The sequence below is a fragment of the Sodalis sp. RH19 genome, from assembly GCF_047324215.1.
GTDB lineage: Bacteria > Pseudomonadota > Gammaproteobacteria > Enterobacterales > Enterobacteriaceae > Acerihabitans.
This window is the reverse complement of the sequence record NZ_CP178734.1, coordinates 803266-860936: the sequence shown is the minus strand read 5'-3', so window position 1 is coordinate 860936 and position 57671 is coordinate 803266. Positions and strand designations below refer to the sequence as shown.

Genomic DNA, 57671 nt, shown 5'->3' with positions numbered 1-57671 from the left:
GATATGGGCCACCGTCGCCAGGAAATTATGCGGATTGGGCGGGCAGCCCGGGATATTGATAATGGTTTTGCCCGGCAGGGCCTGCTGCAGGCTGACCGCCCCGGTGGGATTGCTGCCCGAGGCCGGCACGCCGCCCCAGGCGGAACAGGACCCGATGGCGATAATGGCGGCGGCGCCCTCGGCGCATTCACGGATATGCTCGACAATAGGTTTGCCGGCCACCATGCAGTACACGCCGCCGTCCTTGAGCGGGATGGAGCCGTCCACCACCAGCACATATTTGCCGCGGTACCGCTCCACCGCGCGCTGCTTATTGTCCTCGGCCTGGGCGCCGAAGGCGGCGGAGAGCACCTCATGGTATTCCAGGGAAATATCGTTAAGCAGCAGGTGTTCCAGCGTCGGATGCGTCGCGCGCAGCAGGGACTCGGTGCAGCCGGTGCATTCCTGGGCGCCGATCCAGATAACCGGCGGCCGCGTCGGCTGCGCCAGGGAGCGGGCCATTTCGCCGGCCGCGCGGCTGCTCAGGCCCATGGTGGCGGCCAGGGCGGCGCACAGTTTTAAAAAGGTACGGCGATCAACCCCCGGGGGAGTAATGCGGGTATTCATAGTGGTTTTGGGCCTCTTACATGGCAACGCTGCTCAAGCACGGCTGCGTCATTGAGACCCTGAAATTATTATGAGAGGGTTAAATTGATCTCTATCAATTTAGGGCCAAATGACAATTTATATTTTTATTATTTGTGACCAAGAACATTTTTAACCAATATTATTTCAAAATGTTTACTCTAAAATTTTACTTTATTTGTTTTTTGTTAGGCTGGACCTCTATGCATTATATTTCCACGACGCACGCCATTAAATAACTATTCTGTTATTTTATTAAGTAAAATAATCCTCTACCGGAGATTATTTTCAGCCACGGCATAATCAGGCGCTGGTTTTATGCGCGCCCGCCACTATTTTTGCCGGGAGTGTGAAGCAGACCCGCGTCAGAAGCAAGCAGAGTCTTTACCATCTTATTCATGGCGCGGCGTAATGATAACGGCAGCAAAATACCCCTCCTTCAGCCTTATTTTGTCGTATCATCCCGGGCAAGACGATTGGCGAACACGGAGAACACATGGCCAGAGACACCCGCAAAGCGCCGCTGACATTGAGCACCTCCGTCATTCTCATGGTATCGGGTGTCATCGTTTCCGTGCTGGTGGTGGTCCATATGCTGTTTTTCAGCCAGATAAGCGAACTGGCCGAGAACAACGTGCGGGATAAAGCCTTCGCCATCGCCCGCACCCTGGCGCAGGATCCCGAGGTGGTGCAGGGCCTGGGCGGCCAGGGCAATCCGGGCGCCATTCAGCAGGTGGCCGAAGCCGCGCGGATACGCAACGACCTGTTTTTTGTCGTGGTCACCGATATGAACCGGATACGTTATTCGCATCCGAATGCCGAACTGCTGGGTAAACTCTATGTCGGCGACGATATACTGCCGGCGCTCCAGGCGCGGGAACACCAGGCGATTAACCAGGGCACGCTGGGGCGGGCGCTGCGTATCTATACCCCGGTCTATAACGCCGCGCAGCGGCAAATCGGCGTGGTGGCGATTGGCATTTCACTGGATACGGTACAGACCATCGTCAACGGCAACCGCTGGAACCTGCTGTGGACCGCGCTTATCGGCGCCGCCGTGGGCGGTATCGGCACCTGGCTGCTGGTCAAGGCGCTCAAGCGCATCATGCTGGGATTCGAACCCCATGAAATCGCGCAATTGTTCGAGGAGCGCAACGCCATGCTGCAATCGGTCAAGGAAGGGGTGATTGCCGTCAACGCCGACGGCCAGATTACGCTTATCAACGACGAGGCCAAACGGCTGTTCAAACAGCACGGCCCCTGGGAAAACCTGCTGCTGGACGCGGCAAGCAAGAATTGGCCGGCGCAGCTCTATTTACGCAACGTGCTGCAAACCGGCAAGCCCCAGCGCGACCGGGAAAGCCATATCAACGGCAGCGTGCTGCTGACCAATACCGTGCCGGTGATCGTGGGCGAGGACATCGTCGGCGCTATTGCCACGTTTCGCGATAAAACCGAGGTGGCGCGCCTGCTCGAGCGTCTGGACGGCATGTCGGCCTATGCCGATACCCTGCGGGTGCAATCCCATGAATTTATGAATAAGCTGCATGTGATTCTCGGCATGCTGCATTTAAAAAGCTACCAGGCGCTGGAATCCTATATCTTGAAAACGGCCAATAATTATCAAAATGAAATCGGCACCCTGATTCGTATCGTCAAATCGCCGGTGATCGCCGGTTTCCTGCTCGGTAAGATTAACCGCGCCCGCGACCTTGATATCGGCCTGGTGATTACCGAGGACAGCTGGCTGCCCGATACCGATGATAACGACACCACCGCCTGCCTTATCACCGTATTGGGCAATGTGATTGAAAATGCCATGGATGCCCTGTCCGAGAGCGAAAAAGGCACGATCACCGTCAGTTTCCTCTATCGGGATGATATGCTGCTGCAGTGCACGGTGAGCGACGACGGCCCCGGTATCGACCCGGCCGTGGGGAACACGGTCTACCAGCGCGGTTTTTCCACCAAAGGCACCGGCCGCGGCATCGGCCTTTATCTTGCCCGGGAAGGCGTGGAACGGCTGGGCGGATGGATGGAATTTACGTCTGAACCGGGGGTGAGCACCCGCTTCGACATCACTTTGCCATATCGGATAAAAACGGGGTAACCCTATGATAAATACTCTGATTGTCGACGATGACGCCATGGTGGCCGAATTGAACAAATGCTACCTGAGCCAGGTCAGCGGGTTTCAATACCACGCCACCGCCTCCACCCTGCAGCAAGCGCGGTCGCTGCTGATGGCGGCCGGGGATAAAATTGATCTGGTGCTGCTGGATATTTATATGCAGCAGGATAACGGCTTGGATCTGCTGCCCATCATCCGTGAAATCAGCGAGCAAACCGATGTCTTGATTATTTCCTCGGCCACCGATGTCGGCACGGTGAAAAAAGCGTTCAAATACGGCGTGGTGGATTATCTTATCAAGCCCTTTCAGTTCGCCCGTTTTGAACAGGCGCTGGTCAGCTACCGCGAGGAGGTCAATTTACTCGACCTGCGCGAAAACTGCGCGCAGTCCGATATCGACCATTTAATTCACCATAAAACCGCCGACGCCGATCACGGCCATAAAAAATTGCCCAAAGGCCTGACCGTTATTACCCTGCGCACCATCGGCGAGTGGATTGAGCAAAGCAAGGATCGGGAATTTTCCACCGAGATGCTGGCCAACGCCATCAACATCTCCAAGGTCTCCTGCCGCAAATACCTGATATATTTGGCGGAGGCGGATATTCTTACCACCACCATTTTTTACGGCTCCATGGGGCGCCCGGTCTATTTTTACCGCTTATTACCGGAAAAACTGGAGGCGCTGCGCCAGTGTTTCCAGTAAATACCGCCCGCCGCATCATGCCGGTGCGGCGGCGGCGGGTTTCGCCAGCAATAGTGTTTAATTCCCGCCCTTAAATCAAATTAATTATTTCACATCATAAGCATTAACATCTAAACAACAATATGATTTGCCTAAATAAGATTGGCTATAACATAAAAATATTAAATCATATTATTAACTAAAAAAAGCGTCGGTATGTGATTCAGCACAATCATTATGGTTTTAAACGGAGTTATTTGTTAAGCAGTGAATTTAAATAAAGTTATTAAACAAAGGAAAAGTACAAATGGCATTTTTTATTCAACTGGCCGTTATTCTGGCCTGTCTGTTATACGGCGCCAGAAAGGGCGGTATCGCCCTCGGCCTCCTGGGCGGTATCGGGCTGGTTATCCTGGTCTTCGTCTTCCATCTCGAACCCGGTAAACCCCCGGTCGACGTCATGCTGGTGATTATCGCCGTGGTCGCCGCCTCCGCCACCCTGCAAGCCTCCGGCGGCCTGGACGTCATGCTGCAAATCGCCGAGCGACTCCTGCGGCGCAACCCCAAATACGTCTCCATCGTCGCCCCCTTCGTCACCTGCTGCCTGACCATCCTCTGCGGCACCGGCCATGTGGTCTACACCATTTTGCCCATCATCTACGACGTGGCGATTAAAAATAATATCCGCCCCGAACGTCCCATGGCCGCCAGCTCCGTCGGCGCCCAGATGGGCATTATCGCCAGCCCCGTGTCGGTCGCGGTGGTCTCCCTGGTGGCCATGCTCGGCAATGTGTCTTTTAACGGCCGCCACCTCGACTTCCTCGACCTGCTGGCCATCACCGTTCCCTCCACCCTGTGCGGCATCCTGGCCATCGGTATCTTCAGCTGGTTCCGCGGCAAGGACCTGGATAAGGACGAGGTGTTCCAGAAATTTATCGCCGACCCCGAAAACCGCCACTATGTCTACGGCGATACCGCCACCCTGCTCAACCAGAAGCTGCCGCGCAGCAACTGGGTGGCGATGTGGATTTTCCTCGCCACCATCGCCGTCGTCGCGCTGCTGGGCGCGATGCCGCAGCTGCTGCCGGTGTTCGGCGGCAAACGGCTGTCGATGGTATTGGTTATCCAGATGTGCATGCTGTTTTCCGGCGCCCTGATTATCATCGCCACCAAAACCAACCCGGCGGCCATCTCGAAAAACGAAGTCTTCCGCTCCGGCATGATTGCCATCGTGGCGGTCTACGGCATCGCCTGGATGGCGGAAACCATCTTCGGCGCGCACCTGGCCGAAATCGAAGCCAGCCTCGGCGCCATTATCAAGGTCCATCCCTGGGCCTACGCGCTGGCGCTGCTGGTGGTCTCGAAGTTCGTCAACTCCCAGGCCGCGGCGCTGGCGGCGATTGTGCCCCTGGCCCTGGCCATCGGCGTCGACCCGGCCTATATCGTCGCCTCGGCGCCCGCCTGCTACGGCTATTATATCCTGCCGACCTATCCCAGCGACCTGGCGGCTATCCAGTTTGACCGTTCCGGCACCACCCATATCGGCAAGTATGTCATCAACCACAGCTTTATCCTGGTGGGCCTGCTTGGCGTGGGCGTCTCCAGCCTTGTCGGCTGGATCCTGGCCGCCGCCTACGGCTTTTTATAAACACGACTCGCATCGCGCGGCGCGGCGGATGGAACACCCGCCGCGCGATTTATTTTTGTTTATCGCATAAGGATCACATTATGGAAAATATCCGCACTGAAAAAGACTCCATGGGCGCCGTCGAAGTGCCCGCCGACCGGCTATGGGGGGCGCAGACCCAGCGCTCGCTGGAGCATTTCCGCATTTCGCAGGAAAAGATGCCGGCGGAGCTTATCGCTGCGCTGGCCATGACCAAACGCGCCGCCGCCCAGGTGAACCTGGACCTGGGCCTGCTGGCCCGCGACAAGGCGCAGGCCATTATCACCGCCGCCGACGAAGTGCTGGCGGGAAAGCATCCGCAGGAGTTTCCGCTGTCCATCTGGCAAACCGGCTCGGGGACCCAGACCAATATGAATATGAACGAGGTGCTGGCCAACCGCGCCAGCGAACTGTTGGGCGGGGAGCGCGGCGATACGCGCCTGGTGCATCCCAATGACGATGTCAATAAAAGCCAGAGCTCGAACGACGTGTTCCCCACCGCGCAGCATGTGGCGGCGGTGATTGCCCTGCGCACTCAATTATTGCCGCAGCTGGCTACGCTGCGGGCGTGCCTGGAACAAAAGGCCGAAGCATTCAGCGACGTGGTGAAAATCGGGCGCACCCATTTGCAGGACGCCACCCCGCTGACCCTGGGACAGGAAATTTCCGGATGGGCGGCGATGCTCGGCCACAGCGCGCGGCATATCGAGGCGACGGTACCGCATCTGAGCGAACTGGCGCTGGGCGGCACGGCGGTGGGCACCGGCCTTAACACCCATCCGGAATATGCCGTACGGGTGGCGAAGGCCCTGGCGGAGCTGACCGGGCAGCCGTTTGTCACCGCACCGAACAAGTTCGAGGCGCTCGGCTCTTGCGACGCCCTGGTACAAGGACACGGGGCGCTCAAAGGACTGGCCGCGTCGCTGTTCAAAATCGCCAACGACGTGCGCTGGCTCGCCTCCGGGCCGCGCTGCGGTATCGGCGAAATCGCCATCCCGGAAAACGAGCCCGGCAGCTCGATTATGCCCGGCAAGGTCAACCCCACCCAATGCGAGGCCATGACCATGCTGTGCGCCCAGGTTATGGCCAATGATGTGGCGGTGAACTTTGGCGGCGCGTCGGGCAATTTTGAACTGAACGTCTTCCGGCCGCTTATCTCGCATAATATGCTGCAATCCATCCGCCTGCTGGCCGACGGCATCAGCAGCTTTACCCGGCACTGCGCCGGCGGCATCGAACCCAATCGGGCACGCATCAGCCAACTGCTGAATGAATCGCTGATGCTGGTCACCGCGCTCAATACCCATATCGGGTATGACAAAGCGGCCGAGATTGCAAAAAAAGCCCATAAAGAGGGGCTGACGCTAAAAGCGTCGGCGCTGAAACTGGGCTATGTTTCAGAGCCGGAGTTCGACCAATGGGTACGGCCCGAGGCGATGATCGGCAGCTCCGTTAAATAGGCCCGCGCAACGCGTTCCCCGTAAAGCGTTTAAACTGATGTTTCCGCCGCCCGGCGTCCGGGTGGCGGATCTTCCCCTGATAATGATTAAACCTGCGGAGGGTTGCGCTTGCGGCTTATGCTGTGGGGCGGGGTTTCGTTTGCCGTACGTTGGGGGCCATGCATTAGGGTGCGCCAGGGCATATGTCGCCTCGGCGAAGGTTTCGCTTGCCGTGCTTGAGGGTGCCATGCGTTAGGGCGCGCCAGGGCATATGCCGCCTCGGCGAAGGTTTCGCTTGCCGTGCGTTCAGTTGTTTTATGGAATGCCGGGCGCCGGCAAGCGACAAAGAGGCCGTACCGCGACGGCCTCCTTGACCTCCGCGCGCCCGGCAGATCGCGCGTCGCTGCGCGATACCTTCCGACGCCCGTTCCCCCTTATGCACCGGCCCGTTATGCGCTCCCGGCGCAACGGGCCTTTCGCCGCTCCCAGCGGCTCATGCCGGGGGCACAGGCGCCGTCAGCGCGCTTTATGCCGGTCCACATGTCGCTGTTCGCACGGCATATTGTGTAGCAATAGCGGCGCTGTTGTTTTGGATAGAATCTGGCGTCGGGATACGGTTAACCTGCTTGCGGGGAGATTTATGTCGCCTCGGCGAAGGTTTCGCTTGCCGTGCGTTCGGCGCTTATATGTATTGCCGGGCGCCGGCAAGCGACAAAGAGGCCGTACCGCGACGGCCTCCTTGACCTCCGCGCGCCCGGCAGATCGCGCGTCGCTGCGCGATACCTTCCGACGCCAGTTCCCCCGTTATGCACCGGCCCGTTATGCGTTCCCGGCGCAACCGGGCCTTTCGCCGCTCCCGGCGGCTCATGCCGGGGGCACAGGCGTCGTCAGCGCGCTTTATGCCGGTCCACATGTCGCTGTTCGCACGGCATATTGTGTAGCAATAGCGGCGCTGTTGTTTTGGATAGAATCTGGCGTCGGGATACGGTTAACCTGCTTGCGGGGAGATTTATGTTGCCGTGGCGTGGGTTTCGCTTGCCGTGCGTTAAGGTGCCATGCGTTAGGGTGCGCCAGGGCATATGCCGCCTCGGCGAAGGTTTCGCTTGCCGTGCGTTCGGCGGCTATATGGAATGCCGGGCGCCGGCAAGCGACAAAGAGGCCGTACCGCGACGGCCTCCTTGACCTCCACGCGCCCGGCAGATCGCGCGTCGCTGCGCGATACCTTCCGACGCCAGTTCCCCCGTTATGCACCGGCCCGTTATGCGCTCCCGGCGCAACGGGCCTTTCGCCGCTCCCAGCGGCTCATGCCGGGGGCACAGGCGCCGTCAGCGCGCTTTATGCCGGTCCACATGTCGCTGTTCGCACGGCATATTATGTAGCAATAGCGGCGCTGTTGTTTTGGATAAGGTCTGGCGTCGGAATGCGATTGACCGTTATGGAATACACCGGGTATGGAATGTATCTGACACAACGAAAAGTTGGACATATAGTCATACAGTCATGCAGTCATGCAGTCATGCAGTAAGGCCATCATCATTCATCATTCAACTTTAAGCTTAAGTTTTAACAGTAAGCATTACGCTTTCAACCATCAGCCATCAGCCATCAGGCTGTAAACGTTAGCGCAAAATGAATACTGATACCTTTCCCGGTAAGTGCATGCCGCAAGAAACCCAAAAACGCTATTTTACTCACAGGCGATGGTGTTGACGTGGTGCCGGCATAGAGTGCGCCGGCGGCGCACATCGCGGCTGGATGAGCCGCCGGGAGCGGCGAAAGCTAAGGGCCGCGCCGGGAGCGCGTCCCGTGCGGTCCACAAAGCCGGGATGGGTGATGCCGGGCACCGCGCAGCGGCGCACGATCTGCCGGACGCGCGGAGGTCAAGGAGGCCGTCGCGGTACGGCCTCTTTGTCGCTTGCCGGCGCCCGGCACTACATATGAACACCTCACGTACGGCAAGCGAAACCTTCGCCGAGGCGACATATGCCCTAGCGCACCCTAACGCACGGCACGCGAAACCCACGCCACGGCAGCATAAACCGCCCCATAAGCCACAAACGAACCCCACGCCGCAGCCACATAAACTGCCCCGCCAGCCACAAGCGACACCCCCGCCGCAGCCACATAAACCACCCCGCCAGCCACAAGCGACATCCCCGCCGCAGCCACATAAACCACCCCACCAGCCACAAGCGACACCCACGACGCAGCCACATAACCGCCCCACAAGCCACAAACGAAACCCCCGCCGCATTGCCCCGCGTCCCTGCTTTCGGCCCGCGCTAAACGTCCGCCGACATTGCCGCGAGCCAACGAGCCAACGAGCCAATAAAGTAAGTAATCGCGCTTTTTATTTTCGTTTATTGTTCGTTATTGTTCTTTATCACACAAATCCTGTCCATTTTATGCGTTAATCCTACTATAACCATCCGCTCACTAGGGGATTAATCTATGGGAGAGAATATGAGCAACCGTTATTCCCATGAGGAGACGGACGTCATTATCATCGGCGGCGGCGCCACCGGGGCGGGGATCGCACGCGACTGCGCCCTGCGTGGGCTGCGGTGCCTGTTGCTCGAGCGCGACGATATCGCCGCCGGCGCTACCGGCCACAACCACGGTTTGCTGCACAGCGGTGCGCGTTACGCTGTCACAGACAGCGAATCCGCCCGCGAATGCATCGAAGAAAACCGCATCCTCAAACGTATCGCCCATCACTGCGTCGAGGCCACCGACGGCCTGTTTATCACCCTACCGCAGGATTCGCTGGCGTATCAGCAACGATTTATCGCCGCCTGCCTGGATGCCGGCATCGAGGCGCAGGCCATCGATCCGCAGCTGGCCCTCAGGCAGGAACCGGCGGTCAATCCGGCGCTTATCGGCGCGGTGCGGGTGCCGGACGGCACCGTCGATCCGTTTCGCCTGACCACCGCCAATATGATCGACGCGCGCGAGCATGGCGCGCGTTTTTTAACCTACCACAGCGTCACGGGGCTTATCCGCCAGGGCGATCGGGTGCGCGGCGTGCGCGCGTTCGACCATGCCTGCGGCCAGACACATGATATTTACGCGCCGGTGGTCGTCAACGCCGCGGGGATCTGGGGACAGCATATCGCCGAATACGCCGACCTGCGCATCCGCATGTTCCCGGCCAAAGGCGCGCTGCTGATCCTCGGACACCGCATCAACAACCTGGTCATTAACCGCTGCCGCGCCCCGGCCGATGCCGATATCCTGGTGCCGGGCGATACCATTTCCCTCATCGGCACCACCTCCACCCGCGTCGATTACGGCGATATCGACCGGCTGACGGTCACCCCCGACGAGGTTGACCTGTTGCTGCGCGAAGGCGCGCTGCTGGCGCCGCGCCTGGCGCACACGCGCGTACTGCGCGCCTACGCCGGCGTGCGGCCGCTGGTGGCCAGCGACGACGATCCTTCCGGGCGCAACGTCAGCCGCGGCATTGTCCTGCTGGACCATGCCAAACGCGACGGCTTGGAGGGCTTTATCACCATTACCGGCGGCAAGCTGATGACCTATCGCCTGATGGCCGAATGGGCCACGGATACGGTCTGCGCCAAGCTGGGCATCACCGTGCCCTGCACCACGGCGCAGCACGCCCTGCCCGGATCCAGGAAACCGGCGCAAGAGGCCGGGCGCGCCGCCGGCCCGCTGCCCGCCAGCATCTCCGGCTCCGCCGTTTATCGCCACGGCGATCGCGCCAACCAGGTACTGTGGGGCGACCGCCAGGCCAACAGCCTGGTCTGCGAATGCGAGGCGGTCACGGCGGGAGAAGTCCGCTACGCGGTGGAGGCCCTGAACGTCAATAACCTCACCGACCTGCGCCGCCGCACGCGCGTCGGCATGGGCACCTGCCAGGGCGAGCTGTGCGCCTGCCGCGCCGCCGGGCTGTTAACCCGTCTTAACGTCGCCACCCCGCGCCAGTCCATCGGCCAGCTGTCGGCGTTCCTGAATGAGCGCTGGAAAGGCATCAGGCCGGTGGCCTGGGGAGACGCGCTGCGCGAAAGCGAATTTACCAGTTGGGTCTATCGTGGCCTGTGCGGTTTGGACGGCGATGCCCGTCACGCCGCCCGGGACGATAGCCAAAAGAACACGGAGGCCGATGATGGAATTTGATGCCGTGGTAATTGGCGGCGGCCTGGCCGGGCTTAGCTGCGCCGTCAGTCTGGCGGAACAAGGCCACCGTACGGCGGTGGTCAGCGCCGGGCAAAGCGCGCTGTATTTCTCTTCCGGCTCGCTGGATCTGCTGTCGCGCCTGCCGGACGGCACGCCGGTGGCGTCCCCCCCCGACGCGCTGGCGGCGCTGGCGGAACAGGCGCCGCAGCATCCCTATAGCCTGCTGGGCGCGCGCGAGGTCATGGCCCGGGCCGCGGACGCGCAGGCGCTGCTGGCCCGTTGCGACATTGCGCTGACGGGCCGGGCGCAGCATAACCATCAGCGCATTACGCCGCTGGGCACCCGCAAGGCAAGCTGGCTCAGTCCCGAAGAGGTGCCGGTAACGCCCTGGGACGGCATCCTGCCCTGGCAAAGGGTGGCGGTGATAGACATCGAGGGTTTTCTGGATTTCGAGGCCAGCATCGCCGCCGCCTCCCTCGCGGCGGAGCAAGGCATACATGCCGTTGTGGCCTGCCTGCGCCTGCCCGCGCTCGACCGGCTGCGCGCCAATCCCAGTGAATTTCGCGCGGTTAATATCGCCAGGGTACTGGATTTGCCTGAGAATATCCCGGCCCTGGCCGCCGAGCTTGAACGCCTGGCGGGGGACGCGCAATGCCTTATTCTGCCGGCCTGTATCGGACTGGACTCGCCGCAGCCGCTTGAACGGCTGCGCGGACTCGTCAATCGGCCAATCTACCTGCTGCCGACCCTGCCGCCCTCGCTGTTGGGCATCCGGTTGTTCCAGGCGCTGCGCCGGCGCCTTAACCGGCTGGGCGGCGTCTTTATGCCGGGCGACAAGGTATTGAAGGCGCGGTTCGCGGGCCGGCGCATCATCAGCGTTTCCACCCGCAACCACGCCGATATCCCGGTGCGCGCGCGCCAGGTGGTGCTGGCCAGCGGCAGTTTTTTCAGCAATGGACTGGCGTCCACCCATGAGCGGGTCTATGAACCGGTGTTTGGTCTGGACATGTTTGGCGACGGGGAGCGGGATACCTGGAGCCGAGCCGATTTTTTCGCCCCCCAGCCCTATCTGCAGTTCGGAGTTAAAACCGATGACCGCCTGCGGGCGCTGCTTGGCGGTGAACCGCTGGAAAACCTGTATGCCGTCGGCGCGGTGCTTGGCGGCTATGATCCGTTAAGCCAGGGCTGCGGCGCGGGGGTTTCTTTGGTAAGCGCGCTGCACGCCGCGGGAAGGATCGCCGTTACGCTTGAGGAAAATCATGAGCCTGCCCTTTGATAACAGCTTTGAGAGCTGCCTGAAATGTACCGTTTGCACCACCTATTGCCCGGTATCACGGGTCAATCCGCTGTATCCCGGGCCGAAGCAGGCGGGGCCGGACGGCGAACGGCTGCGCCTGAAGGATCCGACGCTCTACGACGACGCGCTGAAATATTGCTCCAACTGCAAGCGCTGCGAGGTGGCCTGTCCGTCCGAAGTACGCATCGGCGATATTATCCAGCGGGCCAAGGCCCGCTACAGCGCGCACAAACCTAGCCTGCGCGACGCCATTCTCAGCCATACCGACATCATGGGATCCCTTTCCACCCCCCTGGCGCCGGTGGTGAATATGGCCACCGGACTGAAACCGGTGCGGCGGCTGCTGGATAAAACGTTAAAAATCGACCATCGCCGCCAGTTGCCGACATACTCATTCGGCACCTTCCGCCGCTGGTACCGCCAGGAGGCCGATATCCAGCGGCAGTATGCCGAACGGGTGGCTTTTTTCCACGGCTGTTTCGTCAATTACAACCACCCGCAGCTGGGCAAGGATTTGATCAAGGTGCTGAACGCCATGGATATCGGGGTGCAGCTGTTAAAACGCGAGAAATGCTGCGGCGTGCCGCTTATCGCCAACGGCTTTATCGCCCAGGCGCAAAAACAGGCGCGGGTCAACGCCGCCTCGCTTGAACACGCGGTGCTGGAGCACGGCATGGCGGTGGTGGGCACTTCGTCCAGCTGCATCCATGCCCTGCGCGAGGAGTATCCCCATCTGCTGGACGTGGATACGTCGGCGGTGCGCGAGCGTGTCGAGCTGGCCACCCGCTATATCTACCGCCGGCTCGAGGCGGGCAAAACGCTGGACCTGAAGCCGCTGCGGCTGCGGGTGGCCTACCACACCCCCTGCCATATGGAAAAAATGGGCTGGGCGCTGTATACCCTGGAACTGCTCAGGCGCATCCCCGGCCTCGACCTGGTGGTGCTGGACTCGCAGTGCTGCGGCATCGCCGGCACCTACGGTTTCAAATCGGAGAATTATGCCACCGCGCAGGATATCGGCGCCCCGTTGTTCCAGCAGATCGAACGCAGCGGCGTCGACCTGGTGGTGACCGACTGCGAAACCTGCAAGTGGCAAATCGAGATGTCCACCGGCAAGCCCTGCGAGCATCCGATAACGCTGCTGGCCCGCGCTCTGGCCTAACCTCCCCGGCCGCGCCGGGGATCGGGGGGTTACCGATGGCCGCCGCAACCGATCGCCGCATGCCGGGCGGATGTGGGCGGCGCCTTCCCGCCTCTGGGCCAGGCGCATATATTCCCGCACCCGGTTGCTAACAATATCTCCGCCGGCCGATTACCGCCGGCTTTGCATCCCATGATTTGATAACACAAGAATATATTCATTAAAAAAAATTGTTATTTAAAATTCATTGCTTGTTTCGGCTTAAGATACCCATGAATAAATGCGTTAAAATTATCCCCCCGGACCAGGCAGCCTATATCGGCATGCCCGCCGTAAAGTTTTAATACCATTAATAGCGCAATTACAATTGATTACCCTATGGATACCAGTAACTACCTATTCAGTGAAAAAATCTGATTATTGCCGTAATATCCAATACCTTGCTGAATGCCGCTTAAGTTTTTTTTATTAATTTCCTTTAAAGCAGTGAATTATAATATTTATGACGAGATCACAAAACCTAATATTTAAAGTTCCGTTTATTAAAAAAAAGGCGTTATTATTTTATCTCCCAATGGTGCTTCCTGTGTCTGTTTGATGCGCTTCCGCCCTGGCCGCGGGATGAAAAAGGCCAGGGCAACACACCCTTATCTCCGGTATGCAGGCAGTGGCGCGGGCTCACGTCCGTATTAAATAAAAATATTTTATAAGGTATCCCTCCGATGAAATATACCCTACTAGCAGTGATGATCCCGGCCCTGCTCGCGTCGGGGGCCGCAAGCGCGGCCGAAGTATTTAACAAAGACGGCAATAAACTGGATATGTACGGTAAAGTCGATGGCCTGCATTATTTCGCCGGTGATGACGGCTATGCATCCGATGGCGATCAGTCCTATGTGCGTTTCGGTTTTAAAGGCGAAACCCAAATCAATGATCAGCTGACCGGCTATGGCCAATGGGAATATAACATCCAGGCTAACAAAACCGAAGGCGGCGACGATGCCACCGACGGCACCAAAACCCGTTTGGGTTTTGCCGGCTTGAAATTTGCCGATTACGGTTCATTTGACTACGGCCGTAATTACGGCGTGGTGTACGATGCCCTGGGCTGGACGGATATGCTGCCGGAGTTCGGTGGTGAAACCGCTTACTCCGATAACTTCATGGTCGGCCGTACCACGGGTGTTGCCACCTACCGTAATACCAATTTCTTCGGCCTGGTCGACGGCCTGGGTTTTGCCCTGCAGTACCAGGGTAAAAACGATCGGTCGGATATCGCCCGCGCGAACGGCGACGGCTACGGCGGTTCAATTTCGTATATGTCGCCCATCGGTGTCGGCATTGTCGGCGCCTACTCCTCCTCGGATCGCACCAATAGCCAGAATCTTGCTCCCTACGGCCAGGGCAAGCGCGCGGAACAGTGGGCGACGTCGCTGAAATATGACGCCAATAATATCTATCTTGCCGCCACCTATGGCGAAACGCGCAGGGCCACCTATATCAACGGCACAACCCCGGCCGGCGTCGGGGTGACGGGTTTTGCCAACCAGACTCAGGATATCCTGCTGGTGGCACAATATCAGTTCGACTTCGGTCTGCGTCCGTCCATCGGCTATACCAAGTCCAAAGCGAAGGACGTCGAAGGCATCGGCAACGTTGACTTGATTAAATACTATGAAGTCGGCGCCACCTACTACTTCAACAAAAACATGTCGACCTATGTCGATTATATCATCAACCGTATTTACGAGGACAACCAGTTAAGCCGTAACCGCGGCAACGTCGTGGCGCTGGGCCTGGTATATCAGTTCTAGCCGGCCCGTAAGACACGCACATCCGGTTACGCCGCCGGTCCCTGTACTGGCATGACGTCGGCGGCGGCAGTCTGCAGAATGGGGATCAGGTAATCACAGTGGATTTCGCCGCTGCCGTCATCGTTACTGGATGACGGCCAGCGGTGGAAACGTTCGATATCATAGCCGTCGCGCCGCACCATGCGCATCAGCGGCAGGCAGACACTGTAGAGATCCATAATAAATCCCTGCAGCCCCCCGGCCGGCCCCAGGTAGGTAAACAAGGCATAATCGCCGGCGTTCAATGAAAGTTCCTGCAGATTATCGCTTTTGACCGGCAAAAACGCCGGTTCGGCGGCGGTGGTATAAAACACTTCGTTTTCACCGTTCTTATCAACGGCGGGACGCGAGTAGCACAGGCCGTAAACCACCGGCGGGCTGCTTTGCGCCTCTTCCAGAAAAGTGCGCCAGAACTGCGCGCGCAGCTCGGCACGGTGACGGCTTAACTGCTCCAGCGTGCAGGTGTAGCTGCGGGTAATGCCTTCCAGCCTCAGCGCCGGCAGCATAACGATTTCAGCCGGGGCATAGGCGCAGGAGGCGCGGCCTATCGGCGGCTGGATGCCGAAAAAATCCCAGCGCAACGAACGCCGGTAAAAGGCCGGCGTTTGCTGGAACTGCTTTTTAAACGCGCGGGTAAAGGTTTGCTGTGATTCAAAATGATATTGCAGCGCAATGTCCGCCAGCGACCGGCTGGTGAGACGCAGCGCCATGGCGGCATGGGACAGGCGCCGGGCGCGGATATACGCGCCGAGCACCTGGCCCGTCGTCTCTTTGAATTTTCGCTGCAAATGCCATTTGGAATAACCCGACCTGGCGGCTACGTCGTCCAGCGATAGGGGTTTGTCCAACTGCTCTTCCAGCCAGGCCAGCAAATCGCCAATAATCCCGGATCGGTTCATAAAAAACCTTATGCCTCAAAATCTTTATATCGCGGTAGAATCCCCGATAAAAGAGAAATAACTAAAGCGATTATTCCCTGTTTAATCCCAAGATTCTATCTATTATTTTATTCATTAATCATGCTGTTATGACAGTTAATGCTTTTTTTGACGCGACATGCAGCGACTTTACATAAAATGACAATTCTCGCCTGAGATATAAGCAGTGTTAAATCTTCCGCGTGAACTATAAATGCTATTTTTGACCTTAAATGGCAATTGCCATACTATTAGGAATCTTTTTAACATATTGTGCCAAAATTATCCTCTGGTGCCTTTTTTAACGTTTGATGCTATTATCCACATAATAACAAATAGTTACTTTTAATAATATATTGAAAAACCATCCTGTATAAAAATGTCATTTTTAGCCGTAAGTGTTATTTTTGACATTTAGTGTCATATAACTTTTATATATTAATTGCAAACCAACGTCTTTGATTACAATAGTTAAACACCGATCACAAAATTTCATATTTTGCGTTTCGCTTTTTAAATAAATAGCGTTAATATTTCTTCTCCCATTGGTGCTTCCTGTGTCTACTCGATGCGCTTCCGCCTTGGCCACGGGATGAAAAAGGCCAAGGCAACAAATCCTTATCTCCAGTGTTCAGGCAGTGGCGCGGGCACAGGCCCGTATTAAATAAAAATACTTTATAAGGTATCATTTCGATGAAATATAGCATCCTTGCAGTGATGATCCCGGCTTTGTTAGCGTCGGGAGTAGCCAGCGCGGCTGAGGTGTATAATAAAGACGGCAATAAACTGGATTTGTACGGCAAAGTGGACGGTCTGCATTACTTTGCCGATGACGATGGCTACGCGTCCGACGGCGATCAGTCTTATGTGCGTTTCGGCTTCAAAGGCGAGACACAAATCAACGATCAGCTGACCGGCTATGGCCAATGGGAATATAACATCCAGGCTAACAAAACCGAAGGCGGCGACGATGCCACCGACGGCACCAAAACCCGTTTGGGTTTTGCCGGCTTGAAATTTGCCGATTACGGTTCATTTGACTACGGCCGTAATTACGGCGTGGTGTACGATGCCCTGGGCTGGACGGATATGCTGCCGGAGTTCGGTGGTGAAACCGCTTACTCCGATAACTTCATGGTCGGCCGTACCACGGGTGTTGCCACCTACCGTAATACCAATTTCTTCGGCCTGGTCGACGGCCTGGGTTTTGCCCTGCAATACCAGGGTAAAAACGATCGGTCGGATATCGCCCGCGCGAACGGCGACGGCTACGGCGGTTCAATTTCGTATATTTCGCCCATCGGTGTCGGCGTTGTCGGCGCTTACTCTTCCTCGGATCGCACCGATAGCCAGAACCTGGCCACCGTTGGCCAGGGCGACCGTGCCGAACAGTGGGCGACCTCACTGAAATATGACGCCAACAACCTTTATCTGGCCGCCACTTATGGCGAAACCCGTAACGCCACCTATATCGACGGCACGACCCCGGCCGGCGTCGACGTCGTGGGCTTTGCCAATAAAACCCAGGATTTCCTGCTGGTGGCGCAATATCAGTTCGACTTCGGTCTGCGTCCGTCCATCGGCTATACCCAGTCCAAGGCTAAGGACGTTGAAGGCATCGGCGACGTTGACTTGATTAAATACTACGAAGTCGGCGCCACCTATTACTTCAACAAGAACATGTCGACCTATGTTGATTACATTATCAACCGCATCGACGACGATAACTCCCTTGGCGTCAACAGCGGCGACGTTGTGGCCCTGGGCCTGGTTTATCAGTTCTGATTCAGGTATCGCATTATCGACGGCCCGCATCGCTGCGGGCCGTTTTTTTTCCGCCCGCCCAATAATTATTCTCTCCCGGCGGAGGGTTTGCGTCCGCGCGGGCATGGCGGCGGATAACTGGCAAAAGCTGGCCATAAGCCTGGTTTTCGCCGGCCAATACCACGCCTGGCGCGAATAAAATGCAGGTCGCCGTCATTACGCGGGTGAAGCGCGCCGTGCCCCAGGTACTCGCGTATTGTGGCAATTTCGGCGAGGGCGCATCCTAGCCTTTGATTTCCCGCTCGCTATCCCCGCCCCGTTGGCTGCTGCGGGAAATATCGCCAAGCAGTTGCCCCAGTTTTTCCTCCGACAGCGGTTTGGAAAATAAGAACCCCTGCAGTTGGGTACAGCCGGCGTCCACCAGAAATTGCTGCTGCTCGGGCGTCTCCACCCCTTCGGCAATCACCTCGAGGTTCAGTTTTACCCCCAGGTGGGAGACGGCGGTGACGATGGCGGCGGTGTCCTTTAACTGGGTGACGAACTGCACGAAGGAACGATCGATTTTTAGGCTGTCGACGACGATATCTTTCAGCAGGCTGAGGCTGGAATAACCGGTGCCGAAATCATCCAGGGAAATCCGCACCCCCGCCTCGCGCAGCAGGACCAGTTGATGTTTGCTGTTGGCATCGGAATTCATGATGGCCGTTTCGGTAAGTTCCAGCTCCAGGCGTTCGGGCGGGAAACGCAGCTCGGCCAGCAGCGCCAGCACCATACGGGCGAATCCGCCGTCGCGCAGCTGAATAGGCGACACGTTGACCGACAGCGATAAATCGCCCCAGCGCAGCATCTCGCGGCACGCCTGGCGCAGAATAAACTTGCCCAGGGGAATAATCAGCCCGGTTTCCTCGGCCAGGGGCACGAACTGCACCGGGGAAATTTCGCCCAGTTCCTCGTCATGCCACCGCGCCAGCGCCTCTACGCCGATAATATGGTTGTCGGCGGCGCGAATCAGCGGTTGGTAGGCGCAGGTAATATCCCGGCCCGACGACAGGGCGTTGGCCAGCGCCTTTTCCATGCGCCGCTTGCTGCTCAGGCTGGCGTCGAGCGACTCGGAATAGAAACAGTGCACGTTTTTACCCTGCCGTTTCGCCTCATACAGGGCGGCGTCCGCCTTGCGCAGCAGTTCGCCGGCGGTGATAACCGCCTCGGTAATCACCGTCACGCCCACCGATACCGTGACAAAAGGCGACGCGCCGGTCAGCGTAAACGGCGTTTGCGTCAGGTTGACGATCCGGCGGCACAATTCTTCCGCCTGGGCGCTCGCGAGGGGGTTATCGGTGAGCAGGGAAAACTCGTCGCCGCCCATCCTGGCGACCAGGCTTGCCTCCGGCGCCACGCCCTGCAGCCGGCGGGCAAATTCGCACAGCACAAAGTCCCCGGCCTGGTGGCCGTAGGTATCGTTAATATTTTTAAAACCGTCGAGATCCATCAGCAGCAGAAGGCCGCCGGCATGCTTGCCGACCCCGGGCACCACCACCTGGTTGAGCTGTTCATAAAGCGCGGTGCGGTTGTGCAGTCCGGTCAGGATATCATGGTAGGCCAGGTAACGGGTCTGGGCCTCGGATTCCCGCAGGATGGTAATATCATTGAGCGAGACCAGCACATAGGGCACGTCATGAAAGATAATGCGCGAGCAGCGCACCATCATCGACGTCTGCCCATTGTTCCGGTTCAGCATCTGATGTTCGTATTCCACATCTTCACCGGTTTCCAGAACGTAACGATCCCGCTCGGTAATGATGTCCACCAGCTTATCGTCAAGGCCGGCCAGCGGAGAATGCCCCAGCATCTCCCCCGGCGATTTACCGAATAATTCGCAGGCTTTGCGATTCAGGAACACCACCCGCTGCTGTTCATCTTTCAGGAATGTGGCGTCAGGCAGCGCGTTCAATACCGCCTGGCAGACTGCAAGATTATTAAACATGGCATGGGCATCCCGTATGAATCGGTACCCCAAGATTAGCAGATTTGTCCCTGCCTGCGCACAAGTTTACCGCCGGTGTCCCCGCGCTCACGAGACGATATGATCGGACGCGCGGTGTCGCCGCCAGGAAAGCGGGCGGCGCTCCCGGCCTGAGCGCGCCCCGGCGACAAACAGCTCCGCCCGATCCGGACGCGTCCGCGTCAGGATGGCGCGGCGGTGGCGGCCGCGGACGGCGTTTCCCGCCCGTCGGCTTCCTCGTCCCACAGATCGCCCATGGCCAGCTCCAGGCGTTTAAACAACCGGTAGCGGGTGGAATGGAAAGCGTGCAAAGCCTCGTCCGGCAGGTAGCCGGTCGGGGTAAGGGTGACCGCGTGGGCCACGCCCGCCGACATATCGGCATAGACTCCCACCCCGACCCCGGCGCAAATCGCCGCGCCCAGCGCGCCGGTTTCGCTACAGTCCGCCACCCGAATCGGGATGCCCAGCACATTGGCGAACATTTGCGGCCAGATGCAGCTGCGCGCCGCGCCGCCCGAGAGGGTCGCCCGCGTAAAGGGGATACCCGCGGCGCGCAGCCGGTCGATATGGGCGCGATGGGCGAAGGTGACGCCTTCAAACAGCGCAAACAGCATATCGGCGCGGGTATGCCAGCCGTTCAGGCCGTAAAAACCGGCTTTCGCCGGGCCGTCCTTGCGCCCGGAGTAGAGATAGGGATGGTATAACGGCAACTGGACGCTGGGCTTGACCGCCGCGACGCTGGCGCTGCAGCGCGCCGCGCCGCCGCCGTCGCGGCCGTCGTCGAACTCGCGGATAAACCAGTCCAGGTTGGCGGCGGAGGTGGCGCTGGCTTCGATGGCCATATAGCGGTCCCGCTCAATAATGGAATTCATAAATACCGGGCGCCGGTAATTTGGCGCGTCCACGACCACCTGGTTGATGCTCCAGGTGCCGGCGACTATGGACGCCTCGCCGGTATGCACCACCCCAGAGCCGATGGCGCTGGCCACCACGTCGAAAATGCCCGCCACCACCGGGATGCCGCGCGGCAGGCCGGTAAGCCGCGCCGCCCGCGCGGTGACATGTCCCCTGATATCGCAGGATTCACGCAGCGCCGGCAGCAGCGGCAGCGCATCGGCCAGATCATAAAGCGCCATCAGTTCGGCATCATATTGGCGGGTGCGGTAATTGAGCAGGCCCGATCCCGCCGCGTCCGAGACCTCGCCCGACGCGACGCCGCTTAAGAAATGGCCGATCACGTCTTTGGCAAACAGCACCGTGCCGATGCGCCGGTACAGATCCGGGGCATGGCGCTTCAGCCAGCTGAGCAGCACCGGCGTGGCCGCGGCCCAGGGCTTTTGCAGGCAGCATTGATAAATGGCCCCGGCAAGGCCCGCCTGTTCCAGTTCCCGCACCAGGCCGGCGGCCCGGCTGTCGATGGACTGAATGCCGATAAGCGGCGCCCCTGCCTGATCGAGCGCATACAGGCCGTTGCCGTGACCCGCCGCGCCCACGGCGATAACCTTACGCGGATCAACGGCTGCGCGCGCCAGACAATCGCGGATCGCCTGCGTTGCGCCCTGGTAGATATCCGCCAGCGGACGTTCGGCGTAACCGGGGCGGGGTTGATGTGTGGCGCCGCCGCGCTCCGCCACCGCCAGCACCCGGCCGCGCAGGTCGAACAGCACGGCTTTGATCATGGTATTACCGGCATCTATACCTAACAGACATGCGTCCATATAACGTCTCCACAGAGAAGGGTACGATGGCGCACGGCTTAAGCGCCGGAACCGGCCTGGCCGCGCCGGTAGATCTCAAACGCGGTGGGACCGTCGGCGCCCTGGTGGATAATGGCCATCAGGGCCCTGACCACCTGGGCGGGATTACTGTGCTGGTACACGTTGCGGCCATAGACCATGCCGCTGGCGCCCTGGGCCATCAGGCCGGCGGTTTTTTCCAGCACCGTCTCCAGCCGGCCCTTGCCGCCGCCGCGAACCAGCGTCGGGCAGCGGGCGGCCTGCACCACGCGGTGGAAATCCTCCACCCGGTCGGTGGGATCGGCCTTGACGATATCGGCCCCCAGTTCCCGGGCCAGGCGCACCAGCGGCACGATTTTCTCCACATCGCCAATTGAGGCGTAGGCGGCGCCCTGCCCGGCCGGGGCCATCACCAGCGGCTCTATCATCAGCGGCATGGCGTATTTATCGCACGCATGGCGCAGGCGGCCGATATTTTCCACGCACTGGCGGAAAATGCCCGGTTCGTCGGGGATCATATACAGGTTGACCACCACCGCCGCCGCGTCCAGTCGCAGCGCGGCCAGGATCGGCTCCTCCGGGTTGTGCAGCACCGCCCACATCTCGCGATGGCGCGCGCTGTTGTAGGCGTTGCCCACGTCGGCGCGCATCACCAGCGCCGGCTTGCCGGGCTGGTCGACCCCGGCCAGCAGATCGGCCTGGCCGTAATTAACCTGGATGGCGTCCGGCCCGGCGGCGACCAGGCTGGCCATCACGGCGGGCATATCCTCCAGGCCGACGAGGAAATCCGGCTCGTTGGCGATACCGTGATCGATGGCCACGTCCAGGCAACGCCCCTGACGGAACAGACGGCTCATGCGGGCTTTAGGATTGAATGACATCGGGCGCTCCTTGGGCGGATGGATGGGGGATGGGTTGCGGCGCGGGCGCCGCCAGCCGCGCCAGGCCGTGACGCTCGGCAAGGCTCTCCAGGGCGGCGGCAAGGCTGGCGCGCCGTTCATCGTCGCTTAAGCCCAGCGCCCGCGCCACGATTTCCGTGACTTCGGCGACAAGCTCAGGGGTCAGTTCGCCGGCGATGGCCATGGCGGTGCGGCGCACCAGCACATCTTCCGGCCTCACCACCTGCTCGCGGGCGATCAGGAAGCGCAGCTCATTGACCGTATAGCCGGGATGATGGCGCAGCGGACGATCGGGCGATCGGGTGACGAAATCCAGCAGCGCGGTCACGCGGCCGCCGTAACGGGATACCCATTGGGCCACCCGCGCCGCATCGCTATGATAATGCGCCGCCAGTTCCCCGATCCAGGCCGGTCGCTCCGCCTGGCCGGGTAAATCCCGGCCGCCGCCGATGGCCAGGTCTTCCGTCGTCACCCGGCGCCGCTCGCCCAGGTGGCGCAGCGCCAGATCCGCCGCCTGGGCGCCGAAGGCGCGGAAAGTGGTCCACTTTCCGCCCACCAGGCACAGGGTGGTAAACGGCCGCCCGGGCGCCGGGGGAATGACCTTAAGGGAGTGATTGCGGGAAATGCGGCCGTTCACGGTGGTATCGCTCACCGGCAGGGGACGGATGCCGCAAAAGGTATACAGGATCTCCTCGTCGGCGATGGCGATACGCGGAAAGACAAAGCGCAGCGAGTCGAGGATATAGCGCTTTTCATCCTCCGCGCAAATCACGTCGTCCGGATCGTCGGTGCGGATATCCGTGGACCCGACCAGTACATTGCCGAAGTAGGGAAACAGAATGCATACCCGCCCCTCCTGGTTTTCGTAATACACCATGCCGCCGTTTAACGCCGCCAGCAGCCGGGCGTTGCGCACGATAAGATGCGACCCCTTAGTGCCGCCGATAAGCCGCGGCGCCGGGGCCGCGGGACTCAGCACCCCGTTAAGCCGGTCAATCCAGGCGCCGGTGGCGTTGATCACCAGTTCCGGCGCCAGGGTAAAGGTTTCGCCGCTCTGGCCGTCGCGCAGGGTCACCACGCCGTCGTCCATGCCCGCCAGGCTAAGATAATTGATCGCCAGCGCCTGCGGATTGGCCCGTTCGCTGTCCTCGATAAGTTCGATCCCCAGCCGCTCCGGATAGTTGATCCAGGCGTCATAATAGGTGGCGCTGCATTTGACCCAATCGTTGAATTCCGGCCATTGGCGACGGGTTTCGCCGCCGCCCGTCAGCCGATGGCGTGGCATGGCGCCCTGCGCGCGCGTATACAGATCGTAGAGCGAAAGGCCGGCCTTGATCACCATGGCCCCCCGGCGCGACGGCCGCTCGGTCAGGCCGACAAAGCGCTTACCGGCGTTCACCAATCCCGAACAGTAGGAATCAATGGGCACAGTGGTGCGCAGCGGCATCACATAGTGCGGGGCGTTTTTCAGCAGCCGGTCGCGCTCGACCACCGATTCCTTGACCAGGGCGAACTCACCGGTCTCAAGATAACGCAGCCCACCGTGGATCATGCGCGACAGCGCTCCGCTGGCCGCCTGGCACCAGTCCCCCTGCTCCACCAGAATGGCGGGAATGCCCTGCAGCGCCAGTTCGCGGAAGGTACTGATGCCGTTAATGCCGCCGCCGACGATCAGCACCGGCGTCGCGCGGCGGCGGCGCAGCTCGGCCAGGCGCCCGGCGCGGTCGGACAGGGTCGCCGCCTGCGGGTCTTCCGTGGAATTCGTGCTGTTTAACATGCTGCCTCCTGTTGAGGATCCGGCGACGACAGTTCGATAATGCCCGCGGCGGTGGATTCATCGGTGACGATGCCCTTGAGATAGCGTCCGCGCAGCACGCTGCTGGCCGGTTCGATTTTATCGCTGCCCGCCGCCACGGCAAACGAAAAGGGAATATGCCGCAGTTCTTCCAGGGTCAGGCTCACCAGCCGCTGGTTATCGGCAAAACAGGCGGGCTGTCCCTGCGCGTCCAGCAGATGCGCCAGCACCTCGCTGCGCGCCCCGCTGGTCTCGACGCTGGCTTGAGCATGCCGCACCGATGGGTTTAAATCATAATAACTGGAGCTGGAGGCATGGATCGATCCCAGGCCGACGATGGCGATATCGGCTTCGCGCGCCTGCTGCAACACCTGATGCACCTGGCTGACCTCCATCAGCATTTGCCGCTGCGCAGGCGTATCGGCAAAGAGCGGCGCGTGGATTTGATACGCCTTGCCGCCAAGTTTGGCCGCCAGTTCGGACGCCACATGGTTGACGTCGGTATAGTGTTTGCCCTGCACGCAGCCCAGGGCGGGCACCACGTCGACGCGAAACCGGCGCGGCGTGGACAGGGCGTCCACCATGGCGCTGACGCCCTTGCCGCCGGTGAGGGCAATGGTATCGCCGTCCTTGACGCGGCTGAGCAGGAAATCCGCCGCCGCCGCGCCCACCACGTGCAAATCGGCGTCGTCGCCGCCTGTCACGTTGGGCGCCACCACCACGTCCTGCAGCCCGCCGATGCGCGCCAGATCCCGCTCCAGCTGATGGGCGGAAAGAAACGGCGAGCGGATGGTAATCTCCACCATGCCTGTGTCCCTGCCCTGGCGGATCATCCGGTTAACGGTGGCCACCGATAAATGGGTGTGTTCCGCTATCTCCGACTGCTTTTTACCGTCCAGGTAATACATCACCAGTACCCGGTAGATCTGGCGCGTCAGGGTAAACGACGGCGGCTCGATAAAATTATCCATTAACATCACTCCCGGAATCGCGAAGTAGAGAAACGATCAGGCGCTGCGGTATTTATTCATAATATGATCCATTGACACCGCCACCAGCAATATCAGGCCTTTAATCAAATCCTGCCAGTAAACCGAGACATTGATCAGGATTAACGAACTGGTGACGATGGACAGCAGGGCCACGCCCAACACCGCGCCGAGGATAGAGCCGGTGCCGCCCTTCAGGCTGGCGCCGCCGATCACCGCCGCTGCTATCACGTTCAGCTCCATGCCCACGCCAAAGGTCGGGGTCGCGGAACCCAGGCGCGCCATATAGATAATGCCGGCAAGACCCGCCAGGGTGGAGGTCAGCACCGTCACCAGCAGCTTGATTTTATTCACGCGGATACCGGAATACGCCGCGGCCCGCTCATTGCTGCCGGTATAAAACACCTTGCGGAACGCCGCGGCCTTGCGCAGCAGGAAATCGAACGCCACCACCAGGATAAAGAACAGGATAATCACAAACGGAACGCCCGATACCGTGCCCTGGCCGACAAACTTAAACGTGGCGGGCAGGGTAAACAGCGACAGCGGCGTGCCCTGGGTGATAATCATGCACAGCCCGCGCACGATAACCATGGCGGCCAGAGAGGCGATAAAATGGCTCAGCCCGATCCGCGTGACGGTCAGTCCCATCAGCAGGCCCACCAGCGCCGCCGCGGCGATGCCGGCCAGGCTTGCCGTCCAGGGGTCCAGCCCCGACAGGAACAACTGCCCCGCCACCACCATCGACAGGCAAACCACCGACCCCACGGACAAATCGATGCCGCCGACAATCAGCAGGATGGTCATGCCCACCACCACGATACCCTCGATGGAAAACGACAGCAGCATCGCCTTCATATTGGCCCAGGTCAGAAAATAGGGCGACGTGAAGCTCATAATCATGAAAATCAGCATGATGATTACCGTCAGGCCCACTTCCCGCTGCCGGAAAACCGCGCCGAACCAGCGCAGGGGCGCTTTGACGCCTTTTGCCGATAATAAAAACGTGTTAATGGTCATGGCGTTACCTCTTACGTTACCGCGCTACCCTGTCGTTAAGCCGCCGCGCCGGCGGCGAGACGCATGATATTCTCTTCCGTCAGCATATTGCCCGCGACCTCGCCGCCGATACGGCCCTCATGCACCACCAGCACCCGATCGCACAGCCCGATTAATTCCGGCAGTTCGGATGAAATCACCACCAGCGCCACCCCGCTTTCCGCCAGCAGATGCAAAATGTGGTAAATTTCCGCCTTGGCGCTGATATCCACCCCGCGCGTCGGTTCATCGAGAAACAGAATGGCGGGCTTGACCGACAGCACTTTGGCCAGCGCCACCTTTTGCTGGTTGCCGCCTGAAAGCGAGGACACCGGATCGCCGGGCCGGCCTTTTTTCAGCCACACCTCCCGCCCCAGCCTCTCTGCCTGCCGCCGTTCGGCGTCCCGGCTGAGCAGGCCATAGCGGCCGCATACGGCGGCGATATCCAGCGATGAAATATTCCAATCGATAGGCATATCGACAAACAATCCCGCCGCCTTGCGGTCTTCCGACAGATAAGCCATGCCCAGGCGCACGGCATCGGCATAATGGCGCAGCCGAACCGCCCCGCCGTTTACCGACACCGTGCCGCGCTTGAGGGCATCGATGGCGCAAATAGCCTGGGCGATTTCGGTGCGCCCGGACCCCATCAGGCCGCCGATGCCCAGGATTTCCCCTGGCCGCAGCTGGAAGGAAATATCAAAGAACCGCCGATCGTCGGAGAGCCCCTCGACCGCCAGCACCGGCGCCAGATGCCGGCAGTCCGCGCGCTTGGGCGGGTACAGGCGGGTCAGTTCGCGCCCCACCAGCCGGGTAATCACCTGGTCCGGCGTCAGCGCGTCGAGGTTTTCACAGCCCACAGTCCGGCCGTCGCGCATAATGGTGACCCGCTGGCACAGCGAGAAGATTTCGGCCATGCGGTGGCTGATGTAAATCACCGCCATGCCCTGCGCGCGCAGTTGGCGAACGATGGCGAACAGCCGCTGCGCCTCGGGCTCGGTCAGCGCCGCGGTCGGTTCGTCCAGAATCAGGATGCGGCAGTCAAGCGTCAGCGCCTTGGCGATTTCCACCAGCTGCTGCTGCGATAAGGGCAGGCTGCCGACACGGGCGGTTACCGGGATCGGCGCCAGCCTGTCCATCACCGCCTGGGCCTGGCGGCGCAATGCGCCATGGTTGATCCAGGACTTTCCCGACCCGTTGATATGGGCCATATAAATATTTTCATAAATGGAAATATCAGGGCACAGGGCGATTTCCTGGTGAACCAGACCGATGCCCAGCCGCTGGGCGTCGGCGGGAGAGTGGATCGCAACCGGCCGCTCATTCACCCAGATGCGTCCGGCATCGGGTTTGATGATGCCGTCGATGATATTCATCAGGGTGGATTTTCCCGCGCCGTTTTCTCCCGCCAGGGCGTGGATTTCCCCGGCCGCCAGGGCAAACTCGACGTTATCCAATGCCTTGACGGGGCCAAAGGATTTGCTGATGCCGCTAAGCCGTAAAGCTAGGGGTGCTGACATGGCCTCTCCCTCAGGGTTAAATGTAATGACATGGCGAACTTCCCGCGCGTGAACGCGTCGCAGACAACCGGCGCGCCGCGCGCCGGCGTGGCGGGTACCCTACTCATTAATTCCTTTGGTGCCCCGGCGTTTCAAATAGCCGTCCCAGCGGAAATCATCGGCGTTATCTTTGGTGACCACGGCATAGCCGTTATCCAGCAAGGGGAAGGAAAAGGGGTTGGCGCCGGTGCGTTTGGCATCATTCATCGGATCGATCAGGTCAGGATGCGCCGCCAGGAACAGCGTCATAAATCCCATATAGCCCTGCACCCCCTGGTTGGGATCGATGGCGGCGAACACCTGGCCCGCCTTGATCATATCCAGCACCTTGGCGTTCACGTCCACCGTTATCACCTTAACCTTACCGCCGTTTTCCACCACCGCCTGGGCGGCGCCGATGGCGGAACTGGCTTCCGGCATAAACAGCACCGACAGGTTGGGATGCGCCTGCAGGATAGACAGTACGGCATTGTAGGCTTTCGATGGATCCTGATTGGTCGCCGCGCGGCCCACCAGTTTGATATCCGGGTAATGGGTTTTCATTTCGTCGATAAAGGCGCTGACCCGCCGGTCGTGATTGTCCTGGCCGGGATTTTCCAGCACCGCGTACTCCCCTTTGCCGTTAATGGCTTTGCCCATCAGGTCGGCGGCGGCGCGGCCTTCGCGAAAGTTATCGGAGGTAATATACGCGACGCGTTTGCTGTTGGGCGAATCGGCGGCAAAGGTCACCACCGGGATGCCGGCCTCCGCCGCCCGGTTAATCGGCTCGATAAAGGGATCGGGGTTCATCGGATGCAAAAAAATGCCGGCCGGTTTTTGCGCCAGTACCTGTTCAAAGCTGGCCAACTGCTGGTTGACGTCATACGCCGGCGTGCCGCCATACACCGTTTTACAGCCCAGCTGGTGCGCCGCCTGTTTGAACATCTCATACACCGGAAACCAATACTCCACGCCGGTGACCATCACATTCATATAATAGGTTTCGCCCGGCTTGCAGCGAAACTGGGGGCCGTCGTCAGCCGCAGCCTGGGCGCCGCCGACCAGGGCGGCAAGAAAAAGGGTCAACGCAAGCAGGTGTTTTATCATGGTATTTCCCCGGAAAACGATGGGTTGGCCTGGCTCAGCCGCGACGGCGAAACAACAACGGAACCACGAGCCCGGGAATCGCTGTAATTTATTTCATAAGAAAGAAATAAATTACACCGCTATGTATAGATAATGTGAAAAAAATGTTCAAGAAAGGGTTGATTTCTGATGCGTGAAGCGTGAGAGAGGTCAAAAAGACGTGTGGAAATGTGATGTCACGCAAGTCTGCCGAGGGTGGCCGCGACCCTGGCGCCACACCGGAGCGGCCGCGCCGCGCACCATAAAGGCGCCCACGCACCTTAATGGTGAGGCGACGGCACGCTTATGGTGCCGCCGTCCGCGCAACCGATTACGTTTTTGCTGCGGCAAATTTAGAATTACCTATATAATGCGCCTGCCTCACCCATTGCCGCCTTTGGCATGCGGTTGCAATAGTGGCATAGCGATTGCTTTGGCTGTGCAGACAACTTCAATGAGAAAACTCCCATGTTAGAAAAACTATTTCAATTAAAGGCCCATCGTACCAACGTACGAACCGAAATTCTGGCCGGGCTGACCACCTTTTTGGCAATGGCATATATTCTGTTTGTTAACCCGTCGATCCTGAGCGCCACCGGTATGGATAAAGGCTCGGTGTTTGTCGCCACCTGTCTGGCCGCCGCCATCGGTTCGGCGCTGATGGGCTTTATCGCCAACTACCCGATCGCGCTGGCGCCGGGCATGGGGCTAAACGCGTTCTTTACCTATACCGTGGTTTTACATATGGGTTATACCTGGCAGATTGCGCTGGGAGCGGTGTTTTTATCGGCGCTGATTTTCTTCGCGCTGTCGATTTTCAAGATCCGCGAGTGGATCATCACCAGCATTCCGTTGCCGCTGCGCTCGGGCATTGCCGCCGGGATTGGGTTATTCCTGGCCATTATCGCCCTTGAAGGCGCCGGCATCGTGGTCGCCAATCCGGCCACCCTGGTGGGCCTGGGCGATTTAGGCAAAGCGGGTCCGCTGTTCGCCATGTTGGGGTTTGTGCTGATTGTAGTGCTGGAAGCCCGCCGGGTGCCCGGCGCGGTACTGATCGGCATCCTGGCGGTGACGTTCCTGTCCATCGCCATGGGTTACAGCCAATTTTTCGGCGTGATCTCCATGCCGCCGTCCATTGCGCCGACCTTTTTGCAGCTTGATATTCGCGGCGCGCTGAATATTTCCCTGGTAAGCGTGGTGTTCGCGTTCCTGTTCGTGGACGTGTTCGATAATTCCGGTACCCTGATAGGCGTAACCAAACGCGCCGGCCTGACCGACGAGGCGGGCAATATCCCGCGCATGGGTAAAGCGCTCATCGCCGACAGCGCCGCCGCGCTGTTCGGCTCGCTGCTCGGCACCTCCACCACCACCAGTTATATCGAGTCGGCAGCGGGCGTCAGCGCCGGCGGCCGTACCGGCCTGACCGCTATCGTGGTGGGCATCCTGTTTCTGCTCAGCCTGTTCTTCGCGCCGCTGGCCTCCAGCGTGCCGGCATTCGCCACCGCGCCCGCCCTGCTGTTTATCGCGGTGCTGATGACCTCGGGCCTGGCGGAAATCGACTGGAAGGACATCACCGTCGCGGCGCCCGTCACCGTTACCGCGCTGACCATGCCGCTGACCTACTCTATCGCCAACGGCATCGCCTTCGGCTTTATCACCTGGACGGTGGTAAAACTGCTGGCCGGACGCACCCGCGACCTGAACGCGGCGCTGATCGTGCTGTCGATTCTGTTTGTGATTAAGCTGGGCTGGCTCAGCGCCTGATTATCGTCTTCCCTCTACCCCGCCGGCGCCCGCCCGCGGGGTATTTTTTTGCCGTGATTCGGCCCGCCTGGGCATTATTTCGCCGCCGTTGACGGTTCGGCGCTGCGCGCATCGCCAGGGACAATCGGGGCGTGTATGCTGAACCCCGGCGCCGAACAGGCCCACAGATACAGCGATGCGGTTGTGCCGTATGGCGAATAGCGGCGGCGATAGCGTTCGAAGCGCTCGCGGGGCAGTTCCTTATGGCGGTACAGATTCATCATGCCGCGTCGAATGGCCAGATCGCCCCAGCTCAGGATATCGGGCCTGCCGAGCGCAAAAATCATCAGCATTTCCGCCGTCCAGACCCCGATGCCCGGCAGGCGCGACAGGGTGGCGATCACTTCCGGGTCCGGGCGGGACGGCAGCGCCGCCAGATCCAGCTCGCCGCTCATGGCGGCGGTGGCGGCGCCCTTGATATAGAGCGCTTTTTTCATGGTCATGCCGCAGGACTGGATTTGTTCCGCGGTCAGGCTTTCCATGGCGGCGGGGGTAATGGCGCCCGCCAGCAGCGCCAGGCGGGCGTTTACCGTCAGGCCGGCCTTGGTGGAAATCTGCTGGTCGACAATATTCCTGACCAGGGCCGCGAATAGGTCCGGCATCAGGGGCCGCTCAATCATCCCGATGCGCTCGATGGCCTGCGCCATGCGTTTATCCCTTTTTGCCAGCCAGGACAGCTCTTTGGTGCCGTATTCAAATTTAGCCATAACGTCGCTCGGTAGGTCTGGGTGAGGAAAACAAGGTCGCGTATAAGAATACCATTTTGTTAATCAGGCCATAATTCATTTAAAATTGTTAAACTGCGGCGGCATCGAGGCCGTGTGCCGGGTCACGTAACCCTTTTTCTCGAGGTAAAATGCATGAAACCACGTAAGGTGATGATTATCGGCGCGGGCAATGTCGGCTCTTCCGCTGCATATGCCCTGCTCAACCAGCAGTTTTGCGAGGAGATCATCCTGGTGGATTTAAACCAACAGCTGGTTGAGGGTCATCGCAAGGATCTGGCGGATGCGGCGGCGTATATGCCCAGCCGTATCGTTATCAGCACCCGGCCGGCAACCGACTGCGCGGATGTCGATATCGCGGTGATTACCGTGTCCGGCGGCGGCCTGAAACCGGGGCAAACGCGGCTGGACGAGCTGGACGGCACCGCGCGCATCGTCGGCAACATCGTGCCGGAGATGATGCGCAACGGCTTCAAGGGAATTTTCCTCATCGCCACCAACCCGTGCGATATCATTACCTATCAGGTATGGAAGCTGTCCGGCTTGCCGCGGCATCAGGTGCTGGGCACCGGCGTTTGGCTGGACACCACGCGTTTACGGCGCATCCTGGCGGAACAACTGGATATCGCCGCGCAAAGCGTGGACGCCTTTATCCTTGGCGAGCATGGCGATACGCAATTCCCGGTGTGGTCGCACTGCTCGGTATACGGCATGCCGCTTAATGAATACAGCCGGTTGAAAACCGGTCATGAGCTGGATTTCCCGGCGCTCGGCGAGCGGACGCGTCAGTTGGGTTTTGAAATCTATGCCCAAAAGGGCTGCACCGAATATGGCGTCGCCGGCACCATTACCGAAATTTGCCGCAACGTATTCACCAGCAGCCATCGCGCCCTGACGGTTTCCTGCGTGCTCGACGGCGAATATGGCAAGCAGGGCCTGGCGATCGGCGTACCCGCGGTGTTGGCGCAGCGCGGCGTGGCGCAGATTATCGAGCTGGATTTAAATGAAGTGGAGCAGCGTCAGTTTGATGATTCGGCGGCGGCGATCAAAAAGAATATCCAGCGGCTGGCGGTGGTGCACCATTGACGGGGCGCGCCCTGCCACACGCCGGCCTAAAACCTGGCGATGGCGGGCGCGCCCCGTGCGCTTGCCTTGCAACGCGGCTTTGGGCGCGGCGTTTATTTTTGGCCCAGGCGCAGCAAGCGCCTGATTGCCCGCTTTACCCGTTGTTTTATATCGCTCTTGATAAAGCGGTAAACGCTGCGATCGCCCGGCTCCTGACGTTGGCACAGTTTATCCTTGTTTACCGCCCTGATATTGCCGGCGCCAAAAGCGTGCTGATGATACGCACAGGGACATTGCACGGCTAAACCGCTCGTGGCGCAATCCGGGACCGGGCAAAACGGATTTGCCGTCTGCGCCGCCGGGGACCATGGCCCTTGGTAATAAACAGGTAAAACGGGTTGGATCAGCGGTGCTGATTTCCTGGCATTCTCCATGGATTGAAATAATATTATTATTGTAAATAATAATAAAATCGGGCGAATAATAATACCGATTTGATATTTCCTGATAGTCATGAAATAACTTACCTGCGTTTTGCGTATGCCGTTGTCGGCTCCCTTTCCGTCAGAAACAGGCTCTGATTGCGGGAGATGCTTCTTCCATCCTTTGCTGGTAAATAGCTCGCCACTGTTAATGGATCATAATTAACTATCATTAAGTAACCATCATTAAGTAACTATCATTAAGCATACGGCCTTTATAATAAAACAAGGTCAATCATACACACCATAACCATTGTATATATGATTATGTTTAATCTGTTATACTATTATCCCGTTAATCTACAATATTATTCAGGCTAGGGGAACCTTGCAATGGTGAAGCGGCGCATTTCCTCAGCGACAATCATAAAATTGAGCGTATGTTATCATTATATTTTTTATTCTTAGGAATTTTATTTATTGAACGAGGATTATTATTTTTTATTGAATGAATACGTTATTTCAATTTTTTATTGCCGGCGGTAAAAAAAGCCGGTCCGCCGGCGGCGATTCAGGTTGCCACGGGTGGACCGGCATCAGAACGATCAGATGTGTTTACCCGCCTCAGGGGCGCCTGCGGCCATAGCCTTGACTTCGCCGATGGCTTTTAATTTTTTGGACAGTTCGCGACGCTCTTTCGACAGCTCGGCGTTTTTGATGATGTAATCATCCACGCGATCCTCATAGTCGGTGCGCATGCTGGCGATGATGGCCTGCACTTCCTCGATGGTCATGCCCGGCTTGAGATAGTCGCTCAGATTGTCCAGCAGCAGGACACGCTTCTGATTATCGCGGATTTTTTTCTCGTTATCGGCTATTTCACGCTGCAACTTGTTTTTACGGCGAAACATTCGCACAAACTCCAGGACATCCTGGAATGAAGGCTTGATGTGATCCATGTCAATTTCCTTGCTGAAGTCATAGGTTGAAAACGGTGCGCAAACGCATAGTCATTACCTTACAGAGTAGCAGCTATCCGGTGCAATGGCATTTCACTATGTTACCCGTTTTTACCGCCGGGCCATAATTCATTCTTCCTGTTGCGGCAATGGCTTACGCAACGCCTGACACAGCAGCCGCGCCAACTGCTCCAGCTGTTGCGTCAGCTTCAGGCTCAGCCAGACGTAGCCGAATATCGGCGCCTCCACCTCGTTACGCTGGCTGGCCTGCTCCATTAATAATTTGAGCTCGGCGGCGATGACCGCCAGTTCGCCGCTATTGGCGACAATCGGCGCCGGATTGCCCTGGCGCAGCGCCTCGGCGAGGGTCACCAGCGCGCGCAGGGTTACCCTTTGCGTACTGCGCAGGGTGGTGGCGTTGAGCAGGATAAAGTGGCTCTCGCGCGAGGCCCACCAGGCGTCGATTTGCAGTTCCAGTACGCAGACGATATTACGGCTGAGATCCTGGATGGCGTCGAACACGTCTTTGGCTACCGCGCTTTCCTTGCTGGCCGGCGTCACCAGGGTGCCCGTTTTGCTGACATCGGCCAGCAGTTTTTTCAGGCGCCCGTCCAGGCGGGGGCGTTCGATGATATTGGGCGAAAGGTAGGCGGCGTAGATTTTGCTGAGGGCAATCAGGCCGAAACTCATCTTCATGCGCCAGTGAATAAACGCCCGCTGCGGGTAGATGCTGGTAAACAACAGCGCCAGCAGCGAACCGATAATCACATCCCCGCTGCGCCACAAGGCGGTTTGCATATCCCCCGCCCCGGCGCCGCATACCACCGCCAGGGTGATGCCGATAAGCAACGCCAGGTAGGGACGCTTGCCAAGCGTCAGGTAACCGCAGATAAACATCACCAGGCCGCACCATATCAGCATCAGCGGCAGGGAATACAGCTCCAGCCGCAGGCCGATAAGCCCCGACGCGGCGCCAAAAACGGTGCCGATAATGCGCTGAACCGCCCGCTGCAGGACATTGCCCCAAAAGGAAATCGGCCCCATTACCACCACCAGCGTGATCAGCGGCCAGGTGCCCTCCGGAATATCCAGCAGACGGATAATCATAAAGGTCAGCACAAAAGCCAGGCCGATGCGCAGGCCGTGGGCAATGCGGTAATGCTGGTAAATGGTATGTTCTAGTGAGGAAATCTGTCTGTCCAAACGCACGGGAAATCGACCTGGCAAAAACGAAGCGGGATAGGTAGTTTAATGAAATTAACTACTTTTCACATCAATAATTAGTCTTCCATATTTCAAATTGTAACCATGGCGCTATAAACAACTCTTTTCCTAAAGGGTAAGGTTATCCCGCTATAATGCTACATAACATAAAAATATTATTAATCATAAGGTTCGTCTCGACGCGCGCCGTTTAGCGAGCGGTTTTGCAGACGCCCCTGGCGTCCGGTCAGGCCGCCAGGTAAAACCCGCGGCGTCAAGGAGCCTGTCTAATTCACTTACATCTTTTTACCGGGGGGCTAAACGCATCCCGTCGGATTTTGATGCGTTAATTCAAGCAGATAAATCTAATGCTCACATTGCTGCTCCGCAGCCGGCCTGTGTTGCCGGAGCGGTAGGAACCGGTACCATTGCAAAGTTACGTAATTGTTAGCAACATATTCATAATTTGCTAGCAGGAAGAATCCTTTATAGTTATGGGGTTTACGACCCCGGCTTAGCCGGTCGTTTACCGCAGATAACAGTGCGGAGCCTGCACAGGCACGCCACAATAAGAGACGGGAAGCACATATGCGCAAAAGAAAAAAAACGCTGCCGGGGGTAACCCGCAGGCAGCTTCTTTCCTATTCCGCCGCGACCTTGGCTATCGGCGCGGGCGTAAGCGCCAAGGCGGCCACCCTCGCCGGCGCGCCGGGCTGGCAGCCCTTCGCGCACAACCCGACGGAAACCTTTGCCGACCAGGGCTGGCTGTTTTTTAACGATAAGGAAGTGGCGACGCTTGAAGCCATGGTCGAGCGGTTTATCCCCGCCGATGAGCTCAGCGTCAGCGGCAAAGACGCCGGATGCGTGGTATTCATCGACCGTCAGATGAAAGGGTTTTACGGCACCTTCTCCCGGCTTTACCGTGAAGGCCCTTTTCAGGAGGGCACCCCCGAGCAGGGCGACCAATCCCCCCTGGTGCCCCAGCAGCGTTACCGCATCGGCCTGGCCGATTTGGATGAGTATTGCCGCAGCACCTTTCAGAAAGCCTTTCACGAACTTCCGCCCGAACAGCGCGATAACATTCTGACCGGTCTGGAAAAAGGGGATATCAAACTGGCCAATATCGACGCCAAACTGTTTTTCAAACAGGTGCTGGACAACACCATGGAAGGCTTTTTCGCCGACCCGATGTACGGCGGCAACCGCGATATGGTGTCATGGAAAATGATTGGTTTTCCGGGCGCGCGGTACGACTACCGCGATCTTATCGAACAGCATAATCAGGATCTTCATTTAACGCCGGTAAGCATTGGCGGCAGTGAGCAATGGAAAACCAAGGGATAACACCATTATGGCAAAGAAACTCCCCAAAACCGATGTGGTGGTGATTGGTCTGGGCTGGGCGGGGGCGATTATCGCCAATGAACTGACCGACGCCGGCCTGGAAGTCATTGCCATCGAACGCGGCCCGTGGCGCGATACCGCGCGGGATTTTAACGTCGCCTCGGTGACCGACGAGCTGCGCTATAACCGCAGCCAGGAACTGATGCTGCGCACCAAACAAAATACCATTACCGTACGCAACGATCCGTCGCAAACCGCCCTGCCCATGCGCAGTTGGGGATCGTTTCATCCTGGTAACGGCACCGGCGGCGCAGGCAACCATTGGGCGGGCATCACATTCCGCTTCCAGCCGGAAGAATTCCGCCTGAAAAGCCATCTGCTGGAACGCTACGGCGCCGACGCCATGCCAAAAGAACTGACCCTGCAGGACTGGGGCACCGATTGGCAGGAGATGGAGCCGTTTTATATGCAATTCGAGCGGCTGGCGGGCACCTCGGGCTATGCGTCCAATGTCAATGGCACCCGGCGCGACGGCGGCAACCCCTATGAGGGCATGCGCTCCGGCGAGTATCCCACGCCGCCGATGAAGCAGCCCTACGGCCCGACGCTGTTTGCCGAAGCCGCCCGAAACCTGGGCTATAAAGCCTTTCCGGTTCCCTCATCCCTGGTATCGCAGGCGTATACCAACCCCCTGGGCGTGACCATGGGCCCCTGCACCTACTGCGGTTTTTGCACCAACTACGGCTGCGCCAACTATTCCAAGGCCAGCGCCATAACCACCGTGCTGCCGGTACTGGTGCGCAAGGACAATTTCTCCGCCCTGACCAACAGCGAAGTCATGAAAGTCACCCTCGACTCCACGGGCAAACGTGCCACCGGCGTGGTCTATATTGATTCCTCCGGCGATGAATGGGAACAACCCGCCGACCTGGTCATCGTCACGGCATTTACCTTTGAAAACGTGCGCCTGATGTTGTTATCCGGCGTGGGAAAACCCTACGATCCGGTGACCAATACCGGCACCACCGGCCGCAACTACGCCTACCAAACCGCCAATTCGGTACAGCTGTTTTTTGATAATAAAAACTTTAATCCGTTTATCGGCGCCGGGGCGGTCGGCATGGGCATCGATGATTTCAATAACGACAATTTCGATCATACCGGCCTGGGCTTTTTCGGCGGCGGCAGCATCCGCGTCACGCCCATCGGCGCCGCGCCGATCGCCTATCACCCCACCCCGCCCAGCGCGCCGACCTGGGGCAGCGAGTTCAAGCGCCAGGTCAAGAAAAACTACCTGAGCAGCATGAGCATTGGCTGCGAGGCCAGCAGCTACAGCACGCGCACCAATTACCTGTCCCTGGATCCCAATTATAAAGATCCTCTGGGCCGGCCCTTGCTGCGCGTGACTTTCGATTTCTCCCCCAATGATCTGAAGATGGCCGCGTATTGCACCGGCAAAGTCGGCGAGATCGCCAAGGCGATGAATCCGCGGGAATACTATATGCGCCCAATGAAGGGCCACTGGAATTCGGCGCCCTATCAGTCATCCCATATCGTCGGCGGCTTTGTTATGGGAAGCGATCCCGCCAACAGCTCGGTAAACAAACATCTGCAGGTCTGGGATGTGCCCAACCTGTTTGTGGTCGGCGCTTCCGCCTTCCCGCAGAATCCCGGCTATAACCCCACCGGCACCGTGGGGGCGCTGGCCTTCAAGGCCGCCTACGCCATTCGCCACTACTACCTGCAACGCCCCGGGGAGATGATCACCGCATGAAAAAGCTGATTTCATTTTACGCCGGCCTGCTGGCGCTGGCCGCCTGGACGGGACATGCCCAGGCGCAGCCGGAGTATGATCAGGTGGAAAAGGGCCGCTACCTTGCGGTGGTGGGCGATTGTACCGCCTGCCATACCACGGATGCCGCCAAACCCTTTGCCGGCGGGTTCCGTATCGACACGCCATTCGGCGCCCTGCTGGGCGCCAATATCACGCCGGATGTGGAAACCGGCATCGGCAAATGGACGTTTGATGATTTCCAGCGGGCCATGTCGGAAGGGATAGGCCATGGCGGCAAACGTCTCTACGGCGCGATGCCGTTTACCGCCTATACCAAAATGAGCCGCGAGGACAATCAGGCGCTGTGGGCCTACCTGCAAACCCTCCAGCCCATTTACCACCCCGTGGAAACCAATCAGCTGCCGTTTCCGTTTAACATTCGCACCAGCCTGATTGCCTGGAACTGGCTGAATTTCACTAAGGGCGTCTACACCCCCGACCCGACCCAATCCGCCGAATGGAATCGCGGCGCCTATCTGGTGGAAGGCCCCGGTCACTGCGGCACCTGCCATACGCCCAAGAACCTGCTGGGCGGCGACAAGAACGACAATTTTCTGCAGGGCAACAGCCTGGGGGCATGGTGGGCCCCCGATATTACCAATAACGCGCATACCGGCATCGGCGCATGGAGCGAAGAGGATCTGATAGCCTACCTGCGCACCGGCGTCAACCGTTTCGATATCGCCTCCGGCCCGATGGCGGAAGAGGTGGAACACTCTTCCCAGCATTGGCATGACGCGGACCTCAAGGCGGTGGCGGTCTACCTGAAGGCGGGCAAGGCCTCAACGGACAAGGCGCCCGCGGCCCTGGCCGCCGATGACAGCCGGATGGTGGCGGGCAAGGCCATTTATTTCGATCGCTGCTCGGCCTGCCATAACTCCTCCGGCACCGGCGAGGCCAATATTTTCCCGCGCCTGGCCGACAATCCGCTCATCCGCGCGCCCAACGCCGCTTCGCTGATAAACGTGGTGCTGGCCGGCAGCCGCGCGGGCGCCACCGACAGCCGTCCCACCGCGCCCGCCATGCCCAGCTTCGCCTGGAACCTGGATGACGCCCAGGTGGCGAATGTCCTGACCTATATCCGCAACAGCTGGGGCAACGCCGCGGCGCCGGTCAACGCCGACGACGTCAAGGAGATGCGCAAAACGCTGCGGCCCTGAGGCGCGGCGCCCTTCATCGTACGGGCAGAGCCGGCCGCAGCGCCGGCTTCGCCCATTTCATGGCAATGCTTGTTAATCTTATTTAATTACTTAATTCTTTATTCATATTTGCATTAATTGAATAACAAACTAATGTGCCAGGTTTATTTTGTCAAAAAACAACTTATTTACTGATAACTCTTATCCGTATAAATTCATATTAATATTAAATTATAAATAAAATAATTTTAACGCTATTTTAATTTCATATTAATTAATAGGTTAACGATAAAATAGATCCTTTTTTTCAGACCCCACTGTGATAGTTTTTATTTATGGGCTAAGATAACGAATAGTTCTTGGTAAAGCCGATTATCTGGCCCATTTTTCACGAAATAGGTTTTGTCGCCTTTATTTATACCTCTTAAATGATATACCTGGATATATGATAAACATCTCACGTTCGTTAGCCTGGAGATTAGTTTTCCTGCTAAGTGGTTTATTCTGGCTCTGTGTTATCGGCCTGTTCGCCTGGATTTAAATAGCGGACGAAACCACCCGCGCCGGCGATCGGCGCGGGCCGGCCCCGTTATTTCATCAGCGGCAAGGCCTGATAAGGCACTTCCGTATCGCTGCGTTTATCCAGCCGGTAGGCCTGGTAGGCCGAACGTAAGCCGAATAACAAAATGCTGATCATCACAAAGATAAACAGCGCGGTCAGCCCGGCGTTCAGCTGATTATTGAATACCAGCCGTCCCATTTCCTCCATGGTTTTGGCCGGTGCGATTATCTGATTCTGGTCGATGCCCGCCTGGTATTTACGCGCCAGTGCCAGGAACCCCACCCGCGGGTCGCCGGACAGGATTTTCATCAGCCCGGCGGTGGTGGTGCACACCAATAAGAACGCCATCGGCACGCCGGCCACCCAGGCGTAGACATGACGTTTCATCTTGAACAGCACGACAAAACACAGGGTCAGCGCCATGGCCGCCAGCATCTGGTTGGCGATGCCGAACAGCGGCCACAGGGTATTGATGCCCCCCAGCGGATCCACAACGCCCTGGTAAAGGAAATACCCCCAGGCGGCCACGCACAGCGCGGTGGCGATGATATTGGCCGCCAGCGAATCGGTGCGCCTGAGCGACGGCACCGCCACGCCCAGCAGATCCTGCAGCATAAACCGTCCGGCGCGGGTGCCGGCATCCACCGCGGTGAGAATAAACAGCGCTTCGAACAGAATGGCGAAATGATACCAGAACGCCATGCTGATACTGCTCACGGCCTGGCTGAGTATATGCGCCATGCCGACCGCCAGGGTAGGCGCGCCGCCCGCCCGGGACACGATGCTGGTTTCGCCCACCGATTGCGCGTAGTCGGTCAGCATCTGCGGGGTGATCTCAAATCCCCAGCCGCTGACCGCCGCCGCCGCCGCTTCCACCGTCGTGCCGCCCAGCGCCGCCGCCGGACTGTTCATGGCAAAATAAATGCCCGGATCGATAACCGACGCGGCAATCAGCGCCATGATGGCGACGAAGGATTCCATCAACATGCCGCCATAGCCGATAAAAGCCGCCTGGGTCTCGTTTTCCAGCATCTTGGGCGTGGTGCCCGAGGCAATCAGCGCATGGAAGCCCGACACCGCGCCGCAGGCGATGGTAATAAACAGGAAAGGAAACAGCGTACCCGACCATACCGGCCCGGTGCCGTCGATAAAACGAGTCATGGACGGCATTTCCAGCGTCGGGGCGATAAACACGATGCCGATCGCCAGCCCGACGATGGTGCCGATTTTCAGGAACGTGGACAAATAATCCCGCGGGGCCAGCAGCAGCCAGACCGGCAGGATGGACGCCACGCCGCCGTAGATAATCAAGGTCCAGGTCAGCTGTTTACCGTCCAGGGTAAAGAAAGGCGCCAGCGTGGGGCTGCGGGAGATATCGCCGCCGTAGATAATGGCGGCCATCAGCACGATAAAGCCGATGATCGAGATCTCGCCAATTTTACCCGGCCGGATAAAACGCAGGTAGATGCCCATGAAAATCGCCAGCGGGATGGTACAGCCCACGGTAAACGCGCCCCACGGACTGTTGGTCAGGGCTTTAACCACGATAAGCGCCAATACCGCCAGGATAATTATCATGATCATAAAAGTGCCGAATAACGCAATCACCCCGGGAACCGCGCCCAGTTCCTGTTTGATTAAGTCGCCAAGCGATCGTCCGTCCCGCCGCGTCGACACAAACAGCACCATGAAATCCTGCACCGCGCCCGCCAGCACCACGCCCGCCAGGATCCAGATCATGCCGGGGAGATACCCCATCTGCGCCGCCAGAACCGGACCGACCAGGGGACCGGCGCCGGCAATGGCGGCAAAGTGATGCCCAAACAGCACATATTTATTCGTGGGGACGTAATCCAGTCCGTCGTTATGGCGATAGGCCGGCGTCATGCGCGTCGCGTCCAGCCGCAGCACGCGGCTGGCGATAAAGCGGCTGTAATAGCGATAGGCAATCAGATAAACCGCCACCGCCACCACCAGGATCCACAACGCGTTAATTTTTTCGCCGTTATGCAAGGCGATAACGCCCATCCCAAAAGCGCCCGCAACGGCAACCAACACCCAAACCAGATGGGAAGCAATGTTTCGCATACACCCGCTCCTTGATAATGTATTAGCTAACTGAATAAAACGCTGTGCAGGAATGACTGAAATGTTTTATTACTATTTCTCATAACATTGCTTAAACCGTTTTGACAGACGCAATTTTCATAAATGTGATCCGCCAGGAAAGCTTGAACTATCTCTTACTGAAAATCAGACATCGGCTATAATTGTGCGCGTCCAAATATCACCCGGCCCCCGCCACCGGCGGCACGGCGCGCCTTGGCGGCGCTGGTGATAAACCTACTCGGGGGGCTGATGGCGGCATGGCGGCATGACGTAATTAAGATATGTCGCGGCGGTTAAACCGTACGCAAGGGCCGTGAAAAGTCCAGGCGCCACCCAGCCCGGCGGCAGCCATGGCGGGGTAATCTATTCCCACTCCGGCGTGCCGTTATCCCAGGCAGACTATTTTTTATTGTTTAAACGCTTGTGCACCAATAACGCGGCAATAGCCGGAACGCCGAACACCAGCGCCAGCACCGGCAGTTCTTCCAGCAGCGTGTAACCGGCGCGGAACACACCCACGCCCAGGTTGGCCAGGGAGATGACCAGCCACAGCACCATAAAAGCCTTTACCGCCGTCGCTATGGCCGGGCGGCCGACAAAATGCGCGCTATAGGTAAACAGGCCGAGCAATGCCAGGCCAACCACCACGATAATTAATGTATGCATGCGGTATTATCCATAAAAGGTCCATAAGCACTGTTTAATCACCATCGCGGCTACCGCTTCGGTTCCCGGTGCAAACCGCCATGATACTGGCTATCCCGGTACGAATGGCGCGCGCTTGGTGACCTGGGACGACGCCCGGCAGGCGGGACAATCGCAGGACATCTCGCGTGCGCAATTATCCGTTCATGTTCACCATAATCCCAACTTTCAGGTTGGGCGACGGCTTCATCCAATCGGTAAGCGCATGCTGGTGGCGCATATTCAGCAAGCGTTGGTCTATGCGATTTACGGCTATCGCCGGGCATGTGTCCTCCAGTCTCCCCAGTCAGAGGCTGAAGGCCTCACCCCGATGAAGGCAAAACGGGCGTAGCGATATTTGCGTAATAACAGGGTGTGCTTGAGCGGAAAGCGCCATAAATATGATGGAGCATAATGATATCGGCAAAATGCCAACCCCGGGTAACCGGGCAACGGTATTGACTCTGGAAAGGATGCTGGAAGACTCGAAAGAAAACCCGCTGGATAGCGCGTTAGTTACCGCACGCCCAGAGAATATCAACACCGGCGCATTATTACATACGCTTCAGTCAGGGTCTAGCCAATGATCATTGCCAGACTTATGCAGCATTGATAACAAAGTTATAGCCGCTAATTAACACGCCGCCTTCAATGGTTAAAAAAACACCATTGTCCAACAAAATCCTTATCATTCATATTGTTGAAATAAAAAATCAATCATCATTCTTCTTCTTCATTTTGATGATTTATTGATAATAAAGTGATACCATAATTGTTACATGTTAATTTAATCAAGCGTAACGGTATCGATGAGATGGCTAAGCTTTTTTTTGAACCTTCATCAGTTCAATTTTATAAATATTGCTTGGTAGGATTAATAAATACTGCAGTCACTGCTGTTGTCATATTTTCCCTAATGGCAATAGGCACAAATATGTACCTGGCCAATTTTTCTGGCTATGTTGTGGGTATTCTCTTCAGTTATTTTATCAATAGCATATTCACTTTCAGTCAACAAATAACTGGCTACAGGATGCTAAAATTCGCCCTCGGTTGTTTGTTATCGTATATCGTCAATGTTGTTATCATCAAACTTGTACTTTTCATCATTCCGGATTCTATTTATGTTGTACAACTATTTGGGATGATTGCATATACTATTACTGGTTTTATCATTAACAAAATTTGGGTTATGAAATGAAGACCTTTAGAAAATGTCCGTCACTAGATATAGTCGTGCCTTGCTATAATGAAACCGAGGCATTCCCTTTTTGTCTGGCTGAATTAAGAAATATCATCAATCGGTTAAAAGACAAAGAGTTAATTTCATCACAAAGTGGCATTTTATTTGTCGATGATGGCAGTAAAGATGATACTTGGCGTCTTATCTCTGAGTCTTGCCAAGATCATGATAACGTAAAAGGTATAAAATTATCCCGCAATAAAGGACATCAGGTTGCCCTTATCGCAGGTTTGGGAAAATCTGAGGCAGACATTGTTGTCAGTATCGATGCCGACCTGCAAGATGATACTAATGCTATTGAGGATATGGTAGTTAAATACCATGAAGGATTCGATGTAGTCTACGGTGTCAGAAACAATCGGCAATCAGATACTTTTCTTAAAAAAAATACTGCGTTACTATTTTATAAGCTCATGTCATTCATGGGTGTTAATCAAATTCAAAATCATGCTGATTTTAGGCTATTATCCAGAGTGGCCCTTAACGCCTTACTGGATTACCGCGAAGAAAATATTTATATCCGGGGTTTAATCCCAATGCTTGGTTTTCCTTCGACACAAGTTTTTTATTCACGAAGTAGTAGAGTTGCTGGCGAGTCAAAGTATCCATTGAAAAAAATGCTATCTCTTGCTGTTGAGGGCATTACTTCGTTAACTATAACGCCGTTGAGAATGATTGCAGTGTTTGGATTATCTATAGCTGCCATTTCAACCCTGGCAGGTATTTATGCTATCATTGAAAAATTATTAGGTCGTACAGTTGATGGCTGGGCGTCAGTAATGATAGGGGTATTTTTTCTTGGCGGCGTACAGATGCTATCTCTTGGCGTTATTGGGGAATATATAGGAAAAATATACGTCGAGACCAAACGCAGGCCAAAGTTCTTTATTTCTGAGGAAAAAGGTTATAACGATGTTAAATAATAAAACGAAATGTTTAATACTGAACCTATTAGCATTTATTATTTTATCAGTCATCTATGCATATATTGCAAAAATAATCCCTCTAAATTCTGATGGAGCTTCTATTCTTCTGGAAGGTAAAGATTTAGGCCAGGGTAATTTCTTTTTACAAGACTGGCATCTTTCTACCGAAACCTATTTTTTTACTGATGTTATTTTTTATGGTATTTTCACTAAGATTTTTGGTTATCACATTTGGCAATGGTATGTTATACCCGGCATTCTGTACGCTGCAACAAGTATCGCCGCAATAAATTTGATAAAGGTAAAAGCGAAATCAAATATTTGGTTGCCCTTTGCAGTATTCGCTGTTCCCGGTGGCTTTATCGCCACAATAGCAGTAAGACCTTGTATACATATCGGCACTTATGTAGCCATATTAATCACATATTTGTTAATTGATCATTATCAGCGCCCCGGCAAAAAAAGCATTACGCTGAAAATCATCTTGCCCTTTGCATTTGCCCTGATATTATTTAGTGACAGAATTTCCCTTTATCTTTTATTTATACCTATCTTTATTTCATTTTTTATAGATGTACTTAAGGGAGAGAAATGGCGTAATGCAGATATTCTAATTTTCGCCGTGATTGGCTACTTATTTAGCAAGGTAATAGCAAAGTTATTCCTGCTAATGAATGGATTTCATCTTCCCGGCACGACACTGCCTGCGTTTGTTGAATTTGATAAAATTTTTAATAATATTTATTTATTTGTATTATGCTCGCTTCACTTTTTTGATGCGATGTTTTTCGGCAAACCCATACAAGACACAAGCGCAATTTTTAACTTACTGCATTTTTTATTATTTTTAGCATTATTAGTAGGCGTTGTAAAAGTTGCAAAGAATATCAAAACATTGTCTTTTGTCGATTGTTCACTTATGGTGGCGGGAGTAACGCTTAGTGTTGCCTTTCTCGCAAGCAATATGCCTATTGATTTAGCCTCAGGCCGCTATTTATTCCCTGTCTATGTGTTTATGTCGATACTGGTCGGGCGAAACATCGTCCTGACTAAACGATGGCAAGCGCTGTTTATTTTTATCACCATCGTTTTGGCGATAAACACCCTACATGGATACAGGCACCAACATGCTGCCCGTACAGTACAAGTCGAAATACGTGAAACGCTTCAGAAGAATGGCCTAACCCGTGGTTTTGCGACTTTCTGGTATGCTTCTGAAACGGCGGCGCTAGGTGATATTATCATTGCGCCGGTAAATGATAATATTGATCCCTATCTATGGCTGACAAAAAATTCATGGTATGACGCCGGGAATAACTTCGTCATAGCTGAAAATAATCATATAGAACAAATTGCCCGGCAAAAATTTGGCATGCCCGATCGCGTGATTGAAGTCAGAGACTGTAAAATAATGGTATGGAATCATGTAATTAGCCTTAAATAATTACGAATCAGGCGGGTTCTCCTTTGCGGAGGGCCGCCTATCTTTACTTTTCTCTGATGTGACATGCAGACTTTCCGCAAGCTGTTCTGATAAGCCACTGAATTGTAGTGTAAGTAGATCGTTTTTAGTTTCACGCATTTTTTGAGATTTCAGGATCTTCAGCCATCAGCCGGTACTCTTCCGGCGCCAGGTTGTTCAGGGATTCATGAGGCCGCTCGCTGTTATATTCAGTATTTAATTCAGTGTCCTGAACAAATAAAAATCCAGTATTTCTGTCCGGTACGTCCGGTTAAACGGTTCGATAAACGCATTCTGTGTCGGCTTGCCCGGCCTGATAAATTCCAGTATCACGCTATGCTCTGCCGTCCAGTGCGCCAGCGTAAGCAATATCAGTTCCGGACCGTGGTATAAGCGTAACAGTACAGCAGAGGTACATGAAGCATACTGACAAACTCTTCCAAGACCCGCAGGATCTGAGATTCGGTGAAACGCGTTTTTTCATGAGGAGCCTTCCGTTAATTGTATTTTAACCAGAGAACGCCATTACGCGGGAAGGCTAAATTCAGGGGGACTACAGGTGTTACCACGGCCTCATAAGTGATTGCCGTGTCTTGGGTTGGCGGGACAAGCCCTACTATTGATTTCCCCGGCACCACAATTACGTGAAGTTTCGCTATTAAAACACCTTGGGTACAATAGTGCCGGTGACCCCATACTGTATCGCCCTTGCGCCGTTAACCGAGCCGCACCATCCCGGCTGCCACAGCGGTTTCCAGTGCCAAACGCGGTGATTCGCCGGTCATCCCGGTAGGGTTTAGCGGTTAATCATGACATAATACGCCGATAAAGCCGATGATAACGATCGGCGCTATCCACCCAACCGGACTTTTGACCATCGTGGCTATTACTCCCAAGCAACCGAGCTTTCTGGTGCATGATTACGAAACCTTCGGCAAACATCCGGCGCTGGATCGGCCCGCCCAGTTCGCGGGGATCCGCGCCGGGCTGGACTTCGAACCGCTGGAAGAGCCCCAGGTATTTTTCTGCAAACCGGCCGACGACTACCTGCCCGATCCCGAGGCGGTGCTGATTACCGGCATCACGCCGCAGCAGGCCGCCCGCGAGGGCGTCTGCGAAGCGGAATTCGCCAGGCGGATCCATGGGTTGTTCAGCGTGCCGGATACCTGCATTCTCGGTTACAACAATATCCGTTTCGATGACGAAGTGACGCGCAATATTTTTTACCGCAATTTCTACGATCCCTACGCCTACAGCTGGCGCCAGGGCAATACGCGCTGGGACCTGCTGGACGTGATGCGCGCCTGCTACGCGCTGCGTCCCGGGGGCATCAACTGGCCGCTTAATGATGACGGTTTGCCGAGCTTTCGCCTGGAGCACCTTACCCGCGCCAACGGCGTTGAACACGCCAACGCCCATGACGCCATGGCCGATGTCCACGCCACGCTTGCCATGGCGAAGCTGGCCCGACAGGCGCAGCCGAAGCTGTTCGAGTATCTCTACCAGCATCGCGGCAAGCAAAAGCTGAAAAGCCTGGTGGATATCGCCGCCATGAAACCGCTGGTCCATGTTTCGGGCATGTTTGGCGCCGGGCGCGGCAATACCAGCTGGATTGCGCCGTTGGCCTGGCACCCGGAGAACCCAAACGCCCTGATCGTCTGCGACCTGGCCGGCGATATGGAGGTACTTCTGGATCTCAGCGCCGATGAACTGCGTACCCGCCTTTATACGCGGCGCGATAAGCTCGGCGAACTGTCCGCGGTGCCGATTAAACTGGTGCATATCAATAAATGCCCGGTGCTGGCGCCCGCCAGTACCCTGCGCCCGGAGGATGCGGAACGCCTGGGGATTGACCGCGAGCGCTGCCTGCAAAACCTGCAGGTGCTGCGCCGGCACGCCGGCGTGCGGGAAAAAGTGGTGGCGCTGTATGCCGAAGCCGAGCCCTTTGCCGGATCCGATAACGTCGACGCCCAGCTGTACGATGGTTTTTTCAGCGATGCCGACCGCGCGGCCATGGATATTATCCTGGCAACCGATCCCGTTAACCTGCCGGCGCTGGATATCAGTTTTGTCGACCCGCGCCTTGCCCCGCTGCTGTTTCGCTATCGGGCGCGTAACTTTCCCCACACCCTCGATGACGGTGAACAGCAACGCTGGCTGGCATACCGCAAAGGATTATTTACCCCGGAAACGCTGCAAGCCTATGTGGAAAACCTGGAACGGCTCTATGCCGAACATGCCGGCGATGAGCAAAAAACCCGCCTCCTGAAGGCGCTGTTTGATTATATGCAACAGCTTTAATAAACTGACATTAACTTTATAACCGGCTATGTTTCACCCTAGCCTGAAGTATAAACACCAGAGAGATCAGGAATGAAAAAAAGTGGGCAACGGGGTTACAGCATTTGGCTGCACCCTTCCTTTTTTGCAATAAATATTATATTGGGCATGATATTAAGTTATCATTTTGTGATGATTAACTTCAGTGCGGACAATGATGTCGCCAATTCAATTATCGTTTGGCATGAAATCCAGCTTCATGGTTTTTCGGTGTTATCCCAGTGGCGGCCCACGGTGGATAACTGGTACTTATCCACCTACCCTATTCATTTCCTGCTGTTTAAACTTACAGGATCCACTTCAATATCCATTATTAAATTTATTGAAATTTCCCAGGTTTTTTTAGCCGCGGTGATATCATCCTTAATCTGTTTTCACAAAACCCGCAGCCGTTACGCCTTTTTGTTGATTCCATTCTTCTGCGGTTTATCCGTATTTGCTTACAGTGTAGCCTATATTTCACATCCCTTTTCCCATAACCTGACTAATTTGTATGGGCTGGCATGCGTTTATCTGTATATTGTTAAACCGCAACAATTTAGTTTTCCTTATGAGATTGGACTCTGTGCGCTGATAATTATAGCCTCTGTTTCGGATCCCTGGTTTCAGGCGGCCTATTTTCTGCCATTATTTTTGACCAGTCTCTATTCTGGTTTTATCGCCAGGACGCAGCCCAAAAAATATGTTATTCCGTTATTTATTACCGGCATTATCCTTTTTACACATATTATTGAACGACTTCTTCATTTACCGGTGGCCCGTTTCACGCTGGGCGCGCCTGAACAGATGCTGGCAAATGCCTATTGGTTTCTGGTGGGCGTGGGGGGCAGTCTGAATGTCTTTTTTATCCAGACAGATAATCTGAAGATAATTTCGGCCATCATCCTTATTCTCCTCTACTTTTATGCCCTTATCACCATGGCTAAACGTGATGATCTTGATAGGGTTATCTTTCTTTCCCTGGCTGGGATTACCTCGGCTTTTATTTTAAGCAGTGTCCCCGGGGCCTCCTATAGCGCGCGTTTTTTCGTTAACATTGTCTATCTGGCCATTATCGCTATCTTTACCAGCGCGGTGTATCGCATGCACAAACCGCTGTTGGGCTTCCTGGGCATTCTGTTTTTGTCTGGTATCTACTCCCATTGGCAGGTTGCCGCTAATGGCCAGGATCGGTCCATGAGCGAATTGCGCGCTTTTCTGGAAAAAAACGATCTATCTTACGGTTTCGGCCCCTATTGGGACGCCAAAACGCTGGCGCTCGCTTGGGATACCCAGTGGAAAATACTGATACGCCCTGTCAGCTTTGATAAGGCCACCGGACTGATGCTGCGCGGCGGCCGGTCGCAAACGTTTAACTATTGGTATATACCTGAAACCAACGATAAGCCGCAAAGACAGTTTATCGCCGTGGCCAAAGGCGGCGAGGAATGTCCGGATTTGCAGCTATGTCTTGACGGCATTGTCAGGCAATTCGGTGAGCCTGAGGAAAAACTCAGCTTTAACAACCTGTTATTTTATGTGTACAACCGCCCTATCATCACCTACTCCGCGCCAGAGCTTGCCTCCGCCGGCGAACTTCGTTTCGGCTGGAAACACAGTGATTATATTTGGCAAGGCTGGAGAAAATCCTCGGAGCCGGACTATCGCTGGACCGAAGGACTAACGGCGCGGATGGCCTTTCATAAAGCGGCACCCTGGCGGCGAGGCGTTTTTACCCTAGCGGCATCAACCAATCAACCGGTCAAAGGGGCAATTTACTACCGTGATAAAAAAATCAAAGACCTCGATTTACCGCCAGGGGATCAGCGCATTCAGTTTGCCATTGATAATATTGACAGCGATGACGGCAATATCGCTATCAAAATCGCATTTGATGCGCTGGAAAGTCCACGCGACCTGGGTACCGGGCGGGAACGGGAAAAACTGGGTCTGGCCGTTAACAGGATAAGTTATCAGTTTGATTAACAATCAGGCGTTTTTCAGCATCCAGTCGATCTCCGTTGGCGTCACCAACTGCTCGAAATGGCTGAGTTCGGCGTGCTTGCAGGCATGATAAACCCGGCAAAAACGCGCGCCCAGTAATTCCTGCAGGCGCGTGCTCTCCCGAAACGCCCGCAGTGCCTCGCTTTGCCGCAGCGGCAGCGGCGCGCCCTGGTGTTCATCGCCGCCGTTGCCGGTAATTTCCTCCGGCAGCGGCGGCTGGTTATCCAGGCCGTGCAGCATGCCCGCCAGCGCCGCGGCCAGCGCCAGATAAGGATTGACGTCCGCGCCCGGCACCCGGTATTCCACCCGGTGGTTATCGCCATCGCTACAGGGAATGCGCAGCGCCACGGTACGATTGTTATAGCCCCAATTGGCCCGCACAGGCACATACATGCCGTGCTGAAAGCGCCGGAATGCGTTAACGTTGGGCGCCAGCAGCGCCATGGAAGCCGGCATTAAATCGAGCATGCCGGCCAGGGCGTCGCACATCAGGCCGGCATGACAGCCGCAGCCGTCGGACAGCACATTGTTACCCTGCCCGTCGCGCAGGCTCAGATGGATATGCAATCCGCTGCCCGCAAACGCCTCGTAGGGTTTGGCCATAAATGTGGCCTGCATGCCATGGTTTTCCGCCACCAGCCGCACCAGCCGCTTTAACTGCAGGGCCTGGTCGCAGACGGTAAGCGGGTTATCGCCATGGTGAAGGTTAATCTCGAACTGGCCGGGGCTGGACTCCGCCACGGCGCCGGCGGCGGGCAAGCCCTGCAGGCAGGCAAGCCGGTCGATATCGTTGAGCACCGGGGCAAAAAGGTCGAGATTATCCAGCGAATACACCTGGCTTTGGGTATGGCGATCGCCGGTTCCCGGCGCGCAGGGCGGCTGCAGCCGGCCCGCCGCGTCGCGCGCGCGATCCACCAGGTAGAATTCCAGTTCCACCGCCGCCACCGGGCTAAAGCCGCGCGCGCGCAACTGCTGCCACACCCGATTGAGAACATTGCGCGGCTCGACGTCAAAAGGCGCGCCGTCCTCATCAAGCATGGTCAGCAGCAGTTGGGCGGTTGAATCGGGATCGGCGGCGGATGGCGCCAGGGTACCGGCGACCGGCACGCAGACATGATCGGGCTCGCCTTTTTCCTGCCCCAGCCCGGCATCCTCCACCGTGTGGCCGTAAAGGTTGATGGCAAACAGCGACGCGGGGAAATAGCATCCGTTTTCAATCGTGGAAAGTTCGGTCAGCGGGATACGTTTACCGCGGAAACCGCCGTTAAGATCGGTGAGAAAAATATCGACTTGCTGCGTTCGGGGGTGGCGTGCCAGGTAAGCGGCGATCTCACGCTGGAACGCGCTGGTTCGCTGCCCGTCGGCGAGCATTGCGCGCCGCGCCTGCGTATCCATCTGCTGCGCGGGCCGCGTCCTGAGAACATCTATTGCTAGGTGGTTGTGCATAGTTTACCCGCTGAAACATCCCTTTTGCATAACATTGGCGGACAGCAAACCGGCAGGCGCGATATTGCGCCTGCTCTAAAAACATAGCGCCAAGGCCGTTTTTTGGCAAATCCGGCTTTTAACCACATCCCGTCTTTAGCCAATCAGGCCCTGACGCCCCCGCCCGGCTCACGACAGGCGCATCGGCATCAGGGCCGGATCCGGATACAGGTATTCAAACCCCAGCTCGCGGCAAATCCGGCTGCCGTCGATGGTTTTACCGCTATCCTGCGCCCGGCCATCGCCGGCCTCGTCGGCCAGGTATTCCGGCGGGGTCAATGCCAGTTCCCGCGCCCTGGCCGGATAATAATCGCGCTTTGCCGGATGGCGCGGCGCGCAGATATTATAGATATGCCCGCCCTTAGGCAGCTTGAGCAGCAGCTCAATGGCGGCGATGACATCCGACTGATGCACCAGGTTAACGCCGTGCGACCCGCCCGGCAACCCAGTCTTGCCCGCCAGGAACCGGCCGGGATGGCGGCTCGGTCCCACCAGCCCGGCAAGGCGCAGGATATCCACCGACGTATTGGGCAGGCGATGCAGCCAGCGCTCCAGCTCCACCAGGCACGCGCCCGCGGGCGTTACCGGCGCCAGCGGGCTGTCTTCGCGCAGCAGGCCCGCCGTCTCGCCATACACGGCGGTGGAGCTGGTGAAGATAATGCGCGGCACGGCAAACGCCAGGGCGCTGTCCACCACCTGCTGCACCGCCAGCAAATAGTCGTCGGCGCGTTCCATAGTGCGGCCCGCCGGCAGGGTAATAATCAAGGCGTCCACCTGGAACAGCGCCGCCAGGTCGTCCTGCTCAGCGTTGATTTCCGGCGTCAGGACCAGCGGATAGCACTCCACGCCGCACATCCTGGCCGCCTCGACGCCGTCCGGCGTGGTTTTAGTGCCGGCCACCCGATATCCCCTGGCAAGCAGCGATAACGCCAGCGGCATTCCCAGCCAGCCTAAACCCACTATGGCGATTTTTTTCATATATGCTTCTCCCTCAGGCGTCTGGTACGTTAAGGCGTGAACTTCTGCAAAACCGACCGCGCGGGCCCGCGCCCCACAGAAAGAAAATAGTTGCATTTGCCACTAAAGATCGTTAGTTTTGATTTTAAGACGGCCTACCCTGGCCATGCTACTACTGTACTCGCTACAAATGTAATGCTACGTAGGTAATTTTCAGCGCGACAGTACAACCTAGACTGTTCAACCCAGTACAACGGAAATTATGATGAACAACGTTCTGTTTAACCACCATCATCACCATCACCCTGACTAGTCTTTCAGGCGTTTGGTGCTGGAAGACATAATATCTTCCAGTGGCGCAGAATGTAAGAGAGAGCCCTCGGAAGATATCTTCCGAGGGTTTTTTTTTGGGCTTAACACATTTTATTTCAGGCAGAGGACAGTATCTTGGACAAATCACGGTTACGGATAGCGATGCAAAAATCAGGCAGGCTGAGCACGGATACACAGCAGCTGCTTGAACATTGCGGCATTAAAATCAATCTGCAGCAACAACGCCTGCTGGCCTTTGCGGAAAATATGCCCATAGATATTATGCGGGTGCGCGACGACGATATCCCCGGCCTGGTGATGGACGGCGTGGTGGATCTGGGCATCATCGGTGAAAACGTGCTGGAGGAAGAGCTGCTTAATCGCCGCGCCCAGGGCGAGGATCCGCATTATTACATGCTGCGGCGCCTGGATTTCGGCGGCTGCCGCCTGTCGCTGGCCCTGCCGCTGGATGAACCCTTTACGGGTCCCCAATGCCTGCAGGGCAAACGCATCGCCACCTCCTATCCGCACCTGCTTAAGCAATACCTGGACAAACTCGGCATCAACTTTAAGTCATGTCTGCTCAACGGTTCCGTGGAAGTCGCGCCGCGCGCCGGCCTGGCGGACGCCATTTGCGATTTGGTCTCCACCGGCGCAACCCTTGAGGCCAACGGCCTGCGGGAAGTGGAAGTGATCTACCGCTCCAAGGCCTGCCTGATTCAAAGCGACGTCGAACTGCCGCCGGCCAAACAGGCGCTGATCGATAAGCTGATGATCCGCATCCAGGGGGTTATCCAGGCGCGCGAATCCAAATATATTATGCTGCACGCCCCGGCCGAACGCCTGGACGAGATCGTGGCCCTGCTGCCGGGCGCGGAACGCCCCACCATTTTGCCCCTGGCCGGCGATAAACACCGCGTCGCCATGCATATGGTCAGCAGTGAAACCCTGTTCTGGGAAACCATGGAAAACCTGAAAGCCCTCGGCGCCAGCTCAATCCTGGTGCTGCCGATTGAAAAGATGATGGAGTAAGCGGCCGATGACCACCTCCCCTTTTTCCACGCCGGTACGCTGGGACGACTGCTCGGCCGGCCAACAGGCCGCGTTGCTGGCCCGTCCCGCGGTGGCGGAGTCCGATCGCATCAGCAGCGCCGTCGGCGAGATTATCGATAGCGTCCGCCAGGGCGGCGACCAGGCCATCAAAGCGTTTAACCTGCGGTTCGACCATATCGCCACGGCGGAATTACGCGTCAGCGATCTGGCCATCCGCCAGGCCGCCGATCGCCTGTCGCCCGCGGTAAAACAGGCCATGGCGACGGCGGTGGCCAATATCGACTGCTTCCACCGCGCCCAGCAGCTGCCGCCGGTGGATGTGGAAACGCAGCCCGGCGTGCGCTGCCGCCAGCTCACCCGTCCCGTGGCGTCGGTGGGTCTCTATATTCCCGGCGGCTCCGCGCCGCTGCCCTCGACGGTATTGATGCTGGCCACGCCCGCGCGCATCGCCGGCTGCCGCCGGGTGATCCTCTGTTCGCCGCCGCCGATTGCCGATGAAATCCTCTATGCGGCGCAACTGTGCGGCGTGCAGGACGTCTTCCAGGTGGGCGGCGCCCAGGCCATCGCCGCCATGGGGTTCGGCAGCGAATCGATTCCGAAAGTGGATAAAATCTTCGGTCCCGGCAACGCCTGGGTGACCGAGGCCAAGCGCCAGATAAGCCAGCGCGCGGGCGGGGCCGCCATCGATATGCCCGCCGGTCCGTCCGAAGTGCTGGTTATCGCCGACAGCGGCGCCACGCCGGCGTTTATCGCCGCCGACCTGCTCTCGCAGGCGGAGCACGGCCCGGATTCGCAGGTGATCCTGCTGACCCCCGACGCGGCCATCGCCGAAGCCGTGGCGCTGGAAACGGACGCACAGCTTGCCCTGCTTTCCCGCGCCGCCATCGCCCGTCAGGCGCTCAGCGCCAGCCGCCTGATCATAGCCCGCGACCTGGCCCAATGCGTGGCCATCAGCAACCGCTACGGGCCGGAGCATCTGATTATCCAGACCCGGGACGCCGAAAGCCTGGTGGCCGACATCACCAATGCCGGCTCGGTGTTCCTGGGCGACTGGTCGCCGGAATCCGCCGGCGACTATGCCTCCGGCACCAATCATGTCCTGCCGACCTATGGCTATACCAACACCTATTCCAGCCTGGGCCTGGCGGACTTCCAAAAACGCATGACGGTACAGGCGCTGACGCCGCAGGGCCTGCTGGGGCTGGCCCCCACCATTGAGATCCTCGCGCAGGCGGAGCAGCTCACCGCGCATAAAAACGCCGTTACGCTGCGCGTCGCCGCGCTTAACCAGGCCCAGGCCGCCTCATCCACCCCTGCGCCGTTAACGGCCGATAAGGAGCAATAATGTCCATCAGCCAACTGGCGCGCGCCAATGTACTGGCGCTCGAGCCTTACCAATCGGCGCGCCGCCTCGGCGGCAAAGGGGATGTCTGGCTTAACGCCAATGAATATCCGCTGCCCCCGACGATTGAACCGCGTCCCGGCAACCTCAACCGCTATCCCGACTGCCAGCCGGCGGGGGTCATTAACAGTTACGCCGCCTATGCGGGGCTGCAGCCGGATCAGGTATTGGCCTGCCGCGGCGCCGATGAAGCCATCGAACTGCTGATCCGCGCGTTTTGCGAGCCGGGCCGGGATGCCATTCTGTTTTGTCCGCCCACCTACGGCATGTACAGCGTCAGCGCCGAAACCTTCGGCGTAGCCCGGCGCACCGTGCCGGCGCGCGACGACTGGCAGTTGGATCTGCCGGCCATCGAGGCGCAGATGGATGGCGTCAAGCTGGTTTATATCTGCAGCCCCAATAATCCCACCGGCAATATTATCCGCCCGGACGATATCAAGCGCCTGCTGGAAGCGGCCCGGGGACGCGCGCTGGTGGTGGCCGATGAGGCCTATATCGAGTTTTGCCCGCAGGCGACGCTGGCCGGCTGGCTGGCCGACTACCCGCATCTGGTTATCCTGCGCACCTTGTCCAAGGCGTTTGCCCTGGCCGGGCTGCGCTGCGGCTTCACCCTGGCCGGCGCGGACGTGATCCAGCTGCTATTAAAAGTGATTGCCCCCTACCCTTTGCCGCTGCCGGTGGCGGATATCGCCGAACAGGCTCTCAGCGCCGACGGACTGGCGCTGATGCGCGCCCGGGTGGCGGAGATCGCGGCCACCCGCCAATGGCTGGCCGCGGCCCTGCTGGAATGCGCTTGCGTGCTGGACGTCTATCCCAGCGCCAGCAACTACCTGCTGGCGCGCTTTGACCCGGCAAGCGGCGCCTTCAAGGCATTGTGGGATCAGGGCATTATCCTGCGCAACCAGAGCGCCCAGCCCGGCCTGCGGGACTGTCTGCGCATTACCATCGGTACCCGCGGCGAATGCGAGCGGGTGGTTAACGCCCTGCGCGCGCTGCGCAGCGACGTCGACGTTTCCCGCAAGGAGGCCATGTGAGCCAGAAACTGCTGTTTATCGATCGCGACGGCACCCTGATAAGCGAGCCACCGGAAGATTTCCAGGTGGATCGCCTGGATAAGCTGGCCCTGGAACCCAACGTTATTCCCGCGCTGCTGGATCTGCAAAAGGCCGGTTTTCGCCTGGTCATGATCACCAACCAGGACGGCCTGGGCACCGCCAGCTTTCCCCAGGCGGATTTCGATGCGCCGCATAACCTGATGATGCAGATTTTCCGCTCCCAGGGCATCGTGTTTGACGACGTGCTGATTTGCCCGCACCTGCCGTCTGACGGCTGCGACTGCCGCAAGCCGCTCACCGGCCTGGTAACCGGCTACCTGGAGGACGGCCGCATCGATACCGCCAATAGCTACGTGATTGGCGATCGCGAAAGCGATATCGCGCTGGCGCATAATATGGGTATCAATGGGCTGCGCTATCACCCCGAGACCCTGGGCTGGCAGGCGATTGCCGACCTGCTCACCCGCCGCGATCGCCATGCCCACGTCAAGCGCGTCACCAAGGAGACGGATATCGATGTGCAGGTCTGGCTGGATCGCGAGGGGGGCAGCAAGATCAATACCGGCGTCGGCTTTTTCGACCACATGCTGGATCAGATCGCCACCCACGGCGGTTTTCGCATGAATATCGCGGTCAAGGGCGATTTGTATATCGACGATCACCATACGGTGGAAGATACCGCCCTGGCGCTCGGCGAGGCAATTAACCAGGCGCTGGGGGATAAACGCGGCATCGGCCGGTTCGGTTATATGCTGCCGATGGACGAATGCCTGGCGCGCTGCGCGCTGGATATATCCGGGCGCCCGCACCTGGAATATAAAGCGGAGT

General features: G+C 57.5%; 42 protein-coding genes, 2 pseudogenes and 1 other annotated feature (2 of these 45 only partly in view). Of the genes and pseudogenes, 26 read left to right on the top strand and 18 right to left on the bottom strand.

Going from position 1 to position 57671, the window contains the following annotated elements; translation table 11 throughout:
- Nucleotides 1-606 carry the 5' portion of a hydrogenase 2 small subunit gene (gene hybO / locus ACL2XF_RS03870; RefSeq protein WP_410014421.1) on the bottom strand. It extends 522 nt beyond the left edge of the window, so only the first 606 of its 1128 coding nucleotides appear in the window; it begins with the start codon at nucleotides 604-606; the stop codon falls past the left edge of the window.
- Nucleotides 607-1120: 514 nt separating this feature from the next.
- On the opposite strand from hybO, the gene ACL2XF_RS03865 reads away from it, so the two are divergent.
- The 8 genes from ACL2XF_RS03865 to ompF (ACL2XF_RS03830) all read left to right on the top strand — a co-directional run bounded on the left by ACL2XF_RS03865 (nucleotide 1121) and on the right by ompF (ACL2XF_RS03830) (nucleotide 14934).
- Entirely contained in the window at nucleotides 1121-2734 is a 1614-nt protein-coding gene (locus tag ACL2XF_RS03865) for a sensor histidine kinase (RefSeq protein WP_410014420.1), read from the top strand.
- 4 nt (nucleotides 2735-2738) lie between these two features.
- Nucleotides 2739-3461 carry a two-component system response regulator DcuR gene (gene dcuR / locus ACL2XF_RS03860; protein ID WP_410014419.1) on the top strand — a complete coding sequence of 241 codons (723 nt, stop codon included), beginning with the start codon at nucleotides 2739-2741 and terminating at the stop codon, nucleotides 3459-3461.
- 286 nt (nucleotides 3462-3747) lie between these two features.
- A complete protein-coding gene (locus tag ACL2XF_RS03855) occupies nucleotides 3748-5088 on the top strand; it encodes an anaerobic C4-dicarboxylate transporter (protein ID WP_410014418.1) in 1341 nt (446 codons plus the stop codon).
- Nucleotides 5089-5168: 80 nt separating this feature from the next.
- The gene (gene fumC / locus ACL2XF_RS03850; RefSeq protein ID WP_413728047.1) at nucleotides 5169-6566 is read left to right on the top strand and encodes a class II fumarate hydratase; all 1398 of its coding nucleotides are present in this window, start codon (nucleotides 5169-5171) and stop codon (nucleotides 6564-6566) included.
- Nucleotides 6567-9008: 2442 nt separating this feature from the next.
- Nucleotides 9009-10682, top strand: a complete 1674-nt coding sequence (gene glpA / locus ACL2XF_RS03845; protein ID WP_413728046.1) for an anaerobic glycerol-3-phosphate dehydrogenase subunit A — start codon at nucleotides 9009-9011, stop codon at nucleotides 10680-10682.
- Nucleotides 10672-11958: a glycerol-3-phosphate dehydrogenase subunit GlpB gene (glpB, locus tag ACL2XF_RS03840; RefSeq protein ID WP_410016776.1), complete on the top strand. Its 1287-nt coding sequence runs from the start codon at nucleotides 10672-10674 to the stop codon at nucleotides 11956-11958. The genes glpA and glpB overlap by 11 nt, the downstream gene beginning before the upstream one ends.
- Nucleotides 11942-13141 carry an anaerobic glycerol-3-phosphate dehydrogenase subunit GlpC gene (gene glpC / locus ACL2XF_RS03835; RefSeq protein WP_413728045.1) on the top strand — a complete coding sequence of 400 codons (1200 nt, stop codon included), beginning with the start codon at nucleotides 11942-11944 and terminating at the stop codon, nucleotides 13139-13141. Before glpB ends, glpC begins: the two co-directional genes overlap by 17 nt.
- Before the next feature lie 701 nt (nucleotides 13142-13842).
- A complete protein-coding gene (ompF, locus tag ACL2XF_RS03830; protein ID WP_413728044.1) occupies nucleotides 13843-14934 on the top strand; it encodes a porin OmpF in 1092 nt (363 codons plus the stop codon).
- Nucleotides 14935-14960: 26 nt separating this feature from the next.
- On the opposite strand, the gene robA is transcribed toward ompF (ACL2XF_RS03830), so the two are convergent.
- A complete protein-coding gene (gene robA / locus ACL2XF_RS03825; RefSeq protein WP_410014413.1) occupies nucleotides 14961-15872 on the bottom strand; it encodes an MDR efflux pump AcrAB transcriptional activator RobA in 912 nt (303 codons plus the stop codon).
- A gap of 711 nt (nucleotides 15873-16583) precedes the next feature.
- Here robA and ompF (ACL2XF_RS03820) point away from each other — a divergent pair.
- The gene (ompF, locus tag ACL2XF_RS03820; RefSeq protein ID WP_413728043.1) at nucleotides 16584-17675 is read left to right on the top strand and encodes a porin OmpF; all 1092 of its coding nucleotides are present in this window, start codon (nucleotides 16584-16586) and stop codon (nucleotides 17673-17675) included.
- A 262-nt stretch (nucleotides 17676-17937) separates the two neighbouring features.
- On the opposite strand, the gene ACL2XF_RS03815 is transcribed toward ompF (ACL2XF_RS03820), so the two are convergent.
- The 8 genes from ACL2XF_RS03815 to ACL2XF_RS03780 all read right to left on the bottom strand — a co-directional run bounded on the left by ACL2XF_RS03815 (nucleotide 17938) and on the right by ACL2XF_RS03780 (nucleotide 28758).
- Nucleotides 17938-19638 (bottom strand): EAL domain-containing protein, encoded by a 1701-nt coding sequence (locus ACL2XF_RS03815; RefSeq protein ID WP_413728042.1) that lies wholly within the window; start codon nucleotides 19636-19638, stop codon nucleotides 17938-17940.
- A 200-nt stretch (nucleotides 19639-19838) separates the two neighbouring features.
- Nucleotides 19839-21374, bottom strand: a complete 1536-nt coding sequence (locus tag ACL2XF_RS03810; protein WP_413728041.1) for an FGGY-family carbohydrate kinase — start codon at nucleotides 21372-21374, stop codon at nucleotides 19839-19841.
- A gap of 38 nt (nucleotides 21375-21412) precedes the next feature.
- Nucleotides 21413-22273: a class I fructose-bisphosphate aldolase gene (locus ACL2XF_RS03805; RefSeq protein ID WP_410014409.1), complete on the bottom strand. Its 861-nt coding sequence runs from the start codon at nucleotides 22271-22273 to the stop codon at nucleotides 21413-21415.
- Complete coding sequence (locus ACL2XF_RS03800) at nucleotides 22257-24068, bottom strand: glycerol-3-phosphate dehydrogenase/oxidase (RefSeq protein WP_413728040.1); 1812 nt, start codon at nucleotides 24066-24068, stop codon at nucleotides 22257-22259. The genes ACL2XF_RS03805 and ACL2XF_RS03800 overlap by 17 nt, the downstream gene beginning before the upstream one ends.
- Nucleotides 24062-25057 carry a sugar-binding transcriptional regulator gene (locus ACL2XF_RS03795; protein WP_413723218.1) on the bottom strand — a complete coding sequence of 332 codons (996 nt, stop codon included), beginning with the start codon at nucleotides 25055-25057 and terminating at the stop codon, nucleotides 24062-24064. Before ACL2XF_RS03795 ends, ACL2XF_RS03800 begins: the two co-directional genes overlap by 7 nt.
- Nucleotides 25058-25093: 36 nt before the next feature.
- Nucleotides 25094-26095, bottom strand: coding sequence for an ABC transporter permease (locus ACL2XF_RS03790; protein WP_413728039.1), 1002 nt, complete (start codon nucleotides 26093-26095; stop codon nucleotides 25094-25096).
- A 35-nt stretch (nucleotides 26096-26130) separates the two neighbouring features.
- Nucleotides 26131-27633 (bottom strand): sugar ABC transporter ATP-binding protein, encoded by a 1503-nt coding sequence (locus tag ACL2XF_RS03785; RefSeq protein ID WP_413728038.1) that lies wholly within the window; start codon nucleotides 27631-27633, stop codon nucleotides 26131-26133.
- 99 nt (nucleotides 27634-27732) lie between these two features.
- Nucleotides 27733-28758, bottom strand: coding sequence for a substrate-binding domain-containing protein (locus tag ACL2XF_RS03780; protein WP_410014404.1), 1026 nt, complete (start codon nucleotides 28756-28758; stop codon nucleotides 27733-27735).
- 486 nt (nucleotides 28759-29244) lie between these two features.
- Here ACL2XF_RS03780 and ACL2XF_RS03775 point away from each other — a divergent pair, with 486 nt between their 5' ends.
- Nucleotides 29245-30540, top strand: coding sequence for an NCS2 family permease (locus ACL2XF_RS03775; protein WP_410014403.1), 1296 nt, complete (start codon nucleotides 29245-29247; stop codon nucleotides 30538-30540).
- Nucleotides 30541-30692: 152 nt separating this feature from the next.
- Here ACL2XF_RS03775 and ACL2XF_RS03770 read toward each other — a convergent pair.
- Nucleotides 30693-31286 (bottom strand): annotated as a pseudogene (locus ACL2XF_RS03770) (DNA-3-methyladenine glycosylase family protein); the annotation flags it as partial.
- A 153-nt stretch (nucleotides 31287-31439) separates the two neighbouring features.
- Between ACL2XF_RS03770 and ACL2XF_RS03765 the strand changes: the two are divergent.
- Together ACL2XF_RS03765 and ACL2XF_RS03760 are read left to right on the top strand one after the other, a co-directional pair.
- Nucleotides 31440-32390 (top strand): L-lactate dehydrogenase, encoded by a 951-nt coding sequence (locus tag ACL2XF_RS03765; RefSeq protein WP_413723221.1) that lies wholly within the window; start codon nucleotides 31440-31442, stop codon nucleotides 32388-32390.
- Nucleotides 32391-32488: 98 nt separating this feature from the next.
- Nucleotides 32489-32674 carry a hypothetical protein gene (locus ACL2XF_RS03760; RefSeq protein WP_410014401.1) on the top strand — a complete coding sequence of 62 codons (186 nt, stop codon included), beginning with the start codon at nucleotides 32489-32491 and terminating at the stop codon, nucleotides 32672-32674.
- Between the two features lie 722 nt (nucleotides 32675-33396).
- Here the strand turns inward: ACL2XF_RS03760 and ACL2XF_RS03755 are convergent.
- The gene (locus ACL2XF_RS03755) at nucleotides 33397-33750 is read right to left on the bottom strand and encodes a DUF496 family protein (protein ID WP_410014400.1); all 354 of its coding nucleotides are present in this window, start codon (nucleotides 33748-33750) and stop codon (nucleotides 33397-33399) included.
- A gap of 129 nt (nucleotides 33751-33879) precedes the next feature.
- Complete coding sequence (locus tag ACL2XF_RS03750; protein ID WP_413723222.1) at nucleotides 33880-34959, bottom strand: FUSC family protein; 1080 nt, start codon at nucleotides 34957-34959, stop codon at nucleotides 33880-33882.
- Between the two features lie 582 nt (nucleotides 34960-35541).
- Between ACL2XF_RS03750 and ACL2XF_RS03745 the strand changes: the two genes are divergently transcribed.
- The 3 genes from ACL2XF_RS03745 to ACL2XF_RS03735 are packed head-to-tail and all read left to right on the top strand — an operon-like array spanning nucleotide 35542 to nucleotide 39291.
- Entirely contained in the window at nucleotides 35542-36297 is a 756-nt protein-coding gene (locus ACL2XF_RS03745) for a gluconate 2-dehydrogenase subunit 3 family protein (protein WP_410014398.1), read from the top strand.
- 7 nt (nucleotides 36298-36304) lie between these two features.
- Nucleotides 36305-38071: a GMC family oxidoreductase gene (locus tag ACL2XF_RS03740; RefSeq protein ID WP_410014397.1), complete on the top strand. Its 1767-nt coding sequence runs from the start codon at nucleotides 36305-36307 to the stop codon at nucleotides 38069-38071.
- Nucleotides 38068-39291: a c-type cytochrome gene (locus ACL2XF_RS03735; RefSeq protein ID WP_413728037.1), complete on the top strand. Its 1224-nt coding sequence runs from the start codon at nucleotides 38068-38070 to the stop codon at nucleotides 39289-39291. Before ACL2XF_RS03740 ends, ACL2XF_RS03735 begins: the two co-directional genes overlap by 4 nt.
- A 568-nt stretch (nucleotides 39292-39859) precedes the next feature.
- On the opposite strand, the gene ACL2XF_RS03730 is transcribed toward ACL2XF_RS03735, so the two are convergent.
- Both ACL2XF_RS03730 and ACL2XF_RS03725 read right to left on the bottom strand, forming a co-directional pair.
- The gene (locus tag ACL2XF_RS03730; protein WP_413723225.1) at nucleotides 39860-41920 is read right to left on the bottom strand and encodes a carbon starvation CstA family protein; all 2061 of its coding nucleotides are present in this window, start codon (nucleotides 41918-41920) and stop codon (nucleotides 39860-39862) included.
- Nucleotides 41921-42340: 420 nt separating this feature from the next.
- On the bottom strand, nucleotides 42341-42607 hold the full coding sequence (locus tag ACL2XF_RS03725) for a hypothetical protein (RefSeq protein WP_410014394.1): 267 nt from the start codon (nucleotides 42605-42607) through the stop codon (nucleotides 42341-42343).
- A 118-nt stretch (nucleotides 42608-42725) separates the two neighbouring features.
- Between ACL2XF_RS03725 and ACL2XF_RS03720 the strand changes: the two genes are divergently transcribed.
- The 5 genes from ACL2XF_RS03720 (at nucleotide 42726) to ACL2XF_RS03700 (ending at nucleotide 46238) form a co-directional block, all read left to right on the top strand.
- Nucleotides 42726-42977, top strand: a complete 252-nt coding sequence (locus ACL2XF_RS03720) for a hypothetical protein (RefSeq protein ID WP_413728036.1) — start codon at nucleotides 42726-42728, stop codon at nucleotides 42975-42977.
- Nucleotides 42978-43026: 49 nt separating this feature from the next.
- Nucleotides 43027-43212 carry a hypothetical protein gene (locus tag ACL2XF_RS03715; RefSeq protein WP_413728035.1) on the top strand — a complete coding sequence of 62 codons (186 nt, stop codon included), beginning with the start codon at nucleotides 43027-43029 and terminating at the stop codon, nucleotides 43210-43212.
- Nucleotides 43213-43439: 227 nt separating this feature from the next.
- Nucleotides 43440-43826, top strand: a complete 387-nt coding sequence (locus ACL2XF_RS03710; RefSeq protein WP_413728034.1) for a GtrA family protein — start codon at nucleotides 43440-43442, stop codon at nucleotides 43824-43826.
- Nucleotides 43823-44791 (top strand): glycosyltransferase family 2 protein, encoded by a 969-nt coding sequence (locus tag ACL2XF_RS03705; RefSeq protein WP_413728033.1) that lies wholly within the window; start codon nucleotides 43823-43825, stop codon nucleotides 44789-44791. The genes ACL2XF_RS03710 and ACL2XF_RS03705 overlap by 4 nt, the downstream gene beginning before the upstream one ends.
- The gene (locus ACL2XF_RS03700; protein ID WP_413728032.1) at nucleotides 44781-46238 is read left to right on the top strand and encodes a hypothetical protein; all 1458 of its coding nucleotides are present in this window, start codon (nucleotides 44781-44783) and stop codon (nucleotides 46236-46238) included. Before ACL2XF_RS03705 ends, ACL2XF_RS03700 begins: the two co-directional genes overlap by 11 nt.
- Nucleotides 46239-46368: 130 nt before the next feature.
- On the opposite strand, the pseudogene ACL2XF_RS03695 reads toward ACL2XF_RS03700, so the two are convergent.
- Nucleotides 46369-46658 (bottom strand): annotated as a pseudogene (locus ACL2XF_RS03695) (integrase core domain-containing protein); the annotation flags it as partial.
- A 432-nt stretch (nucleotides 46659-47090) separates the two neighbouring features.
- Between ACL2XF_RS03695 and sbcB the strand changes: the two are divergent.
- Nucleotides 47091-48557, top strand: a complete 1467-nt coding sequence (sbcB, locus tag ACL2XF_RS03690; RefSeq protein ID WP_413728031.1) for an exodeoxyribonuclease I — start codon at nucleotides 47091-47093, stop codon at nucleotides 48555-48557.
- Between the two features lie 72 nt (nucleotides 48558-48629).
- Complete coding sequence (locus tag ACL2XF_RS03685) at nucleotides 48630-50561, top strand: hypothetical protein (RefSeq protein ID WP_413728030.1); 1932 nt, start codon at nucleotides 48630-48632, stop codon at nucleotides 50559-50561.
- Between the two features lie 3 nt (nucleotides 50562-50564).
- Here the strand turns inward: ACL2XF_RS03685 and ACL2XF_RS03680 are convergent, their stop codons facing one another.
- A complete protein-coding gene (locus ACL2XF_RS03680) occupies nucleotides 50565-51974 on the bottom strand; it encodes a glutamine synthetase family protein (RefSeq protein WP_413728763.1) in 1410 nt (469 codons plus the stop codon).
- Nucleotides 51975-52193: 219 nt separating this feature from the next.
- Nucleotides 52194-53042: an SDR family oxidoreductase gene (locus ACL2XF_RS03675; RefSeq protein WP_410014391.1), complete on the bottom strand. Its 849-nt coding sequence runs from the start codon at nucleotides 53040-53042 to the stop codon at nucleotides 52194-52196.
- 267 nt (nucleotides 53043-53309) lie between these two features.
- Nucleotides 53310-53430, top strand: a sequence feature (His leader region).
- A 35-nt stretch (nucleotides 53431-53465) separates the two neighbouring features.
- On the opposite strand from ACL2XF_RS03675, the gene hisG reads away from it, so the two are divergent.
- The 4 genes in view from hisG to hisB are tightly spaced (at most 7 nt apart) and all read left to right on the top strand, a layout consistent with a single transcriptional unit that may run on beyond the window.
- Nucleotides 53466-54365 carry an ATP phosphoribosyltransferase gene (gene hisG / locus ACL2XF_RS03670; RefSeq protein WP_410016774.1) on the top strand — a complete coding sequence of 300 codons (900 nt, stop codon included), beginning with the start codon at nucleotides 53466-53468 and terminating at the stop codon, nucleotides 54363-54365.
- A gap of 7 nt (nucleotides 54366-54372) precedes the next feature.
- Nucleotides 54373-55731 carry a histidinol dehydrogenase gene (gene hisD, locus ACL2XF_RS03665; protein ID WP_410014390.1) on the top strand — a complete coding sequence of 453 codons (1359 nt, stop codon included), beginning with the start codon at nucleotides 54373-54375 and terminating at the stop codon, nucleotides 55729-55731.
- The gene (gene hisC / locus ACL2XF_RS03660; protein WP_410014389.1) at nucleotides 55731-56822 is read left to right on the top strand and encodes a histidinol-phosphate transaminase; all 1092 of its coding nucleotides are present in this window, start codon (nucleotides 55731-55733) and stop codon (nucleotides 56820-56822) included. The genes hisD and hisC overlap by 1 nt, the downstream gene beginning before the upstream one ends.
- Nucleotides 56819-57671, top strand: the 5' portion of a protein-coding gene (gene hisB / locus ACL2XF_RS03655) for a bifunctional histidinol-phosphatase/imidazoleglycerol-phosphate dehydratase HisB (protein ID WP_413728029.1). It continues 215 nt past the right edge of the window; the window shows 853 of its 1068 coding nt (coding positions 1-853); the start codon lies at nucleotides 56819-56821; its stop codon lies off the right edge, out of view. Before hisC ends, hisB begins: the two co-directional genes overlap by 4 nt.

What these genes read in the sequence shown, in the direction of transcription:
- ACL2XF_RS03705 (WP_413728033.1), top strand. Translation starts at nt 43,823, where the DNA reads ATGAAGACCTTTAGAAAATGTCCGTCACTAGATATAGTCGTGCCTTGC.
- ACL2XF_RS03795 (WP_413723218.1), bottom strand. Translation starts at nt 25,057, where the DNA reads ATGGATAATTTTATCGAGCCGCCGTCGTTTACCCTGACGCGCCAGATC.
- ACL2XF_RS03815 (WP_413728042.1), bottom strand. Translation starts at nt 19,638, where the DNA reads ATGTTTAATAATCTTGCAGTCTGCCAGGCGGTATTGAACGCGCTGCCT.
- ACL2XF_RS03735 (WP_413728037.1), top strand. Translation starts at nt 38,068, where the DNA reads ATGAAAAAGCTGATTTCATTTTACGCCGGCCTGCTGGCGCTGGCCGCC.
- ACL2XF_RS03730 (WP_413723225.1), bottom strand. Translation starts at nt 41,920, where the DNA reads ATGCGAAACATTGCTTCCCATCTGGTTTGGGTGTTGGTTGCCGTTGCG.
- ACL2XF_RS03765 (WP_413723221.1), top strand. Translation starts at nt 31,440, where the DNA reads ATGAAACCACGTAAGGTGATGATTATCGGCGCGGGCAATGTCGGCTCT.
- ompF (WP_413728044.1), top strand. Translation starts at nt 13,843, where the DNA reads ATGAAATATACCCTACTAGCAGTGATGATCCCGGCCCTGCTCGCGTCG.
- ACL2XF_RS03805 (WP_410014409.1), bottom strand. Translation starts at nt 22,273, where the DNA reads ATGTCATTCAATCCTAAAGCCCGCATGAGCCGTCTGTTCCGTCAGGGG.
- ACL2XF_RS03755 (WP_410014400.1), bottom strand. Translation starts at nt 33,750, where the DNA reads ATGGATCACATCAAGCCTTCATTCCAGGATGTCCTGGAGTTTGTGCGA.
- glpA (WP_413728046.1), top strand. Translation starts at nt 9,009, where the DNA reads ATGAGCAACCGTTATTCCCATGAGGAGACGGACGTCATTATCATCGGC.
- ACL2XF_RS03700 (WP_413728032.1), top strand. Translation starts at nt 44,781, where the DNA reads ATGTTAAATAATAAAACGAAATGTTTAATACTGAACCTATTAGCATTT.
- robA (WP_410014413.1), bottom strand. Translation starts at nt 15,872, where the DNA reads ATGAACCGATCCGGGATTATTGGCGATTTGCTGGCCTGGCTGGAAGAG.
- glpC (WP_413728045.1), top strand. Translation starts at nt 11,942, where the DNA reads ATGAGCCTGCCCTTTGATAACAGCTTTGAGAGCTGCCTGAAATGTACC.
- ACL2XF_RS03725 (WP_410014394.1), bottom strand. Translation starts at nt 42,607, where the DNA reads ATGCATACATTAATTATCGTGGTGGTTGGCCTGGCATTGCTCGGCCTG.
- ACL2XF_RS03680 (WP_413728763.1), bottom strand. Translation starts at nt 51,974, where the DNA reads ATGGATACGCAGGCGCGGCGCGCAATGCTCGCCGACGGGCAGCGAACC.
- glpB (WP_410016776.1), top strand. Translation starts at nt 10,672, where the DNA reads ATGGAATTTGATGCCGTGGTAATTGGCGGCGGCCTGGCCGGGCTTAGC.
- ACL2XF_RS03715 (WP_413728035.1), top strand. Translation starts at nt 43,027, where the DNA reads ATGATGGAGCATAATGATATCGGCAAAATGCCAACCCCGGGTAACCGG.
- ACL2XF_RS03740 (WP_410014397.1), top strand. Translation starts at nt 36,305, where the DNA reads ATGGCAAAGAAACTCCCCAAAACCGATGTGGTGGTGATTGGTCTGGGC.
- ompF (WP_413728043.1), top strand. Translation starts at nt 16,584, where the DNA reads ATGAAATATAGCATCCTTGCAGTGATGATCCCGGCTTTGTTAGCGTCG.
- ACL2XF_RS03775 (WP_410014403.1), top strand. Translation starts at nt 29,245, where the DNA reads ATGTTAGAAAAACTATTTCAATTAAAGGCCCATCGTACCAACGTACGA.
- fumC (WP_413728047.1), top strand. Translation starts at nt 5,169, where the DNA reads ATGGAAAATATCCGCACTGAAAAAGACTCCATGGGCGCCGTCGAAGTG.
- ACL2XF_RS03710 (WP_413728034.1), top strand. Translation starts at nt 43,440, where the DNA reads ATGGCTAAGCTTTTTTTTGAACCTTCATCAGTTCAATTTTATAAATAT.
- ACL2XF_RS03780 (WP_410014404.1), bottom strand. Translation starts at nt 28,758, where the DNA reads ATGATAAAACACCTGCTTGCGTTGACCCTTTTTCTTGCCGCCCTGGTC.
- hisC (WP_410014389.1), top strand. Translation starts at nt 55,731, where the DNA reads ATGTCCATCAGCCAACTGGCGCGCGCCAATGTACTGGCGCTCGAGCCT.
- ACL2XF_RS03855 (WP_410014418.1), top strand. Translation starts at nt 3,748, where the DNA reads ATGGCATTTTTTATTCAACTGGCCGTTATTCTGGCCTGTCTGTTATAC.
- ACL2XF_RS03675 (WP_410014391.1), bottom strand. Translation starts at nt 53,042, where the DNA reads ATGAAAAAAATCGCCATAGTGGGTTTAGGCTGGCTGGGAATGCCGCTG.
- dcuR (WP_410014419.1), top strand. Translation starts at nt 2,739, where the DNA reads ATGATAAATACTCTGATTGTCGACGATGACGCCATGGTGGCCGAATTG.
- ACL2XF_RS03745 (WP_410014398.1), top strand. Translation starts at nt 35,542, where the DNA reads ATGCGCAAAAGAAAAAAAACGCTGCCGGGGGTAACCCGCAGGCAGCTT.
- ACL2XF_RS03685 (WP_413728030.1), top strand. Translation starts at nt 48,630, where the DNA reads ATGAAAAAAAGTGGGCAACGGGGTTACAGCATTTGGCTGCACCCTTCC.
- ACL2XF_RS03785 (WP_413728038.1), bottom strand. Translation starts at nt 27,633, where the DNA reads ATGTCAGCACCCCTAGCTTTACGGCTTAGCGGCATCAGCAAATCCTTT.
- ACL2XF_RS03865 (WP_410014420.1), top strand. Translation starts at nt 1,121, where the DNA reads ATGGCCAGAGACACCCGCAAAGCGCCGCTGACATTGAGCACCTCCGTC.
- sbcB (WP_413728031.1), top strand. Translation starts at nt 47,091, where the DNA reads ATGATAACGATCGGCGCTATCCACCCAACCGGACTTTTGACCATCGTG.
- ACL2XF_RS03810 (WP_413728041.1), bottom strand. Translation starts at nt 21,374, where the DNA reads ATGGACGCATGTCTGTTAGGTATAGATGCCGGTAATACCATGATCAAA.
- ACL2XF_RS03800 (WP_413728040.1), bottom strand. Translation starts at nt 24,068, where the DNA reads ATGTTAAACAGCACGAATTCCACGGAAGACCCGCAGGCGGCGACCCTG.
- hisD (WP_410014390.1), top strand. Translation starts at nt 54,373, where the DNA reads ATGACCACCTCCCCTTTTTCCACGCCGGTACGCTGGGACGACTGCTCG.
- ACL2XF_RS03790 (WP_413728039.1), bottom strand. Translation starts at nt 26,095, where the DNA reads ATGACCATTAACACGTTTTTATTATCGGCAAAAGGCGTCAAAGCGCCC.